Annotated in this window: 72 protein-coding genes (1 of these 72 running past the window's edge); 59 read left to right on the top strand and 13 right to left on the bottom strand. The window is 66.3% G+C overall.

What is annotated here, in order from left to right; genetic code table 11:
* The 13 genes from ACWEH3_RS09490 to ACWEH3_RS09430 all read left to right on the top strand — a co-directional run.
* A protein-coding gene (locus ACWEH3_RS09490) for a hypothetical protein (RefSeq protein WP_450021589.1) crosses the window boundary here: on the top strand, positions 1-148 show its 3' portion. Its footprint begins 332 nt before the window's first position; 148 of the gene's 480 nt are visible here — the last part of the coding sequence; the start codon falls outside the window, past its left edge; its stop codon occupies positions 146-148.
* An 8-nt stretch (positions 149-156) separates the two neighbouring features.
* Positions 157-612 (top strand): hypothetical protein, encoded by a 456-nt coding sequence (locus tag ACWEH3_RS09485; protein ID WP_450021587.1) that lies wholly within the window; start codon positions 157-159, stop codon positions 610-612.
* Positions 612-1,025, top strand: coding sequence for a hypothetical protein (locus ACWEH3_RS09480; protein ID WP_450021585.1), 414 nt, complete (start codon positions 612-614; stop codon positions 1,023-1,025). The genes ACWEH3_RS09485 and ACWEH3_RS09480 overlap by 1 nt, the downstream gene beginning before the upstream one ends.
* The gene (locus ACWEH3_RS09475; RefSeq protein WP_450021583.1) at positions 1,025-1,246 is read left to right on the top strand and encodes a sigma factor-like helix-turn-helix DNA-binding protein; all 222 of its coding nucleotides are present in this window, start codon (positions 1,025-1,027) and stop codon (positions 1,244-1,246) included. The genes ACWEH3_RS09480 and ACWEH3_RS09475 overlap by 1 nt, the downstream gene beginning before the upstream one ends.
* Before the next feature lie 52 nt (positions 1,247-1,298).
* Positions 1,299-2,141, top strand: a complete 843-nt coding sequence (locus ACWEH3_RS09470) for a helix-turn-helix domain-containing protein (protein ID WP_450021581.1) — start codon at positions 1,299-1,301, stop codon at positions 2,139-2,141.
* Positions 2,138-2,371 (top strand): hypothetical protein, encoded by a 234-nt coding sequence (locus ACWEH3_RS09465; protein WP_450021579.1) that lies wholly within the window; start codon positions 2,138-2,140, stop codon positions 2,369-2,371. The genes ACWEH3_RS09470 and ACWEH3_RS09465 overlap by 4 nt, the downstream gene beginning before the upstream one ends.
* Positions 2,368-3,678, top strand: coding sequence for an AAA family ATPase (locus ACWEH3_RS09460; RefSeq protein ID WP_450021577.1), 1,311 nt, complete (start codon positions 2,368-2,370; stop codon positions 3,676-3,678). Before ACWEH3_RS09465 ends, ACWEH3_RS09460 begins: the two co-directional genes overlap by 4 nt.
* Positions 3,671-3,880, top strand: a complete 210-nt coding sequence (locus ACWEH3_RS09455; protein WP_450021575.1) for a hypothetical protein — start codon at positions 3,671-3,673, stop codon at positions 3,878-3,880. The genes ACWEH3_RS09460 and ACWEH3_RS09455 overlap by 8 nt, the downstream gene beginning before the upstream one ends.
* A complete protein-coding gene (locus ACWEH3_RS09450) occupies positions 3,877-4,155 on the top strand; it encodes a hypothetical protein (protein WP_450021573.1) in 279 nt (92 codons plus the stop codon). The genes ACWEH3_RS09455 and ACWEH3_RS09450 overlap by 4 nt, the downstream gene beginning before the upstream one ends.
* A gap of 86 nt (positions 4,156-4,241) precedes the next feature.
* Positions 4,242-4,547 carry a helix-turn-helix domain-containing protein gene (locus ACWEH3_RS09445; RefSeq protein ID WP_450021571.1) on the top strand — a complete coding sequence of 102 codons (306 nt, stop codon included), beginning with the start codon at positions 4,242-4,244 and terminating at the stop codon, positions 4,545-4,547.
* Between the two features lie 26 nt (positions 4,548-4,573).
* On the top strand, positions 4,574-4,699 hold the full coding sequence (locus ACWEH3_RS09440) for a hypothetical protein (protein WP_450021569.1): 126 nt from the start codon (positions 4,574-4,576) through the stop codon (positions 4,697-4,699).
* Positions 4,696-4,929 carry a hypothetical protein gene (locus ACWEH3_RS09435; protein WP_450021567.1) on the top strand — a complete coding sequence of 78 codons (234 nt, stop codon included), beginning with the start codon at positions 4,696-4,698 and terminating at the stop codon, positions 4,927-4,929. Before ACWEH3_RS09440 ends, ACWEH3_RS09435 begins: the two co-directional genes overlap by 4 nt.
* Complete coding sequence (locus tag ACWEH3_RS09430; protein WP_450021565.1) at positions 4,926-5,411, top strand: helix-turn-helix domain-containing protein; 486 nt, start codon at positions 4,926-4,928, stop codon at positions 5,409-5,411. Before ACWEH3_RS09435 ends, ACWEH3_RS09430 begins: the two co-directional genes overlap by 4 nt.
* A 91-nt stretch (positions 5,412-5,502) precedes the next feature.
* Here the strand turns inward: ACWEH3_RS09430 and ACWEH3_RS09425 are convergent, their stop codons facing one another.
* The 3 genes from ACWEH3_RS09425 to ACWEH3_RS09415 all read right to left on the bottom strand — a co-directional run bounded on the left by ACWEH3_RS09425 (position 5,503) and on the right by ACWEH3_RS09415 (position 6,616).
* Positions 5,503-6,066 carry a hypothetical protein gene (locus ACWEH3_RS09425; RefSeq protein WP_450021563.1) on the bottom strand — a complete coding sequence of 188 codons (564 nt, stop codon included), beginning with the start codon at positions 6,064-6,066 and terminating at the stop codon, positions 5,503-5,505.
* A complete protein-coding gene (locus ACWEH3_RS09420; protein ID WP_450021561.1) occupies positions 6,057-6,269 on the bottom strand; it encodes a hypothetical protein in 213 nt (70 codons plus the stop codon). Before ACWEH3_RS09420 ends, ACWEH3_RS09425 begins: the two co-directional genes overlap by 10 nt.
* 74 nt (positions 6,270-6,343) lie before the next feature.
* The gene (locus ACWEH3_RS09415; RefSeq protein ID WP_355155783.1) at positions 6,344-6,616 is read right to left on the bottom strand and encodes a hypothetical protein; all 273 of its coding nucleotides are present in this window, start codon (positions 6,614-6,616) and stop codon (positions 6,344-6,346) included.
* An 89-nt stretch (positions 6,617-6,705) separates the two neighbouring features.
* Between ACWEH3_RS09415 and ACWEH3_RS09410 the strand changes: the two genes are divergently transcribed.
* From ACWEH3_RS09410 to ACWEH3_RS09240, 35 genes are all read left to right on the top strand, one after another.
* The gene (locus ACWEH3_RS09410; protein WP_450021559.1) at positions 6,706-7,437 is read left to right on the top strand and encodes a hypothetical protein; all 732 of its coding nucleotides are present in this window, start codon (positions 6,706-6,708) and stop codon (positions 7,435-7,437) included.
* Complete coding sequence (locus ACWEH3_RS09405) at positions 7,434-7,790, top strand: hypothetical protein (protein ID WP_450021557.1); 357 nt, start codon at positions 7,434-7,436, stop codon at positions 7,788-7,790. Before ACWEH3_RS09410 ends, ACWEH3_RS09405 begins: the two co-directional genes overlap by 4 nt.
* Before the next feature lie 374 nt (positions 7,791-8,164).
* Positions 8,165-8,290 (top strand): hypothetical protein, encoded by a 126-nt coding sequence (locus ACWEH3_RS09400; RefSeq protein ID WP_450021555.1) that lies wholly within the window; start codon positions 8,165-8,167, stop codon positions 8,288-8,290.
* A gap of 209 nt (positions 8,291-8,499) precedes the next feature.
* Complete coding sequence (locus tag ACWEH3_RS09395) at positions 8,500-8,787, top strand: HNH endonuclease (RefSeq protein ID WP_450021553.1); 288 nt, start codon at positions 8,500-8,502, stop codon at positions 8,785-8,787.
* 9 nt (positions 8,788-8,796) lie between these two features.
* The gene (locus tag ACWEH3_RS09390; protein ID WP_450021551.1) at positions 8,797-8,991 is read left to right on the top strand and encodes a hypothetical protein; all 195 of its coding nucleotides are present in this window, start codon (positions 8,797-8,799) and stop codon (positions 8,989-8,991) included.
* A gap of 154 nt (positions 8,992-9,145) precedes the next feature.
* Positions 9,146-9,439: a hypothetical protein gene (locus ACWEH3_RS09385; protein WP_450021549.1), complete on the top strand. Its 294-nt coding sequence runs from the start codon at positions 9,146-9,148 to the stop codon at positions 9,437-9,439.
* On the top strand, positions 9,405-10,871 hold the full coding sequence (locus tag ACWEH3_RS09380; RefSeq protein WP_450021547.1) for a terminase: 1,467 nt from the start codon (positions 9,405-9,407) through the stop codon (positions 10,869-10,871). Before ACWEH3_RS09385 ends, ACWEH3_RS09380 begins: the two co-directional genes overlap by 35 nt.
* Positions 10,871-12,334, top strand: coding sequence for a phage portal protein (locus ACWEH3_RS09375; RefSeq protein ID WP_450021545.1), 1,464 nt, complete (start codon positions 10,871-10,873; stop codon positions 12,332-12,334). The genes ACWEH3_RS09380 and ACWEH3_RS09375 overlap by 1 nt, the downstream gene beginning before the upstream one ends.
* A complete protein-coding gene (locus ACWEH3_RS09370; protein WP_450021543.1) occupies positions 12,331-13,143 on the top strand; it encodes a VG15 protein in 813 nt (270 codons plus the stop codon). The genes ACWEH3_RS09375 and ACWEH3_RS09370 overlap by 4 nt, the downstream gene beginning before the upstream one ends.
* A gap of 48 nt (positions 13,144-13,191) precedes the next feature.
* Entirely contained in the window at positions 13,192-13,683 is a 492-nt protein-coding gene (locus ACWEH3_RS09365) for a hypothetical protein (protein ID WP_450021541.1), read from the top strand.
* A gap of 15 nt (positions 13,684-13,698) precedes the next feature.
* Complete coding sequence (locus ACWEH3_RS09360; protein WP_450021539.1) at positions 13,699-14,604, top strand: phage major capsid family protein; 906 nt, start codon at positions 13,699-13,701, stop codon at positions 14,602-14,604.
* Positions 14,604-14,759, top strand: a complete 156-nt coding sequence (locus ACWEH3_RS09355) for a DUF7302 family protein (RefSeq protein ID WP_450021537.1) — start codon at positions 14,604-14,606, stop codon at positions 14,757-14,759. Before ACWEH3_RS09360 ends, ACWEH3_RS09355 begins: the two co-directional genes overlap by 1 nt.
* A gap of 5 nt (positions 14,760-14,764) precedes the next feature.
* Positions 14,765-15,226 (top strand): hypothetical protein, encoded by a 462-nt coding sequence (locus tag ACWEH3_RS09350; protein WP_450021535.1) that lies wholly within the window; start codon positions 14,765-14,767, stop codon positions 15,224-15,226.
* Positions 15,219-15,584, top strand: coding sequence for a hypothetical protein (locus ACWEH3_RS09345; RefSeq protein WP_450021533.1), 366 nt, complete (start codon positions 15,219-15,221; stop codon positions 15,582-15,584). Before ACWEH3_RS09350 ends, ACWEH3_RS09345 begins: the two co-directional genes overlap by 8 nt.
* Positions 15,581-15,778, top strand: coding sequence for a hypothetical protein (locus ACWEH3_RS09340; RefSeq protein WP_450021531.1), 198 nt, complete (start codon positions 15,581-15,583; stop codon positions 15,776-15,778). Before ACWEH3_RS09345 ends, ACWEH3_RS09340 begins: the two co-directional genes overlap by 4 nt.
* Positions 15,779-15,791: 13 nt before the next feature.
* Entirely contained in the window at positions 15,792-16,040 is a 249-nt protein-coding gene (locus ACWEH3_RS09335) for a hypothetical protein (RefSeq protein WP_450021529.1), read from the top strand.
* Positions 16,033-16,431: a hypothetical protein gene (locus ACWEH3_RS09330; protein WP_450021527.1), complete on the top strand. Its 399-nt coding sequence runs from the start codon at positions 16,033-16,035 to the stop codon at positions 16,429-16,431. The genes ACWEH3_RS09335 and ACWEH3_RS09330 overlap by 8 nt, the downstream gene beginning before the upstream one ends.
* A 72-nt stretch (positions 16,432-16,503) precedes the next feature.
* The gene (locus ACWEH3_RS09325) at positions 16,504-17,313 is read left to right on the top strand and encodes an IPT/TIG domain-containing protein (RefSeq protein WP_450021525.1); all 810 of its coding nucleotides are present in this window, start codon (positions 16,504-16,506) and stop codon (positions 17,311-17,313) included.
* A gap of 97 nt (positions 17,314-17,410) precedes the next feature.
* Positions 17,411-17,734: a hypothetical protein gene (locus ACWEH3_RS09320; protein WP_450021523.1), complete on the top strand. Its 324-nt coding sequence runs from the start codon at positions 17,411-17,413 to the stop codon at positions 17,732-17,734.
* Between the two features lie 255 nt (positions 17,735-17,989).
* Positions 17,990-21,466, top strand: a complete 3,477-nt coding sequence (locus tag ACWEH3_RS09315) for a phage tail tape measure protein (protein ID WP_450021521.1) — start codon at positions 17,990-17,992, stop codon at positions 21,464-21,466.
* A gap of 3 nt (positions 21,467-21,469) precedes the next feature.
* Positions 21,470-22,441 (top strand): hypothetical protein, encoded by a 972-nt coding sequence (locus tag ACWEH3_RS09310; protein ID WP_450021519.1) that lies wholly within the window; start codon positions 21,470-21,472, stop codon positions 22,439-22,441.
* A gap of 1 nt (position 22,442) precedes the next feature.
* Positions 22,443-24,146, top strand: coding sequence for a Gp37-like protein (locus tag ACWEH3_RS09305; RefSeq protein WP_450021517.1), 1,704 nt, complete (start codon positions 22,443-22,445; stop codon positions 24,144-24,146).
* A gap of 19 nt (positions 24,147-24,165) precedes the next feature.
* Positions 24,166-24,879: a phage gene 29 protein family protein gene (locus tag ACWEH3_RS09300; protein ID WP_450021515.1), complete on the top strand. Its 714-nt coding sequence runs from the start codon at positions 24,166-24,168 to the stop codon at positions 24,877-24,879.
* The gene (locus ACWEH3_RS09295) at positions 24,879-25,067 is read left to right on the top strand and encodes a hypothetical protein (protein ID WP_450021513.1); all 189 of its coding nucleotides are present in this window, start codon (positions 24,879-24,881) and stop codon (positions 25,065-25,067) included. Before ACWEH3_RS09300 ends, ACWEH3_RS09295 begins: the two co-directional genes overlap by 1 nt.
* A complete protein-coding gene (locus tag ACWEH3_RS09290; protein ID WP_450021511.1) occupies positions 25,060-25,842 on the top strand; it encodes a peptidoglycan recognition protein family protein in 783 nt (260 codons plus the stop codon). The genes ACWEH3_RS09295 and ACWEH3_RS09290 overlap by 8 nt, the downstream gene beginning before the upstream one ends.
* Positions 25,842-26,072 (top strand): hypothetical protein, encoded by a 231-nt coding sequence (locus tag ACWEH3_RS09285; protein ID WP_450021509.1) that lies wholly within the window; start codon positions 25,842-25,844, stop codon positions 26,070-26,072. Before ACWEH3_RS09290 ends, ACWEH3_RS09285 begins: the two co-directional genes overlap by 1 nt.
* The gene (locus ACWEH3_RS09280) at positions 26,069-26,368 is read left to right on the top strand and encodes a hypothetical protein (protein WP_450021507.1); all 300 of its coding nucleotides are present in this window, start codon (positions 26,069-26,071) and stop codon (positions 26,366-26,368) included. The genes ACWEH3_RS09285 and ACWEH3_RS09280 overlap by 4 nt, the downstream gene beginning before the upstream one ends.
* Positions 26,346-26,552 carry a DUF7620 family protein gene (locus ACWEH3_RS09275; RefSeq protein ID WP_450021505.1) on the top strand — a complete coding sequence of 69 codons (207 nt, stop codon included), beginning with the start codon at positions 26,346-26,348 and terminating at the stop codon, positions 26,550-26,552. Before ACWEH3_RS09280 ends, ACWEH3_RS09275 begins: the two co-directional genes overlap by 23 nt.
* Positions 26,549-26,941 (top strand): putative phage holin, encoded by a 393-nt coding sequence (locus ACWEH3_RS09270; RefSeq protein ID WP_450021503.1) that lies wholly within the window; start codon positions 26,549-26,551, stop codon positions 26,939-26,941. The genes ACWEH3_RS09275 and ACWEH3_RS09270 overlap by 4 nt, the downstream gene beginning before the upstream one ends.
* Positions 26,938-27,609, top strand: coding sequence for a hypothetical protein (locus ACWEH3_RS09265; RefSeq protein ID WP_450021501.1), 672 nt, complete (start codon positions 26,938-26,940; stop codon positions 27,607-27,609). Before ACWEH3_RS09270 ends, ACWEH3_RS09265 begins: the two co-directional genes overlap by 4 nt.
* A 9-nt stretch (positions 27,610-27,618) precedes the next feature.
* Positions 27,619-27,939: a hypothetical protein gene (locus ACWEH3_RS09260; protein WP_450021499.1), complete on the top strand. Its 321-nt coding sequence runs from the start codon at positions 27,619-27,621 to the stop codon at positions 27,937-27,939.
* The gene (locus tag ACWEH3_RS09255) at positions 27,936-29,189 is read left to right on the top strand and encodes a hypothetical protein (RefSeq protein WP_450021497.1); all 1,254 of its coding nucleotides are present in this window, start codon (positions 27,936-27,938) and stop codon (positions 29,187-29,189) included. Before ACWEH3_RS09260 ends, ACWEH3_RS09255 begins: the two co-directional genes overlap by 4 nt.
* Complete coding sequence (locus tag ACWEH3_RS09250; RefSeq protein WP_450021495.1) at positions 29,186-29,596, top strand: phage upper tail fiber protein; 411 nt, start codon at positions 29,186-29,188, stop codon at positions 29,594-29,596. Before ACWEH3_RS09255 ends, ACWEH3_RS09250 begins: the two co-directional genes overlap by 4 nt.
* Before the next feature lie 17 nt (positions 29,597-29,613).
* Complete coding sequence (locus ACWEH3_RS09245) at positions 29,614-30,051, top strand: hypothetical protein (RefSeq protein WP_450021493.1); 438 nt, start codon at positions 29,614-29,616, stop codon at positions 30,049-30,051.
* 237 nt (positions 30,052-30,288) lie between these two features.
* A complete protein-coding gene (locus tag ACWEH3_RS09240; protein ID WP_450021491.1) occupies positions 30,289-31,908 on the top strand; it encodes a hypothetical protein in 1,620 nt (539 codons plus the stop codon).
* Positions 31,909-31,972: 64 nt separating this feature from the next.
* Here ACWEH3_RS09240 and ACWEH3_RS09235 read toward each other — a convergent pair whose 3' ends face one another.
* The 5 genes from ACWEH3_RS09235 to ACWEH3_RS09215 form a co-directional block, all read right to left on the bottom strand.
* Complete coding sequence (locus tag ACWEH3_RS09235; RefSeq protein WP_450021489.1) at positions 31,973-32,536, bottom strand: hypothetical protein; 564 nt, start codon at positions 32,534-32,536, stop codon at positions 31,973-31,975.
* Between the two features lie 105 nt (positions 32,537-32,641).
* The gene (locus ACWEH3_RS09230; protein WP_450021487.1) at positions 32,642-32,767 is read right to left on the bottom strand and encodes a hypothetical protein; all 126 of its coding nucleotides are present in this window, start codon (positions 32,765-32,767) and stop codon (positions 32,642-32,644) included.
* Between the two features lie 58 nt (positions 32,768-32,825).
* Entirely contained in the window at positions 32,826-32,999 is a 174-nt protein-coding gene (locus ACWEH3_RS09225) for a hypothetical protein (protein ID WP_450021485.1), read from the bottom strand.
* The gene (locus ACWEH3_RS09220; RefSeq protein WP_450021483.1) at positions 32,996-33,175 is read right to left on the bottom strand and encodes a hypothetical protein; all 180 of its coding nucleotides are present in this window, start codon (positions 33,173-33,175) and stop codon (positions 32,996-32,998) included. Before ACWEH3_RS09220 ends, ACWEH3_RS09225 begins: the two co-directional genes overlap by 4 nt.
* Entirely contained in the window at positions 33,172-33,486 is a 315-nt protein-coding gene (locus tag ACWEH3_RS09215; protein WP_450021481.1) for a hypothetical protein, read from the bottom strand. Before ACWEH3_RS09215 ends, ACWEH3_RS09220 begins: the two co-directional genes overlap by 4 nt.
* A gap of 315 nt (positions 33,487-33,801) precedes the next feature.
* Here ACWEH3_RS09215 and ACWEH3_RS09210 point away from each other — a divergent pair, with 315 nt between their 5' ends.
* The 8 genes from ACWEH3_RS09210 to ACWEH3_RS09175 all read left to right on the top strand — a co-directional run bounded on the left by ACWEH3_RS09210 (position 33,802) and on the right by ACWEH3_RS09175 (position 40,621).
* Complete coding sequence (locus tag ACWEH3_RS09210; protein WP_450021479.1) at positions 33,802-34,116, top strand: hypothetical protein; 315 nt, start codon at positions 33,802-33,804, stop codon at positions 34,114-34,116.
* Positions 34,117-34,118: 2 nt separating this feature from the next.
* Positions 34,119-34,661, top strand: coding sequence for a DUF6879 family protein (locus ACWEH3_RS09205; RefSeq protein WP_450021604.1), 543 nt, complete (start codon positions 34,119-34,121; stop codon positions 34,659-34,661).
* Positions 34,662-35,501, top strand: a complete 840-nt coding sequence (locus tag ACWEH3_RS09200; protein ID WP_450021477.1) for a helix-turn-helix domain-containing protein — start codon at positions 34,662-34,664, stop codon at positions 35,499-35,501.
* Between the two features lie 561 nt (positions 35,502-36,062).
* Positions 36,063-36,389: a hypothetical protein gene (locus ACWEH3_RS09195; protein WP_450021475.1), complete on the top strand. Its 327-nt coding sequence runs from the start codon at positions 36,063-36,065 to the stop codon at positions 36,387-36,389.
* Between the two features lie 21 nt (positions 36,390-36,410).
* Positions 36,411-36,758 carry a hypothetical protein gene (locus ACWEH3_RS09190; RefSeq protein WP_450021473.1) on the top strand — a complete coding sequence of 116 codons (348 nt, stop codon included), beginning with the start codon at positions 36,411-36,413 and terminating at the stop codon, positions 36,756-36,758.
* Positions 36,759-36,848: 90 nt separating this feature from the next.
* Positions 36,849-37,169: a hypothetical protein gene (locus tag ACWEH3_RS09185; RefSeq protein WP_397281574.1), complete on the top strand. Its 321-nt coding sequence runs from the start codon at positions 36,849-36,851 to the stop codon at positions 37,167-37,169.
* Between the two features lie 247 nt (positions 37,170-37,416).
* Positions 37,417-39,576 (top strand): hypothetical protein, encoded by a 2,160-nt coding sequence (locus tag ACWEH3_RS09180; protein ID WP_450021470.1) that lies wholly within the window; start codon positions 37,417-37,419, stop codon positions 39,574-39,576.
* A 13-nt stretch (positions 39,577-39,589) separates the two neighbouring features.
* Positions 39,590-40,621 (top strand): hypothetical protein, encoded by a 1,032-nt coding sequence (locus ACWEH3_RS09175; protein ID WP_450021468.1) that lies wholly within the window; start codon positions 39,590-39,592, stop codon positions 40,619-40,621.
* Positions 40,622-40,625: 4 nt separating this feature from the next.
* Here ACWEH3_RS09175 and ACWEH3_RS09170 read toward each other — a convergent pair whose 3' ends face one another.
* From ACWEH3_RS09170 to ACWEH3_RS09155, 4 genes are all read right to left on the bottom strand, one after another.
* Positions 40,626-41,369: a hypothetical protein gene (locus ACWEH3_RS09170; RefSeq protein ID WP_450021466.1), complete on the bottom strand. Its 744-nt coding sequence runs from the start codon at positions 41,367-41,369 to the stop codon at positions 40,626-40,628.
* 89 nt (positions 41,370-41,458) lie between these two features.
* Positions 41,459-43,663, bottom strand: coding sequence for an elongation factor G-like protein EF-G2 (locus tag ACWEH3_RS09165; RefSeq protein WP_450021464.1), 2,205 nt, complete (start codon positions 43,661-43,663; stop codon positions 41,459-41,461).
* A gap of 95 nt (positions 43,664-43,758) precedes the next feature.
* Positions 43,759-45,249, bottom strand: a complete 1,491-nt coding sequence (locus tag ACWEH3_RS09160; protein ID WP_450021462.1) for a serine hydrolase domain-containing protein — start codon at positions 45,247-45,249, stop codon at positions 43,759-43,761.
* A 130-nt stretch (positions 45,250-45,379) separates the two neighbouring features.
* Positions 45,380-46,804 (bottom strand): WGR domain-containing protein, encoded by a 1,425-nt coding sequence (locus ACWEH3_RS09155; RefSeq protein WP_450021460.1) that lies wholly within the window; start codon positions 46,802-46,804, stop codon positions 45,380-45,382.
* A gap of 135 nt (positions 46,805-46,939) precedes the next feature.
* On the opposite strand from ACWEH3_RS09155, the gene ACWEH3_RS09150 reads away from it, so the two are divergent.
* Complete coding sequence (locus ACWEH3_RS09150) at positions 46,940-50,383, top strand: phosphotransferase (RefSeq protein WP_450021458.1); 3,444 nt, start codon at positions 46,940-46,942, stop codon at positions 50,381-50,383.
* Between the two features lie 25 nt (positions 50,384-50,408).
* On the opposite strand, the gene ACWEH3_RS09145 is transcribed toward ACWEH3_RS09150, so the two are convergent.
* Positions 50,409-50,912, bottom strand: a complete 504-nt coding sequence (locus ACWEH3_RS09145) for a hypothetical protein (RefSeq protein WP_450021456.1) — start codon at positions 50,910-50,912, stop codon at positions 50,409-50,411.
* Between the two features lie 1,215 nt (positions 50,913-52,127).
* Here ACWEH3_RS09145 and ACWEH3_RS09140 point away from each other — a divergent pair.
* Complete coding sequence (locus ACWEH3_RS09140; protein WP_450021454.1) at positions 52,128-52,310, top strand: hypothetical protein; 183 nt, start codon at positions 52,128-52,130, stop codon at positions 52,308-52,310.
* A gap of 101 nt (positions 52,311-52,411) precedes the next feature.
* On the top strand, positions 52,412-52,819 hold the full coding sequence (locus ACWEH3_RS09135; RefSeq protein ID WP_450021452.1) for a hypothetical protein: 408 nt from the start codon (positions 52,412-52,414) through the stop codon (positions 52,817-52,819).
* Positions 52,820-53,324 lie beyond the last annotated feature (505 nt).

The raw sequence follows: 53,324 nt of genomic DNA, 5'->3' as shown, positions 1-53,324 counted from the left end.
GTTGCCCGCCGACGCCATCATCACCGAATTCCTCGACTCTCCGCTCGGAGCTCACACGCCCGACTACGAGTGGATGAAGTTCACCGCACTCTGCGACTCCCGCGCCATGCGCGACACGCTCAACCCCGAGATGGGTGATTCCGAATGACCTCCTTCATGCCTGACCTGAACCCTGTCCCGATCCCGCGGATCCCCGGCATCGGATACGCCCGCCTGATCGCCGCCCGGATGCGCGGCGAGATCGCCGCCAGGGGGCTGCCTCTCGCCGAACTGGAGGCTGCGACCGACATCGAGCCCAGCGAGTTCGCCGAGTACTTCGATGGCGTCAAGGCGTGGACGCTCGACGATATCGAGCGGGTCGCCTCGGCACTGGGCATCGAGGTCTGGGCACTGCTCGAGATCGGCCCGGCGCCAACCTTGCTGACCCTGACTCAGCTGCTGCTGTGGGTGCGCAAGCACTACGGCAAGGCCGTGTCGCTCGCCGAGGTCATCGACAGCCTGTACGACGCCGCCGACCTCCCGGCACACGACCAGTGGGTCCGCTTCGTCGCGGTCTGTGACAGCACGGCGATTGCGGCCGCGCGTGCATCGAGCGAAGGGACGCAGAACTGATGGCCAGGTACACGCAGTTCGATGCGCTGCAGTGGCTGTGTTACCGGCTCAAGAGCACCGTCGACTGGACCACGGACTCCATCGCGGGATCGCTGTGCGACGGCGACCACGAGGCGGAGTTGGACTCGATCAGCGGCCTGGTCGAGGAGATGAACGCGGTGATGCGCCTCGTGACGGGGCATTGGGGCACCTACAGCGATGGCAGGCAGGTCATCACGACCGTCGAGATCGAGAAGGGGTACAGCTTCACGCACTTGTGGAGCCCCGACGGGGACCTCGACACGGCTCAGACGATCACGGGGAAGCTGCTCGCCGATCCCGGCGAGGACCGCGGCAGCTTCCAGATCCAGATCATCCCGCCGCAGACCCTCGAGGTCCGCGTCCTGCGACTGGAGAAGGGCGGTCGGTCGTGATGTCGGAGTCGACGCTCTCGCCGGACGAGGCCCGGCCGCACATCGTGTCGATCCTCGACGACATCCGCCGTCAGGAGCAGGAGGTCCAGCTCAGCAAGGCCCGCAGCCTGGTGTGGGCACACGACCACGGCCTGCCGGTGCGCGAGATCGCCGAGCACATCGGCATGAGCGAATCCGGGGCCCGCGCCGCCATTCGGCGGGCCAAGGCGTCGCCTCCGTGAGCCCTACACCGATCGCTCGGGCTCTAGAAGGTGCTCTCGTGGAGGTGAATGGGTGAGTTGGCAAGCATGCCACTGGGCGGCCCGGATCGCGAAAACCGGCAGCGGCACCGAGAAGTGTGTCCTGATGATCATGGCCGAGACGGCGGACGATGACGGCCGCGCCGTATTCCTCTCGCAAGAGACGCTGGCCGAGCGGACCGGATTCAACGAGCGGACCATCCGCCGGTCGCTGCTCTCGCTTGAGCAGCAGGGGCTGATCCGCCGTGGCGATCAGAGCTTGGTGGAGGGGATCGCGCCGCGGCATCGGCCGGTGGTGTGGGACTTGGTCATGACCGAGTCACCGAGCCAAATCCGAGGGGACTCTCTGTCCGAGCGAGGGGACTTTGTGTCCATCCGAGGGGACTCTGTGTCCGAAGCGAGGGGACTCTCTGTCCTGAGCGAGGGGACTCTGTGTCCTGAGCGAGGGGACACAGTGCCCCCCAAAGCTTCCTTGGAAGCTTCCCTTGAAGCTTCCAAGGAAGCGGGGCCGCGCAAGCGCGGTGCGCGCGAGCGCGGCACCCGCCTCCCCGACAACTGGATGCCGGGCGAGGAGACCATCGCCTGGGCCCGCCGGGAGCACCCGTCTGTGGACCTCCGCATTGAGCACCAGAAGTTCTGCAATCACTGGCGCGCCAAGACGGGCAAGGACGCGACGAAGTGTGACTGGAACGCCACATGGCGTAACTGGATCATCCGCGAGGCGCAGTACGCGTCTCAGCGAGGACGCGGGCACAGGCGAGACCAGATCATCGCCAACGCCGAACGCTACAAGAACAACTCGAACGGGGATGCGGTCCGGCCCAACGGCTTCGGGCCGCAGCCGGGCATGTTCGCAATCCCAGGAGGCAAATCATGACCAACGACGAAGTCGTGACCCTGTTGCAGGAGATCACTCGGCACGACAACCGCGAGATCGACGAGTCCTCGGTCCGCGTCTGGACCGAGGCCGCGCGACGGCAGCACTGGACGTTCGATGAGGCCCTGGACGCCGTGTACGAGCACTACTCGGCCCAAACCACGTGGCTGATGCCCGGCCACGTCACCCAGATCATCCGTCGGGGTAGGGGGCGGAATTGGCAGGAGTGAGCGAGAGCGCGCCCGTCGCCTACGATCTGACGGCGGAGCGGGCGCTGCTCGGCACAGCGATGTCGTCGCCGGCGCGGATCCGCGAGACGTTCCTCGCGATCCGTCCCGACGACTGGTTCCACCACACCACCCGCAATCTGGCGGCCGTGATCACCGGCATGATGACCGCGGGCAAGCCGATCGACCCGCAGACCGTGCTCGTCGAGGCCGCGAACCGGGGCATGGTCCCCGGCAAGGTGCAGCCTCTGTTTGTGCTCGAATGCCACAACCACGCGGCCCTTCCGGAGTCCGCAGTGGTTCACGCCGAGCGCATCAAGGGCTTGGCGGCGACGCGTCAGCTGAACACGGCGGCCGGGCGGCTGCTGCAGCGCACCAACTCCTCATGGGAGACCGGTGTCGACCGGCTCGACCTGGACGTGCACATCCGGGAGATGCGCCGCGCGCTCGACGAGGCGGAGCAGACCGTCGGGGAGTTGGATTACCGGCCGCCACTGGGGATCTCGGACTACCTCGGCTCGATCTCCCAGGAGCACGACTGGTTGGTGCCGGGGCTGCTCGAGCGGATGGACAGGATCGTCATCACCGGCGCGGAGGGTGGCGGTAAGAGCGTGGCGTGCAGGCAGATCGCGTGCACGCTCGCGGCCGGGCTGCACCCGTTCACCGCGGCGCTGCTCGGGTCGGGCAACCATCAGGCCCGGGTGCTGTACGTCGATTGCGAGAACTCGCCGCAGCAGTCCGCGCGCCAGTTCAAACAGATGCTCGCCACGATCGACCACCGGCGCCGCAACATGGGCATGTCCGAGATGGACTGGAACGAGTGGATGTCGCTGGAGGTGCGCCCCGCCGGTATCGACCTGCTCTCGGGCGCGGACACGGTGTGGCTGGAACGCACCATCAGCGCCTTCGCTCCCGACCTGCTGGTGCTGGGCCCGCTGTACAAGCTGCACCACGAGAACCCGAACGACGAGAAACCCGCCCGCGAGATCGCCTGGGTCATCGACGGCCTGCGGGAGCGGCACGGCTTCGCGCTGCTGACCGAGGCGCACGCCGGGAAGTCCACGACCGGTGACGGCCGCCGCAACATGGCGCCGATCGGGTCGAGCATGTGGCTTCGCTGGCCGGAGTTCGGGTTCGGTCTGCGCCGGTCGGACAACGACACGTCCCGCGGCCGCGCCCAGTTGGTCGACGTCGTGTCCTGGCGCGGTTCCCGGGAGGAGCGGCAGTGGCCGAGCCAACTCCAGTACTCGCCGATCTTGCCGTGGATGCCCGCGGACCCGGCCTACTACGAGGAGGTACGCAGTGCCTGACTGGGCGTACCCGCCACGCAACCCGCCCGAGGTGATTGTCGGTGTCGTGCAGGCGTTTCAGCGGAACTGGCCGCACCTGAAGCCGCCGCTGTTCCACGCCGACGACGTCCTGCCGATGCTGTCCGGCGACGACGCCCAATACAACGCGGCTGTGGTGCTGCTCGACGCCGAGCGCGTCTACTACCCGGACGGCGCCCCATGAGCAAACCGGTCCGGATCATCCGTCGGGTACCACAAGCCACCGACAACCCGTCAGCGGGCAAGCCAGCCACCACAGAGGGCCACTCCGATACGAACGTGTGCCGCATCTGCGGCGTGCATGTCGTGGACACCGAGCGGCACCAGCAGTTCCACGCCGACATCTACAAGGTGTCGGTGTGGATGTGGCGGGTGAACGAACTTCTCCGGACCGACCCAGGCCGGGAAGGTCTTCCCACTGATGGTGAAGGTGTGTCCAGCACTGGGGAGAGGCCGTGAACTGCGCCGAAAGCGCGTCCTAGTGCAAATCGCCGCCTCGACCGACCTGTGCCGGGGCGGCGATTCGCAATGGCAGCATTCCCGCGATGCAGCCTGAACTCCAACACCTCGACGGCGCCGAAGCTTCCAGCGGGACAGCGACGATGAACCCGCTCCGGTTGTACTCGATCGCCGAAGCAGCGGAACTACTACGGGTCAGTGAAGGCTGGATGATGAAGCGACTACGCGACCGAAAGTTGCAGGGCCGCAAGTCCGGACGGAGCTGGTCAATGTCGGCGGCCGATATTCAAGCGGCGATCGACCACATGCTGATGCCGGCAATCGAGGCCAAGCCAGACCCATGGGGCCTGACAGCAAGGAGCCGTCGTCGCCTCCAGCGGAGATTTTCGTGACAACGCACCGAGGAGGTGACCCGGCAATGGAAGCGTGGATCGAGGAGCAGATGAAGCACTTCAAGCCCGGGGACCTCGATGCGGCTGTCCACGTGTGGCGGCAGATCCGCCGAGAGAAGGCGGAATCTCTGCGGCAGGCGGGTGCGGTATGAGTACACAACTGGGAACTGGCGACGCATCCGAACTGGGGGTCGATGTCCGGCCAATCTCCTTCGACCTCGCCGGTGCGGTGGCTTACACGGGGCTGAGCGTGTCGAGGCTGAACCAGCTTGCGCGGGATGAGAAAGTCGTTGTCCTCAAAGAAGGTGTCAAGAACCTCTACCTCCGCTCGAGCCTGGACCGCTACATCAATTCCCTGCCGACGAGGGGTGAGGTGATATGAACTCGGACAGTGTTACGCGCATTCGCTACTCGAGAGTGGAAGCGGCACAAGCGCTCTCAATCTCGACACGGTCACTTGACCGATTGCGGGCGGAAGGAAAGCTGATCGCCCGCGTGGACGGGGGGCGGATCTTCTTCGATCGTACCGAGCTGCAGTCTTACGCCAACTCGTGCCTTGCCGAGGGGGAGGTGATGTCACACGAGGGGCTACCTGCGGCGCGTCAGCGGGTGGAGGTAGAGAACAGCGTCGTTGCTGATGACCAGGAGGGGAGTGCCCTGTCTGCTGGTGGAAAGGCGATTGGGAGCAGGAGGCGGGATAAGCGTCGGGAGCAGTACGAGGCGAGAAGGGATGCGTGGATTGCTGAGCAGCTGGAGAACTGCCCGCCGCTGAACGAGCGTCAGCGGGAGTTGATCCGTTCGGCGTTCGCCGCCCACCGCCGCGACAAGGCCGCGGCCGCCAAGGGGTGGCATACACCGGACTGAGACTGCGCCGGTGCTCAAGACTGAGACGCGGGGGTTTGACGGCAATGGAGGGGCGTACTCGCATTCGCGAACCGCACCTCCATTGCCTGTTTTATCGGGCGTCAGCTACTTCCGTAACTTCGGGCGCCGAGAAGACTTCCGTAGCTTCAGGCGAGAAGGCGAACAGAGTCTTTTCTCCCGCCATTACACGGAGCTTTGGCCAAGCGGCATCCATGTTCTGCACAGGCTCGGTGAGCCTGAGGATGCGTTCGATGCGCCTCCGGGCGTGGGAAATGGGATCCTGGGTTAGCTGTCCGGCTCGCTGATGCGAGAGCCCCAAGACCTCGCCGATCTCCCGCAGCGTCAATCCCTCATCCAACAGGAGGCGAGCTGCGATCTGTGCCTCGGCGGCGGCAGCCGACTTGATGGCCGCTTCCAATTCGTGCAGCTTCCGCGAGAATTCCCAGTGCTTCCGGGCCTCATCCGGGATCTTGATCGTCACCTCGATCTCGAACGACTTGGGGTCGACCTCTTCCATGAGCGCGATCAGATCACGCGCCATTTCATCGACCTCCCGGAGATTGCGAGCCTGAGTCCACTGGTCGATCTCGGGCACATGGACCAGCCAGTACTTCTCCCCGCGTTCTACGTTTGCGTGGTACTTCATCACCGCCACCAGCCCTTCCCGAGCTTGTCCTCGCACTGCTTGCACACCTTCTCGGCGTATAGATCGTCGAGTTCAGTGTGGCGGCCGACCGGGATCTGCTTGCCGTCGAGCTTGTAGATGGTGTGGTTGTTGCCCTCGCGGGCGATTTCCCAGAGCAGGCCCGCGGCTTGGGCTGCTCGGTCAATCTTCCGGAGAAGGTCGGCACGCTTCATAAGCCTAGTCTAGGGTGGCCTAGACATTCAAGGCAAGGCCACTCTAGACAAAGAGGGTTCCGGTGTCTTTTCGGTTACGGCTCGTCGGTGTTCACCTTCGCTTGCTCGAACCGGCTGCGACCCTCGTGCGTGCTCGGGTCGTAGTCTTCGCCGAGCTTGTGGAACTCTCGAGCGAGCTGCGTCGCACCCTTCCGTGTATACAGCGACGCAGTATGCGAGACGGAGGCGTCGTCGAGGCGCGTGATCTCTACGCGGTGCTCACTCCGGTAGCTGATGACTACGTATCGCCAGTGCCCGTCTTCTCCTCGCAGCCAGCCGTCCGGATCACGCTTCAACGTCAGTGCCATATTCGACGCATCGGATCGGATCGCTGCATGTGTTACCAGTGGGACGGTGCTCTCGAGTTCGCCGCTGTAACCGCCTAAAATGGTTACTCATGAGCAGTCGGGCGTCGGACGTTCCAGAACACGAATGTCGGCAGGGCAAACGCTGCCGGGCCCGCGCGCGGGACAGCGAAGGCCAGTGGCGCGGCCAGGGTGTCCAGCGAGCAGACACTCTCTGCCGCCCCTGCGAGGAGCACGCCTTCGCCGACATCCGGCAACTCCGCGACGACTACCTCCTGCTCACCGTGGCGCGCACCATGTCTCAGTCGAAGGTGACCGGGCCGAAGGTCTCCGGCTCCAGCGAACGTCCGATCCCGATCTCCCTGCCCGCGGACACGCTCATGACCACGATCGACAACGAGGCGACCCGCTGGGCGCTCAGAATCACCCGCGGCGAGCCACTCTCGCCCCACCCGATCGGGCAGGTGCTGGAGTGCCTGCGGATCCTGTGCTCCAACCTCGGCACCCTGGTGGACATGCCGAAGCAGGTGGTCGGCGCGTACTTCCCGTACCCGGACGGCGGGGACTGGGACGGGCGCCTCGAGCTCGACGGTGTCGACGCGGTCCTGCGGCTCGCGTCGCTGCACCAGCGCGCGACGAAGGTCCTCGGACTTGAGCCGGAGAAAGACGAACGGCTCAACGACGAGTACTGCCACGTGTGCGGTATCGCGGCGCTGACCATCAGCGTCCGCACGGACCTGATCACGTGCCGTAACCCGGACTGCCGGAATGTTTGGCACCGGGAGGAATTCGCGCGACTGAACAACCCGCTGGCGGCAGCATGAGCACCCTGGTCAAGCGGACCCGCATGGAGTGGTTGCGGGTCCTCACACGCTCCTACCGGCGGGCGCTGCTGAAAGCCGACCCGGATGCGTGCGCGAAGATCGACGCCCAGGCACGCGCGGCCGGGCAGGACTGGATCGTCCCGGCGGAGGTTTCCGCTGAGGAAGCCGAGCAGGAGGTCAATGCCGTCCTCACCGCCGCGGAGATCTCCCGCCGCGCCGGCATCCCCGTCGGCACCATCTACAGCTGGGCGTCACGGGGTCTGCTCAAACCCGTCGAGCCCGGGAAATACCTGGTGAAAGACGTTCTGACAATGCAGGCCCGGGGACGGGTGAGTCGGCTTGACATCGCCTGATCCTTGCTGCAAGCTCAGATCGTCAGTGGAATACGTGTGCCCACTGGGACTTTCCCGGTTTGCTGGCTGATTCCACTTCTTAGACGCCGCAGCGCGTGTCACCAATTCTGGTCCGACGGATCGCTGCCCGGCTCCAACTCCCACAGCCTGGAGTCGACGCGCTGCGGCACCACCTTCCGGCACCGCCAAGGAGCCCCCTGTGGATCTCTCCGCCCTGGTTCGCCTGTTCTGCCATCCGGCGCCCCTGAAGACGCTCGAGGCGCACTACGTGGTGCCGATCCTGACGTGGTACTGGTGACCATGTGATCCGCCGTCGGATCGCCTACCGACTGCGCTGCTGGGCCGACGGTCTCTACCCACTCCCACCTCCCCGCGTGGAGTTCGAGGCCATCCACTTGCCCAACAGCCACACCATCGTGTTCCGGGACAAGAAAACCGGCGAGATGTTCGGCTGCTGCGGCGACGCGCACACGGCACACCACGAAGACCGCAATGCGTGACCGCGTCGACGCCGCCATCCTTCGCGTCATCCGGTACCTGATCACCCACCTGAACATCCATATCGGCTAGGAGCAACCATGGGCAGCGTCGACCTCGACACGCTCGTCACCGCAGGCAAGATCATCGCCATCGTCATCAAGGTCGCGCCCACCGTCATCGGTGCGGTCATCGAGATCATCGGCGCCTTGTGACCCGAAGGCGGTGAAGGGTGGCCGCACGCAACACAACCACGAGAGACAGGGACCGCGCGTACATCAGGCGACAGCGTCCAGCGTGCGGCATCTGCCAAGGCGAGATCGACTACAGCCTCCACTACCTCGATCCCGGCGCCTTCGTCGTCGACCACATCGTGCCGCTTGCCCGAGGTGGAGCAGACACGCGAGACAATAAGCAGGCCGCGCATCGGCACTGCAATCGGCAGAAGTCGGACAAGCTTGAGGATGAGATGAGCCCGGCTCAGCCCATCAGGACGTTCGTCACCGATCGGACGTGGTGAGGTAGGGGCATGGCGGAGCGGGCTGAGTACAGCGACGGCGGCAAAGGATTCCTGGTCCTCGACAGCGCATTGTCGAACGAGGCCGGCATCTACATAGAGGTCGGGTTCTACCTTGAGTCGCACGGGTTCGAGCCAACGCCCGAGCAAGCGCGCGACATCGCGCAGCGACTCACTGCCTGGGCTGACTCAGTTACAAGCCACTGACCTGCATAAACGCTGAAGCTGGCGCAAAACAGCAGGTCAGAGCGCTGCCATCCCTGGCCGGGTGCCCCCTAGCCGGGCGCCTCCAGCACCTCCCGGCATAGGCAGCTCCTCCCCCCGACCAGCCCCCTCCCCCCTCCCGAAGGAGGTGACCCTCATGGCACGTAAGACTCTCCGGGTCGTCTCCGCCGAGGAGCGCAAGGAGGAGCCCCCGAATCTGCTGGAAGCGGTGGAGTCCGGCGACGTCCTGGCCATCATGAAGGCGCAGCGTCGCATCATCGCCGAGTCGCTGACGAAGGCCTCGGAGAACACCCGCCCCCAGTACAGCAACGAGCTGAACAAGCTCAACAAGCTGATCGCCGAGGAGGAGTCGCGGCGCGCCGTGGAGTCGGCTGACGCCTCGGTGGTGGCACCCCTTGAAGTCGAAGCCTGGGACGGCACCGGCTACTGACCGTCGGCCGCTGTCGGCGGTCGCTCGTCACGTCGTCGCTCCGGTCGGCATCGTCGGCAGCGAATGGCCGTCGGTGCGCAAGACGTGCCGTCGCCTCGGCTGGGACTTCGACGGCTGGCAGGACGGCGGGGCGATGCTCATCCTGTCGCAGCGCGCCGACGGCGAGTACGCCTCCGACACGATCGTCATCTCGATCCCCCGCCAGGTCGGCAAGACCTTCCTGGTGGGTTGCATCATCTTCGCCCTCTGCTTGATGAAGCCGGGCCTGCGGGTGATCTGGACGGCGCAGGTGAAGGACACCGCGCTGGAGACCTTCGAGCAGTTCTACGACATGTCGCAGCGCCCGAAGGTCAAGCCGCACATTCTGAAGACGCCGCAGGGCAAGGGCGACGAGGCGATCGTCTTCCGCAACGGTTCGAAGATCGAGTTCGGCGCGCGGGACTCCGGATTCGGCCGAGGCCGCACCGACGTCGACATCCTCGTCTTCGACGAGGGCCAACACCTGTCGCTGCAGGCGCTGGAGAACATGGGCGCCGCGCAGAACGTGGCCGACAACCCGCTGTGCTTCGTCATGGGAACGCCGCCGCGGCCGCAGGACAAGGGCGAGTTCTTCCAGCTGATGCGGCAAGAGGCACTCGACGGCGAGTCCGAAGGCACCTTGTATATCGAGTTCTCCGCCGACCGCGGCTGCGACCCGATGGACCGCGAGCAGTGGCGCAAGGCGAATCCGTCGTTCCCGAAGCGGACCTCGGAGCGGGCGATGCTGCGGCTACGCAAGAAGCTCCGCAACGAAGACTCCTGGCGCCGTGAGGCGTTGGGCATCTGGGACGAGACGGCGCACCGCGCTGTCGTGGCGCCCGCTGCGTGGAAGGACCTTTTCGACCCCGGCCCGGAGGACGGTACGAAGCCGACCGGCATGGCGGTGGATATGTCGCACGCTCGGGAGATCTCAGTCGCGGCGTGCTGGCTCGACGGCGAGTCGGCGCACGGCGAAGAGGTGTGGGCCGGAGTGGACGAGGATGCCGCCCTAGCCTGGGTGCGCGCCCGCGCGGGACGGCGCATCCCGGTGGTGATCGACAACGCTTCCCCGGCGGCGTCGCTGGCGCCCGCGCTGCGGGCCCGCGGCGTGCGGGTGGTGACGACGACGGCGCCGGACATGGCGCGGGCGTGCGGCCTGTGGGTCGGCAAGGTCGGCGCGCAGCGCTTCACGCATTCCGGGCAGGAGGCGGTCGGCGACGCGTTGGCCGGCGCGCGGAAGCGGGCGATCGGCACGGCTGGCGGATGGGGCTGGGATCGCCGCGACGAGTCGGTGAACATCGCGCCGATCGTGGCGCTGACGCTGGCGCTGTTCGCGGCCTCGATGGTGAAGCCGAAGACCACGACCCCGGGCCGGAACGGCCGTACGAGCAGAGGGAGGAGGGCCGCGGTCTAGTGGAGACACAGAAGGTCACCCTGCCCGACCTGGACGACGACGAGAACCGGACGCTGAACAGCCTGCTGGAGAAGCTGGCGCACAAGTCGGACCGGAACCTGCTGCGCGCCGCGTACTACGACGGCAAGCGCGCGGTTCGGATGATCGGCTCGGTGATCCCGCCGCAGTACTACAAGCTCGGCATCGTGCTGGGATGGTCGGCGAAGGCCGTGGACATCCTGGCGCGCCGCTGCACCTTGGACACCTTCGTGTGGCCGGACGGTGACCTCGATTCCATCGGGCTGTCGGAGGTGTGGGAGGCGAACTTCTTCCAGGCCGAGTCGAATTCGGCGATGATCACCTCCCTGATCCACGGCGTCGGGTTCCTGGTGAACACCGAAGGCGGTGAAGGCGAACCGGATTCGCTGATCCATGTGAAGGACGCCCTGAACGCGACCGGCGACTGGAACGCGCGGACACGGCGGCTGGACAACCTGCTGTCGATCACCGACCGGGACCCGGAGACCGGGCAACCGACGGGCCTGGTGCTGTACCTGGACGGCGTCACGGTCACCGGCGCACGTGAGGGCGGTCGGTGGCGGTCGGAGCGTTCCACGCACCCGTGGGGCGTCCCAGCGGAGGCGTTGGTGTACAAGCCGCGGGCTGGGCGGCCGTTCGGCACGTCCCGGATCTCGCGGGCGGTGATGGCGATGCACGACGCCGCGCTGCGCACCGTGATCCGGCTCGAGGGCCACTCGGATGTGTACTCGATGCCGGACATGATCCTGCTCGGCGCCGATGAGAGCGTGTTCAAGAACCCCGACGGCAGCACGAAACCGGTGTGGCAGGCGCTGCTGGGCCGGATCAAGGGCATCCCAGACGACGACGATGCCGCGAACCCACGCGCGGATGTGCGCCAGATCCAGGCGGTGAGCCCACAACCGCATCTGGACGCGTTGAAGCAGCAGGCGATGCTGTTCTCCGGCGAGACGTCGATCCCGTTGACTTCGCTCGGTGTCTCCGACATGAGCAACCCGACCTCCGCGGACTCCTACGTCGCGTCTCGGGAGGACCTGATCTCGGAAGCGGAGGGCGCGACCGACGACTGGTCGCCCGCGTTCCGGCGCACCATGATGCGTTCGCTCGCCATCGCCAACGATCTCAAGGAGATCCCCGAGGAGTGGCGGACGATCGACACGAAATGGCGCTCGCCGGTGTACCTGTCGCGGGCTGCGGAGGCCGACGCCGGCATGAAGCAGCTGACCGCGATCCCGTGGCTTGCCGAGACCTCGGTGGGTCTGGAGTTGATCGGGCTGGACGAGCAGCAGGTCCGCCGCGCGATGGCCGACCGGCGCCGTGCGTCCGTGGCCGCGCTCGCCACCCGCTTGGCTGCCACTCCGGTGCAGCCCGCGGCGCAAACCGGCGCTCCGGTGGAAACAATTGTTTCCACCGACCAGCGACCCGCGGCTGAAGCGACGGCGTGACCGTCTCCCCGGCCGAGCGGCAGCTGATCCTCTCGCAGATCGGGAAGCTGGCCGAGCAGGACATAGCGACACTGTGGCGGCAGGCCACCGCGTTGCCTTCCGGTGAGTTCGCCGCGTTCGTGATCGAGGCGTTCCCGGAGGTGATCGACCCGTTCGCCGCGCTGGCGGCGGACACGGCCGCGGTCTGGTACGAGGACTCTCCTTCCACGAGTGACTACGTCCCGACCGCTGGGCCGCTGCCGGTCGCCGAGCAGCTGCAGGCGTCGGCCACGTGGGCGCTGGGCGCCAACGGCATCGAGGGCCTGGCCCGGTTGCAGGGCACCACGCAGCGCGCGGTGTTCGACGCAGCCAGGGACACCGTGCTCCACAACGTCGACAGTGAGTCCGGCGCCAAGTGGGCGCGCCACGCGTCGGCGAACGCGTGTGCGTTCTGCGCGCTGATGGCCAGCAGGGGAGCGGTCTACACCTCGAAGGCCGCAGCGGAACGCGTCGTCGGCCGCGGCAAAGAAATGTCGCTGGCGGAGCGCCGGATCCGCGCGGCGGGCGGCACCCGCATCGGCGGGCACACTGCGGCGGGCGGCATCCGGGAACGCGGTGTGCAGAAGCTCGGCAAGAAGTACCACGACCACTGCCACTGCATCGCGGTTGAGGTGCGGCCCGGCCAGAGCTACCAGCCGCCGGACTACGTCCAGAAGTGGGACGAGGCGTACATCGTCGCCTCCCGCGAGACGCCGAAGGTCGGCAAGTACGACGCGATCGACCCGACAGCGGTCCTCGCCCACATGCGCGCGTCCCTGGGGACGCACTAGACCACCCCGTCCGGAATGGCTGGGGACAAACCCGAAATGGGAGACGCAATGCCCGACACGACCACCGAGGCCCCCGGAATGGAGACCGAGGACACCACGTCGAACGAGCAGGAACAGAAGCCGACCGAGACGGTCGAGCACTGGCGGAGCAAGTCCCGCGAATGGGAGAAGCGCGCCAAGGCTGGTGCGGCAGCCGTCAAGGAACTCGAGGCCATCAAGGAATCGCAGAAGTCGGACGCCGAAAAGGCCGCCGACAAGATCAAGGCCGCCGAGGCCGAGACCGCGGCGATCCCCGCGAAGGTCGCCGACGCCCTGCGTGAGCACCTGGTGAAGCTGCACCAGATCGACCCCGAGGACGCGGAGTTGTTCCTCACCGCGAACGACCCGGAGCTGCTGCTCAAGCAGGCGGACCGCCTGGTTGGCCAGTCGGGCAAGCGAGCCAAACGAAACCATGTCCCCCGGGAGGGACAGACACCAGCGCGTGGCGAGGACGACGGCCTGCGCGACTTCGCACGCAGTGTCTTCAATCCCGGCGAGTAGCCAAGGAGAGCCATCATGGCTGTGTTGACCACAACCACTTCGGGATTCACGATCCCGAACCAGATCCTCGACCCGTGGTTGGGGAAGATCAAGTACGGATCGACGATCGCCACCCTGTCCGGCGCGACCCCGATGAAGTTCGGCACTGGCGCGTCGATGACCTTCACCATCGGTGAGGCGGAGTACGTCGGTGAGGGCGCGAACAAGGGCGCTTCCACCATCACCCCGACCACCAAGACGGTGAAGCCGTTCAAGTTCCAGAAGACCGTCCGGTGGACCGAAGAGGTCAAGTGGGCGGACGAGGATCACCAGCTCGACGTGATCCGGCAGGTCCTCGACCAGATCGCGCCCGCCCTGGCGCGCGCGCTGGACTTCGGTGTCTTCCACGGCATCAACCCCACCAGCGGCGCGACCGTCGCGGCGATGACCGAGAAGCTGACCGACACCACCAATTCGGTTGAGATCGGCGGCAGCGACAAGCCGTACACGAACGTGGACGCCGCTGACGCCCTGGTGCTCGCCGACGGGTTCGTGCCGCGGGACATGGCCTTGGATCCGTCGTTCGCGTCGGTGTTCGGCAGCCTGCGCAACGCCACCTCCGAGCAGAAGCTGTACCCGGACCTGTCGTACGCCACCTCCCCGGCCGGTCGCCTGGAGAACCACAACACCTCCGTGTCCAACACCGTCGGCGCGGTGGGTATCGCGTCCTCGGCGACCAACGTCAAGGCGTTCGTCGGCGACTTCTCGGCGATCCGGTGGGGCATCCAGCGGCAGATCGGCCTGAAGATGATCGAGTTCGGCGACCCGGACGGCCAGGGCGACCTGCAGCGCAACAACCAGGTCGCGTTCCGCTCGGAGATCGTTTACGGCTGGGGCATCGCGGATCTGAACGCGTTCGCCAAGATCGTGGACGCGGCGTAATGCCTCGCCTGCGCAACATCTGGACGTGCGTCGTGGTCTCGGTCTCCGACGAGACCGCGGCCCGGCTGGGCGGCAACTGGCGTCCCGTCGACGAAGCACCGGAGTCCAAGGCTCCCGCGCGGCGCCGGACGCCGAAGAAGGCCGACGGGGAGTAGGGCAGATGGGCGACTTCATCGCAGCCAGCGACCTCGCGCCGTTCGCAACCATCGACTCGGCGAAGGCCACGGCGATGATCGCGGACGCCGAGGCGATGGCGAAGGTGGCCGCCCCCTGCATCACCGCCGACGACTTCTCCGACGACAAGAAGGCCGTGGTGAAGGCAGTCCTGCGCGGAGCCATTCTGCGCTGGAACGACACCGGCTCGGGTGCGAAGACGTCACGGACAGCGCTGGGCTACTCGGAGACGATCGACACGACCAACCCGCGCAAGTCGCTGTTCTGGCCGTCGGAGATCGAGCAGTTGCAAAGCCTCTGCAAGACCGCCGAAACGGGTGGGGCGTTCAACGTCGACACCATCCCGAGCAGCCTGGTCGTGCACTCGGATACGTGCGCGCTCGTCTTCGGTGCCTCGTACTGCTCGTGCGGGGCAGAACTGACCGGAGGGTACCCGCTGTATGGGTGACTTCCCGACGCCGCACACGATCGGCGTGCACACCTGGACCGGCACCGGTGAGGACGACCACGGCAACGCGGTCGACACCTACGCCCCACCGCTCGACCAGCCCGGCACACCGCACGCGGTGATCGGTTGGCAGGTGCCGTCGTCGACCGAACCGGCCGTCGCCGGACACGACCGGGTGGCCGTGGACGTCGAGCTCGGCGTACCTCCGGGCCTTGTCTTCGGCCCGCACGACGTCGTCGATCTGCCGTACGGGCCGGAGGGGCAGTTCGAGGTGGTCGGCGAGATCCGCACCGCGGACGGCAACCCGTTCGGCTGGAACCCGGGCGGGATCGTGAACCTGGCGAGGTTGGACGGATGAGCCTGCCGCGCATCACGATCGACGTCGACACCAAAGAGCTGCTGATCGACGGGGAGCCGTTCCCGTGGGCGTACGCCGGCGTCGAACCGACGGTCGCCGAAGCTCCGGACGGGACGATCTATCCGGGCGTCACCATCACCATCGCCTGCGCAGACGTGCACGTGATCAAACCCAGTGAGGTGCTCGATGGCTAGGAGACGTCTCGTCATGAAGCGCGGCGCCCTGTACGAGGTGCGGCGCGAACCGAAGGTCAGGCAGGACCTGACTCGGCGCGCCGCTGCGGTGCAGGACGCCTGCGGTGGTCCGGCGGCGGGCTACTTGATGTCGTCCTTCCAGGGCGAGAAGAAGCCACAGGGTCGGTGGCGTGCGGCGGTGTTCACAGCGAATATCGAGGCGATGCTGGACAACCGCCGCAACAACACCCTCGTGCGCAACTTCGGTGCTGCCCGTGGCTGAGGCCGTCGCTCCACCGGACGCCGAGAAGGTGGCGGTGGCCTACCTGCGGGCACGATTCGCTGCACGCGGCGAGACCGCCACAGTGGCCACGAAGGTGCCCAGGGAGCGGCCCGAGCGCATGGTCCGGATCTCGCTCGCCGACACCATTGCCCAGACCCCGGCGCACTTCTACGCGCGGCTGATCTTCGAGTGCTGGGCACCCGACGAGGTGGCCGCGTCGGCGTTGGCGCGCACCAGCTACGCGCTGATGTGCGCTGCCGAAGGCGAGGACTCCGGCGATCAGTGGATCGCCGACGTCGAGACCGTCGGCGGGCCATCGAATTTTCCCGACGATGTCGGGCCGCGTTACCAATTCACGCTCGACCTGCTGCTAAGCGGCGACGTGATCTGACACTTCCCCCGGCAACGGAGGGAGATCACCCATCCATTCAGGGCCTGCGAATCCTGAAGGGACACAGAGACAATGGCTGGTAACTCCGTTGCCAAGATCGGTGTGGGTTCGCCGCTCGCCACAGGCGGCATCATGGTCGCCCCGGAAGGCACTACCCTTCCCACCGGCGTCAGCTCCTCGACCGCGTCGTGGACGAAGTTGGGCTTCGTCGCCGACGACGGCCTGCGCCCCTCCGGTGAGCGCACCTCCACCGACATCTACGACTGGGCCGGCGACCTCATCTACAGCCCGCAGGAGAACCACTCCACCCAGTTCCAGTTCAAGCTGCTCGCCGCATTCGACAGCGACGTCCTGGCAGAGGTGTTCGGCGAGGACCAGGTCACCACCGTCGGCAGCCTGACCACCGTCGAGGAGACCGGCGACCCGCTGGGCATCCACCCGTGGCTGTTCGACATGCGCGACAAGACCAAGCGCACCCGCATCGTTGTCCCGGCCGGACAGATCACCGCGGTGGCGGAGGAGCCGTTCGTCCGCAACGGCCTGCAGGGCTTCGACGTCACGCTGACCTGCTACAAGGACGACAACGGGCGCAAGGCGTACCGCTACTACGACGACGGCTCGGCCCCGTCGGCGCCGACCATCGCCGACCGTTCTCCAGCGGGCACGCTGGCCACCGCAGGCGGCGACATCCTCTACCTGACCGGCACGAACTTCTCCGGCACCACCGCCGCGAGCGTGGGCGGCACTGCGGTCCTCGACTTCCTGGTGGTCGACGACCAGCACCTGATCATCACCACCCCCGCCAAGTCGGCGGGCAGCCACAACGTCGTGGTGACCAACGCGACCGGCGCATCGTCGGGTTTCGCGGTCACCTACGCGTAACCAGACCCCGGCGGCACGGTTCACCTCGCAGGCCCGCCGTGCCGCCGGGCCCTTCGGGGCGACCGGATGAGCCTGCGATCAATGAAAGGGGCCTGCGATGCCATACCAAGTTCCCGAGCCCGGTGGCGAGAAGCCGGAGAACCGGTTCGAATTTTCGATCAAGGGCAAGACGTACTCGGTGCCGAAGATCGAGTTCCTGCCCGACGAGGCTTCGTCGTTCCTCGAGGCCATGTCCACCGGCAAGATCAGCGATGTCGGATACACCGAGTACATTCGAACCCTTTTCGCGAAGGCGGAGCCGAAGCTGTCCGCGAACGCGCTCAAGGGTCTGGCACGTGACCAGCTCACCGCGCTGCGGGACGCCTGGTACGAGTCCTCCAAGGTGACCCCGGGGGAATCCTCGGCCTCCGAGAGTTCATAAGGGAACACGAGGAGGCAGTTACTGCCGACCTGTTCGACCGCGGACGCCATGTCAGTGACATCGGAGTGACGTGGTCGTGGTTCGAATTCCGTTGCTGGCTCAAGCATCTCGGTGACAAGTCCGCGATCGTCCGTGAGCGGCGGTCGCGTGCCGCGGCTGACGCGGTTCCCGAAGACCAACGCGTCGTTGGTACCGACCCGCTTCCCGTGGACGAGTTGCGGGAGTGGCTGAACTGGAACTGAGAGGCGGTGATTCGTGGCCGTCGAGCTCGCGACCGGTTATGTGTCGATCGTGGCTGACACCAGCCAAGTTCCTCGTCAGCTGGCGCAGGCGTTCGACCAGGCCGGTGCCCGCGCCGGACAGCAGGGCGGCGAAGCCGCAGGCGGGGGGCTGGTCGACAGCCTGAAGGGCAAGGCCGGCATGGTCGGCCAGGTCCTCGGCACGGCGTTCGCCGCGGCGGGCGTCTCCGCGGGTGGCCTGCTGGTGAAGTCCCTGATGTCGGGGATGGAGAGGGAGAAGGCCCTCGACCTCGCGCAGGCGCGGATCGGCGTCGACGACGCGACCATGCAGAAGATCGGCTTCGCGGCCGGTCGGGCGTACGCGAATTCGTTCGGCAGTTCGGTCGAGGAGAACATCGACGCCGCGCGGAGAGCTATCCAGTCCGGGCTGTTGGACCCGAACGCGACCGCGCAGGAGACCCAGAAGGTCATCTCGCAGCTGTCGGGGATCTCGGAGCTGATGGGTGAGGAGATCCCTGCGGTCTCACGCTCCGCGGGCCAGGCGATCAAGACCGGCATGGCGAAGGACGCCGTAGAGGCATTCGACCTGTTCGCCGCGGCCGAGCGCAACGGCCTCAACGTGTCCGAGGACTTCCTCGACACCATCGACGAATATGGCACTCAGTTCCGCAAGCTGGGGTTGTCCGGCCCGGAGTCGATCGGTCTGATCAACCAGGCAGTGAAGGCCGGTGCCCGGGACGTCGACACCGCAGCGGACTCCATCAAGGAGTTCAGCATCCGCGTCGTCGACGGATCCAAGTCGACGACCGAGGCATTCCAGAAGCTGGGGTTCAATGCCGACGATCTGACCGCCAGGTTCGCGGAGGGCGGCGAGACGGCGCGGACTGCGGTCGGGGATCTGCTCGCCGAGATCCGCAAGATCGAGGACCCGGTCAAGCGGAACGAGATCGCCCTGGCTCTGTTCGGCACGAAGGCCGAGGACCTCGGGCAGGCGCTGAACGCGTTCAACGTCGACACCGCTGCCGATTCGCTCGGCCGTGTCGCCGGCGCCGCGCAGGAAGCCCTCAACACCGTGGGCGGTAACGCCGCCACGTCCATCGAGGGCGCGAAACGCTCCATCGAGGTCTCCGCCGACGCGATCGGCTCCGCCCTGGCCAAGGCGTTCGGGCCGGAGCTGGCGAAGGTAGCGGACTGGGTGACCAAGCACCAGCCCGAGATCCTCGATTTCCTGGGCAAGCTGGTCGACGGTGCATTCGCTACCGCGGATGCGTTCCTTGGCTTCGCCTCCACCTCTCTCAATGCCTTCGCCGACTTCGCCGAGGGCGTGGGCCCGATCCTCGAGCAGACGCTGGACCCGATCGGCAAAGTCGCCGAGGTCATCGGCAAACTCACCGGGAGTGAGGGACTGGCCAATCTGGGCCACGACCTGCAGGAGATGGAGTCCACCATGCGTGGCGCCGCCGACGGCGCCCGCAACCTGGCCGACGGTATCGACAACACCGCGCGGCCTGGGCTGGACCGCCTGCGGGAGAGCGTCGGCACCAACATCCAGGAAACCCAGATGGCGCAGGAAGTGTTCCGCGCCCTGGGCGACCAGGTCAATGCTCTGCCGACAGAGCACGGGATCAAGCTGTCGGACAACTCGCCGGAGGTAGTGGCGCGGCTCGAGGCGCTCGGGCTGAAGGTCACGGCGATCCCGAACTCGAAAGAGGTCATGGTCACCGCCGATACGGCGCAAGGCCAGGCCATGGTCGATGCGTTCATCCGAACCAACACCGGCCGCACCATCCCGATCTCCGCGCAGCTGACCACCGAGATCAACCGCGACGAAGTCAACATCAACCGCCGGTGGGCGGACGCGCCGGGCCGCGCCCGCGGCGGCGTGGTCCCGGGCCTGGCCAGTGGCGGGCTCGCCGGGCGCACCTTGGAAGGCCGGTTGTGGGGACCGGGCACCGGCACCTCCGACAGCATTCTCGGCATCGGCCCGGACGGCATCCCGACAGCGTGGGTGTCCGCTGGTGAAGGCGTGATCAACGCGGCGGCCATGGCGCGCAACGGCGTCGGAGATCTCGTGGCCGCGCTGAACCGCGGCTGGGTACCGCCCCCGGACTACGTGCGCGACATCGTCCGTGGCGGCGCGCGGCTGTGGCACGGCAACTACGACGGCAGCCTCCGAGCCCTCGGTATCGAAGAGGACAACCCTCTGGTCGCTGGGTCGATCGGCCTGCGGGACCTGCTGGTCAACGGTGACTACACCAGCAGCCTCCGCGACACGTTCGGCGTCGAGGAAGACAATCCGCTGATCTCCGCGGCGCTGGGGCTGCGGTCGCTGGCGCACGGCAATTACGACAGCCGCCTGCGCGACCTCGGGATCGAAGAGGATGACCCGATCGTGGCGGCGGGCATCGGCGCCGGTGCGCTGTTGATGCGCGGCGACTACAACCCGAACCTGCGGCAGTTCGGCATCGAGGAAGACGATCCGATCGTCGACGCCGGCATCGGCGTCGGGGCGTTGATGCGCGGCGACTACGCCAGCAACCTGCGCCGCTTCGGCTTGGAAGAGGATGACCCGCTCGTCGGTGCGGCGCTGGGCGCCCGCGACTGGCTGGCTTCTCTGCCTGGCTACGCCGACGGCGGAATTGTGGATGTGCAGAATTTCTTGCGCGGTGAGGCGGGCAAGAAATACCAGTACGGCGGCACCGGTAACCCGTCGTGGGATTGCTCGGGCATCGTCGGCGCTGCGTGGGCGAAGGCCACGGGAAAGCCGGCCAACCGCCGGTACTTCACCACGGATTCCGATTTCGGTGCGCTGGGCTGGCAGCCCGGTCCCGGTGGTCCGAACGATCTCACCATCGGCACGAACGGCGGCATCGGCGCGAACGGGCACATGTCCGGCCGGGTGGGCGACCTGAAATTCGAGTCCAGCGGCACCGATGGCGTAGAAGTAGGCGCAGGGGCACAGGACCCGTCGAACTTCCCGAAGCAATGGCACTGGCCGCTGGGCGGCAACCCGTCCACTGGTGCTCTGGCCGCCGGTCCGGGTACCGGCGGTACGAATACGGGCGGAGTCGGTTCCGGTGTGGGCAGCGGTGCTGGCACGGCGGGCACGTCCGCTGGTGGCATGTACGGCGGCGTGCAGGTGCCCGCCGGTGTGACCCCGGTGTGGGTCGTGAACTCGACTGCGGCGGCACCTACTGCGGCGCAGCCTGAAACCTCTACCCCCGCACCGTCGGAGTCGTTCGCACCGCAGGTGTCCCAACCGCAGCCCGCGCAGATGCCGGATGTCGGCGCGCGGATGGCGAAGGCCGGCGGCGACTTCCTGTCCGCGAACTTCGATCAGTTCCTCGGCGACCTCGGACTACGCAGCAGCGGCGGCGCATTGCAGGCGCTGGTGTCGGCGATCGTCGACCACGTCGCGGAAGCCGCCGCCGCCGAGGTGCGCAAGGCGCAGGCACAGCAGACGCGTGCGGCGGCGCCGTGGATGGGGAGGTGATGAGTGACCGCGTCCATGGCGGCCGCGCGCTCCAGTGACGGCCTGACGATCATCGGGCACGGCGGCGACGGGTCGGTGTGGCATCTACACGGCAACGGCGCCGGAACCGAGGGCGTCTGGTGCGCGCGCGATCAGGTCGAGGGCATCTGGGATCCGCCGGTGCGCACCGCGTGGGCGTCCGGCTCGCGTCAGCGCGGCGGCAAGATGCGCGGCCGCTGGTTCGACCCGCGTGACGTCGACCTCGGCGCGCATCTGGTGGCGGCCCGCGCCCCGGGCGGTGACCAGGAAACGCTGATGTCGATGTTCTGGAACGCCTTCGACTATCGCGAGGATGACTACGACTTCGATGCTCGGCTGCCGTATCTGGAGTTCCGGTCGGCGAAGTCGACGCGGTTCCTCGATGTGCAGAAGCGGGAGACGACCGACTTCAAGCCGGGCGTCGACCCGCTGCGGCGGCAGCACGCGAACCCGAAACTGAAACTGCGCAGCGGGAACCCGTTCTTCTACGAGCCACCAGTGGTTACGAAATGGACCACCACGGCCAGTAGCGGCAGCGGGCTGATCGCGGTCAGCAACCCGACGCCGATCCCGATGTACCAGAAGTGGATCCTCACCCGCGGCGACTGGATCCTCCCCGACCGCTCCATCGAGGGCCCGAAGCACCACCGGTTCTTCGGCCGCTCGAAGCGCACCGGCCGCGACGACAGCGCGCGCACGATCCTCATGCCGCCGATCACTGCGCTGCACGGCGGGGCCGTGGTCGACCTGGATCCGGACGAGCTGATGGTCCGGGACGCGCACGGCACGAACATCCTCGGCCAGATGCCCGTGCCCGGTCGCTATTTCGAGTACGAGATCCCGCCGTGGACCCAGGAGCTGATGCTGCCGATCAGCGTCTCGAACGCGCCTGTCGGTGGTGCGATGGCGCAGCTGGTGCAGCCGCGCCTGTGGCCGCTGCCGATCGGAGGCCAGTGAGGTGACGGCGCCCGCGGATGCGCTTGCGCCCATCGACTTCGGTCGTCCGCTGCTCGACCAGTGCGAGGCGATCTACAGGGCGACGCAGGAGCGCAAGCGCCGCCAGGAGCGGATGCGCCTGGCCGACGCCGAGATCATGCTGTTCGACGGCGAGATGCGCCTACAGCATGTGGTGCGCAACGAGTACGGCTACGACCTCGTCGTCCCGTCGAACGAGACCGGCACGTTCGACCTGCCGGTGCCGTTCGATTCACCCGTCGGGCAGTGGGGTTGGGAGGAGAAAGAGCGCCTCGACCGCGGCGAGAAGAAGAACATCAACTTCGTCTTGAACTGGAACGGCTCGCGCGTCGGCGGCCTGATCGAACACATCGATCTGGACCTGGACGAGAAGACCGGCGGCCAGATCCTGACCTTCCACTTCCTCACCGACATGGAGCGGCTGAAGTGGTACAGCTGCTGGAGTAACCCCTGGTTCCCCGAGTGGATCCAGTGGCCGCAGGTCTTCCTCGCGGCGGGCCCGATTCCGTGGCTGCTCGCCTTGATGCTGGACCTGCAAGTCCAGCGCGAGCGCGCCTCTGGGTGGGCGGTGCCGTCCGATCCGATGGACCCGAACCAGCGCACCGGACTCGATCAGTCGACCTACTCGCTGGTCGTGAAGCCGATCAGCTTCCTCGAGGCGATGGCGTCCGGCGCGCTCTGGGGCCTGGCGATCAGCCGCTTCAAGAACTTCTTCGAGCTCGCTCAGCCGATGATGGACGACGGCGAGATCGGCGCCAAGATCGGCATCTACCTCGAAGGCGACCCCGAGCCCTGGCCGGGCGCGAACCTGCGGCCCGGCACCCGCTACGTGTGGTTCGAGGACTTCTCCGGCACCTACACCGGCACTGCGCACGGCGGCACGATCTGGGACGGCCTGATCATGACCGTCCGCCAGTTCGTCGGCGACATGATCGACTCCACGGAATCGCTGGTCACCGACACCACGATCCCGCCGGAGTACTACGACCCGAACGCGCCACCGCGCACGCAGAAGATCCTGCCGTTTGTCGTGTGGCGCGACGGCGAGATCTCCGGCCTGGAGCGCTACAAGTACCGGCGCACACACTCGAAGGGCATCCAGGTCGTCACCGGCGGCCACTCGATGCCCGGCGTGAACGAGGGCATCTCGGCGTTTATCCAGATGGTCGGCGACCTGATCGCCGCCGCAGTGGTCATCCCGCCCATTGGCGGCACGGTGGATGCCCTGCTGGCTCCTATCTACACCGATGCGCTATTGGCATTTATGGTGGCGCGCAGTGCATCTCGCGCCGCAGCGCAGGGCTGGACCCGCTACTTCGAGCTGTTCCAGGGCAGCGGCGGCAAGGCGTACACGCTGTCCGCGCTGCTGGTGCTGCGCGCGGGCTTCTGGGCGACGCGCGCCTACGACACCGTGGAGTTCGCCGCCCGGGACGCCAGCCCGTTCGTCATCGGCGAGGCCGGCCACGTCTGGGTCGACGACCGGTGCGGCTTCACCATCCGCGGCGACAAGACCGGCCGCATCTACATGGACCGGGTGTCGAAGTTCCAGCTTCGCGCCGACCGTCAGACCCCGCCCACGCCGAGCATCACCATCGGCTCGGCGACGGCACTGGAGGACCCGGTCGCGAAGGCGTTCAAGCAGATCCGCGAAGCGTTCGGAGAACTCCAGCAACTCGGATTGTTCTGATCAGAAAGGCCCCTGCGAAATGCAAGTACCCGAAGGCGAGACCCGCCAGCAGCGGCGCGCGCGTGAACGCGACCGCGACAAGCGCACCGCGCAGACCGAGAAGCAGCTGTCACGGATCGTCGGCGGCACCGTCGACGGCAAGCAGTTCCACGAGTGGCCGAAGTGGGACGAGCGCGGCCTGCCGACCCGGGAGAACTGCGACCTGTCGAACCCGCGGCATCGGTTCCTGTGGATGTTCACCGCGCCACCGGGGATCCAGGGCGCGCCGATGGCGTTCCCCACCGAGTACTGGGAGCTCATGTCGTTCCGGATGTGCACGCTCGGCGCCGGGATCGTCGCCGAGCCGACGATGGAATGGCACCCGCCCACGTCGAACCTGGCCACGAACCCGTGGACGGCGTCCGGCGAATGGCACCCGGTCGGTACTCCGCGCAAGGAGCCGAAGACGCTGCGGCAGATGATCGACGAACTGCCGCAGCAGGAGCGCGCGGAGCTGCGTGCGGCGGTGCTCGAGCGGATGGGGCTCGACGGGGCGGGCGAGCCGCTGTCGGCGCGCGAGCGGCCCGGCCCGCCGCCGGAGCAGTACACGGTGGCGGCGCTCGCCGAGCGGGTCAGCCGCCCAGTGCCCGAGCTGCTGGACGCGCTTGCCAGCATCGGCCTGCCGCACCTGCACGGCGCATCCGTCGTCGGCCGCGACATCGGCCTGCGGCTCGTCGAACACATGGGGCTGTGATGGCGCGGTTCGATCCCGCCGAGCACGACGCCACCGCGGTGCTGGTCTACCTCGACACCGCCGAACCGAGGGAGATCGGGCGCGTGCTCGCAGCCGAGCGCTTCGGTCTCGCCCGGCCTGAGATCCTCTCCCGCTTCCCGGCTTCCCTCGGCGGCCGGCCACCAATCCAGGAGGTCCCTGATGCCTGATCCCGTCTGGCTGCCCGACGTGCTGCGCGCGGCGGGGCTCGAGGTGCACGAGTATCCCGGCTGGCGCGACCGCGGGCACGGTGACTTCGGAACCATCTGGGGCGTAGTCGCCCACCACACCGGCAGCTACGGCGAATCCCCCCGGGGCATCGCCGAGCACCCAGAACTGGGCCTGTGTTCACAGCTGCATCTCTCACCCGAGGGCGTCTACACCATCTGCGGCGTCGGAATCGCCTACCACGCAGGCATGGGCTCGTACCCAGGCCTGCCTACGAACAACGCCAACCAGTGCACGATCGGCATCGAGGCCGCCAACGATGGCCGCTCTGGCTGGAGCGATGCCCAGTACGACGCTTACGTCCGGGGCGTGGCCGCGATCCTGAGCCACCTCGGCCATGACTCGTCGCACGTCATCGGGCACAAGGAATGGGCTGCGATACAGGGCAAATGGGACCCGGGCGGCATCGACATGGACGACTTCCGCCGCGACGTCCAAGCGCACATCGACCATAAGGAGCCGGATATGGCATTTCTGGATGAGGAGTTCACGAATTGGGCGGGCCACAAGGTGCGCGTCCGAGACGTGCTCTTCCACATGGACCTCTACAACGGCCTGATCCTCGATCAGCTCATCGGCCCTGGCGCCCGTGAACGCAAAGGGGAGCCGACGCGCTGGCCCCAACTGGGCAACCGGACAGCCGTCGAAGCTTTGGCCGCACTGCTCGAGGAGCGCGGCATCGAACCCGTCCCTGCGAAGTCGGAAGGCGAAAAGTGATGAGCAAGATCCTCTCGACCCTGCGCACCGAACCGGTCCGCGCCATCCTCTACCCCCTGCTGGTGATCCTCGCCGGAGTGCTGGTCACCCGCGGCGTGGTCGACGAGTTCTCCGCCGACACGATCATCGGCATCGTCGGCGCCATCCTCGGCGTGCCAGCCGCGGAGATCGCTCGCGCGAAGGTCACTCCGGTGTCGAATCCGATCGCGGGGATGCCGAGCGACCAGTGACCGACGACTTTCTGACCGCGTTCCCATGGGATGCGGTCAGCGTCACCGGTCTGTGCGTGGCCATCACCTGGCTGATTGTCACCGGCCGCCTGGTGCCACGCGCCACGGTGGACCGAATGCTGGAGGACCGCGATAACCGCAACGCGTTCCTGGAACGGCACATCGACGCCCAGCAGGCCGTCAAATCCGAGCTGGCACACCAGAACACCGAACTCTTGAGCACGGCCAAACTGTCGGCCGCCCTGCTCAAAGCGGTTGCTCCCAGGGAGAGCCATGTGGTTCAAGTCGAGGAGTAGCCGAGAGTCGGAATCCACCCGCGAGGCGCGCGAAGGCGCGCAGCGGGCCGAGCAGGAGCTGGCGGAAGTCCGCGAGCAGAGGCGCATCGTTGAAGACCTGGCGGCGTTCATCGCGGAGACGATGCGCCGCAATCACTTCGGGGAGCAAATCGAACGATCCATCGCACTCCGGAGGAGCCAATGAGCATCCGCAAGAACCATGTTGTCCTGGCAGTTTCCTCAACCGTCGGCATCGGAGCCTACGTCTTGGCGCCGCACCGAGAGACCGTCGCAACAGGGTACTTGGCAGCCATTGCTGTGCTCGGCTGGATCTTCGTCCTCACCTACGGAATCCGCAGCCACTGGCGGGCGACCGCTGCAGGCCGCGGCGTGATGCGGCTGATGCTGTGCCTGACCCTGATCTGTACCCAGGGCATGGCCACCATTGTCAGCGACTACAGCTACCCCGGCCGCGACATCATCCGGCCGCTGCTGCTTCTCGGGGTCGCGCTGGCGATCCTCGACCTTCTGCTCACCCTGGTCCGCATTCAACGGTTCGAGCGCGAGGACACGACCGATAAAGAGGCGCGGTGACAACTCCGAATCTGCCGAACGAGTCCCCGCCGTCAGGCACACTCGGCGTCGGCCTGTTCCGGGCGCTGCAACAGAAGACCGTCGACGAGGCGAAGGCCACCATGTCCGGCGGCATCATGGGCGCGTTCGAGCACACACAGGACACCCTGCACAGCGAGTACAACATCCCGCTGGAGAACACCCGCGTGATGGCCGTCGCTGCTTCGGACCAAGCCGACGTGGCGATGAGCACCGCCGAGGCCGCGGCGAACGAAGCAGCCAACGCCGGCGAGCTCGCGGATATCGCCTACGAAAACGCCCACGAGTGGAGCCTCGAATTCGTGTGCGCCTCCGCCGCGGTGGAGCTGGGACGCAACGAGTTGCTGCTCGGGCCGATGCTCAACGTCCGAGGCAACCGGACCGCGATCCTCACCGACGTGCACATCGCACTGCTTGAGCAGCCGGGCGGCATCACGATCGACACCCGCAAATGGAACGCGTCGGTGACCTCGTTCACCGTGGCGCACACCGGCACGCTGGATCCGAACGTCACCCTCCGGTCCTTCAGTGGCCTGACTGTGCCGGTGCTGGACAAGGAGCGGTTCTTCCCGAACGTCGCTGCGGTAGTCGGCACCGTGGCCCCGAACGTCCTGCAGATCTGCGTCGCCGGCGTCTACATCCCCCTGTAGGAGGGTTTCGTGAAGGTTTTCGAGTGCATCGGCAGCACTCACAATCTGATGCAGGACTTCATCGTCCTCCCGACGCGGGAGAAGCTGTGGGCAGCAGCGTTTGGGGTGGAGTCTCTGGACGGGCTGTTCGACATGACTCCCGCCGAGGCGGCGATTACCGTGGTCGAGGCGGCGGTGCGCCGGTTCAACGACGACCCCGAAGCGCTGCGCCCACTGGTCGACCCCAGCGACCCGGTGGGGCTGCGGGGCAACCGCGCGGTGCTGATCGAGCTGTGGAAGTTCCTGTTCGCGAACGGCGGCACCGTTTCGGGAGCAGTGGAACAGGCGTGAGCTTCCTGCTTCGCCGCCACCTTCCGTTGGCGTGGGCGGGGTGGTACGACAACTTCCAACGCCCGGCCGAGAACCCGGTCAAGCCGCCGTGGGGACACTTCGGTGACGGGTCGCGCGGCCACATCAACAGCGACCACGAGCTCGTCATCCCCGCTAACTACACCAGCGTCGTCGGCGGCGGCGAGTCCTACGAGTTCCAACCGTTCACCAGCACGTTCGGGCACGAGTGGACGATGTGGTGGCCGGTCGAGGGACTGGCTGCCCAGTACTTCAACAACTTCGTCATGGAGAACTGGTCGAAGGTCGGGCCCAGCTTCGCGAACTCGTTCTGTATCCGCTGCCGCCACGCCCCCGTGGTGGGCGCCGACGATATCTCGATCATCGAGTTCGACGGCCTGATGTCCTCGGGCACGATCCTCGCCGAGGCGGATCTCGGCGGCTCCTTCTTCGGCCAGTGGGTCACGATCCGCATGTACGTCGACGACGACAAGCTCGTCCGCGTCTGGGCCAACAACGTGCCGAAGCTGCAAGCCGTTGTCTCCGCAAGCCACCGACCCCGCAAGGACAAACGGGGCCTGAACCTGTTCAACAACTGCCTGGCCGACGCTCGCCTGAAAGCAGTGGGGTCCGCGCCCGGCGCGAGGATCTTCGACCGCCCCTCGGATTTCCCAATCCTCAACAGTTCCCAGTGGTCGCAGATCTTCTACGACGACTTCAACCGCGGCGACGGCGCGGTGGGCAATGGGTGGACGCAGCTCGGTACCGACGCCGCGATCCGGTCAAACTCGTGGGCCACGATCAACACCACCGACGGCAACCGCACCATTCTGCGCGAATCCGGCAACCTCAACGGCACGCAGCGGGTCGAGGCCGTGATCGGAGGATTCCAAGCCCCCACCTCGGCGCCTGCGTTTCTGGTGCTGCGCGCGAATTCGGCCGGCACCAGCGGGCTGCTCGGGTCGTTCCGCAACGGCGGAGTGGTCATCAGCCGGTTCACCAGCTCACTGTCCGGCTCGAGCCTGTCCGGCAGCAACTACGTCAGCGACACCTTCGGCACTATCGCCAACGGCACCCCCGTCGCGTTCTGCGCCAACGGCGATTACGCGTGGATCGAGATCAACGGCGCCGTGGTGCTCAAGTGCCAGCTGTTCGGCGGCCCCACCGGTTCATGGATGGGCGCGCACGTCAGCCGGAGCTCCGGCACCAATTCCGCGTCCTGGAACAGCATTCGACTCATGGAGGCAGCTTGACCGTCATCAGCGAGGATGTCGCCGACATCGCCGGTGCCGACGACACCACACAGTTCGAGTTCTCCAGCCCGTTCGTGCGGGAATCCGGCGCAGGCGGCGGCCTGATCACCACGCGGGCCCGGTTCTTCACCGCGGTCAACGGAGTGCTCACCACACCGTCACTCGATCCCGGACCGACGATCGTCCGGATCGGGCAGGCCACCTACCACATCGAGGTGCCGGATTCGGCGACACCGATCCTGCTGACGCCGCTGCTGGAAGCCGCGACACCGGTGCCGCCCGCCGATGAGGCCGCCGCGGTGCGCAACGGCGGCGGCGTCGCCCGCATCCAGCGCATCACCGAATCGGCGTATCTCGCCCTGACCACACCCGACCCCGAAACCCTCTACGTAGTCCTCGAGGACTGAGAGAAAGGCACCCTGAAATGCCCGATGTTGCAAAGATTTACGGCAAGGCGTTCGTCTCCGCATTCAACAAGGAGATCGATATCAACTCCGACACCATCAAGGCGATGCTGTGCTCGGCGTCCTACACCCCCGACCAAGACACACACCAGTACAAGAGCGATGTCACCAACGAGATCACCGGCACCGGCTACACCGCGGGCGGCATCACCCTGTCGAACTGCACCATCAGCTACGACGGCGCCACCAACACCATCAAGTTCGACTGTGACGACTTCCAGTGGACCGGCGCTACGTTCACCGCGCGCAACCTCGTCGTCTACGACGCGACACCGGGCAGCGACGCCACCCGGCCGCTGATCATGTACGTGACCTTCAACGCCGACGTTCCGGTCACGTCCAGCACATTCAGCGTGACGGTCAACGCGGGCGGTCTGTGCACCGTCACGGTCTCCTAGGCAGGCGCCGTGCCGTTGTTCGGTCGGGGCCGCGCGCCGAAGTACCTCCGACTCGGGACGCTTCCGGTCACGCACGCCATACAGGGCGAACACGTCGTGTTCGACGGCACGATCCCCGTCGCCCTGACACTGCCCGCGGCGTCGGCGGCCGCGGGCGCGCGTGCTCCCGGTATCGCCGCTGGGACCGTGCTGACGCCACCTACCGCCACGGCGGTATCCGAGGCCAAGACCATCACGGTGGCCGCGGGCGGCCGCGTCGCGCCGCCGATCGCGGCGGCTGCGGCTGCCGCCCTTGTTCCGCAGATCGCGGCTGGCGCGGAGGTCAGCTTGCCTGCCGCGGTGGCTATCGGCAGCGCGCTAATTCCGGACATTCAGGTGGTGGGGTCGGGCGAGATCCTGTTGCCCGCAGCCCATGCAACCGCCGAGGCGCTGGTTCCCTCGGTGACGGTAGTGGCGACGATAGCGCCGCCGACGGCTACCGCAGTCTCCGAGGCGCTGGTGCCGACCGTCACCGCCAGCGGCATCGTCGCCCCTCCGGCGGCTTCCGCGTCGGCGTCCGCGCTGGGTGTCACGGTCGCGGCCGGGGCGTCGATAGCGGCTCCACGGGCGCAGGCCACGGGCGCCGCGCTGGTTCCCGCCGTGAGCGCGGGAGGAGCCGTCTCACTGCCTGCGGCGGCGGCGTCGGCAACCGCGCTGGTTCCCACCTACTCCACCGGGGTCACGTATACCGATGACTTCAACCGCGCCAACAACACCTCGCTCGGAGCGAACTGGACCGAGACCGGCGGCGACCTCGGCATCATCTCCAACCAGCTCGCGGTCCAGGGAACGACAGCCAACCGCCGCGCCGCGATTTACAACAGCCAGACCAATACCCCCTACCAGTCGGTCGAATTCACCGTCGGCTCGGCACCGAACGGCACGGCCGTGGCGGGTTCTGTGTTGCGCTGCAATGCGGCCATGACCGAGATGTTCATCCTCGGCACCTACAACGGCGGCTGGAACCTCGGCAGGATCACCGGCATCAACGGCACCTACACCGCGGTTGGTTCCGGAACGGTCACCATCGCCAATGGTGACGTAATCCGGTGTCAGGTCGATGAGAACAACGTCTGGTCGGTGTACATCAACGGCGTCAAGAACGGCAGCTCCTACCGAGATACCACGTGGGGCGACAGCAGCCACAAGTATCTTGGGCTGTTCGTGCAGCGCGTCTCGACGACGAACTCGCACAGTATCGACAACTTCGTCGGCAAGGACGTGTCCCCCTACACGTCATTCGCTACCGACAACTTCAACCGGGCCAGCCTGGGCAGCAGTTGGACGACACGGTTCGGCCCGCTGTACCTGTCGGGTAACGAGCTGTCGGCCGTTGGGCTGGCGTCCGAACCGATCTCGTTCGCCTGGCACACCACCCAGTCCCCGACGAACGACCAAGCCGCCGAAGCTAAAATCCGCTGGAACAGCCGCAACCCCCAGCATTCATCGATGTCGGTGTGCGTGCGCGCCGACCCGGCGAGCAGCCACGCCGGAGTGCACTACTGGCGGGTCGCGGACAAGCACGGCATCTGCATGTACAGCTGGGACGGCACGACATTCACGGCGGCCACCGGGACCGCGGACATCGTCACCACGACGAAGGCGGCCGAAGGTGCAGTGATGCGCATCGAGGCAAGGGGAACGGTCTACACCGCGTTCCTCGACAACGTGCCCCAGCTCCAAGGAACGTTCACGACAGCCCAAGTGCCGCTAACCAACCGGTATTGCGGTGTCCACGGTGAGGATGATTCCGGGGTCTCGGGTGGCGGTGAGCCTCCGGCGAATCTGGACGATTGGGCGGCGTACTCCATCCCCTGATCCGGCCACGCCGCGCGCGAAAATGCCCCGCCAACCTTCGGGATTGGCGGGGCATTTCGTCATGTCAGGAGGCCAACCAGGTAGCGACTACCCGAGGGTTGGGCGTGTACTTCACCTTGGTCACCGTCACACCGTCCGGCACAGGGAACAGGATCGCGCCACGCACGCAATCTCCCACTGCCACAGGCTGCCCCGAGAACGGGTAGATCGGTTTGGGGAACTGGCCGTAGGTCAGGTTGGAGGCGGGGTAGTTGCCGTTCTTCGCGTCGGCGACGGCCCAGTTGTTCCAGCTGACGGTGAACGGCGTCGTGGACGCGTCCACGCACGTCTGGACGTCGATCGCCACCCAGTGACCACCAGAGGTCGGCCGCGGCGCCTGGGGCGCAACCTCCTGGGTGACCGAGAACATCGTGACCCGGGCGGTCAGTCCACCGTTGTCGCCACCGAGGGTGATCTCCTCGCCAGCTGGCATGGGCGCGTTCGCGTTCGATGTCGAGCTCGGCGACGCCGGCGTGGGGGTTGTCGTGGCGGCCTTGGTGGTGGTCGGCGCCGCGGTGGTGTCATCGGTGGAGCTGCAGCCCGCTGCGACGACTGCGACGGCAGCCAGGATCAATCCGACAGATTTCATGGGTTCCCCTCATCGAATTCGGCGAAGACGCTACACGCAGGAAAGCGGCTCCGCTGGTCCTTCACAGGATCGGCGGAGCCGCTTTCGGTGTTTCAGGGGTGACGCTCAGTCCTGGCTGGTGATCAGCGTGGAGGTCTGGCCGATGCGACGCTTCGGCGCGTCGACACCGCGCGGGTCCTCGTTCCAGTTGTCGCTCGAGTTGCCGTCCGGACCCGGGGTGTACTGCTCCATGCGTCTATCCCTTCGTTCGGTGTTTCCTTGGAATTCCCCGACAGGTTGGCGGGGAAGCTCAGTACCGCCTCTGTCGATAGCGGAGGCGGATCGATGCGGCGGTACGGGCCGCGCATACTCCGACCTCGCAGTCGTGGTGGGCGATCACGGCGGCGTCGGGGTGGTCGAACCCGAACTTGGCGTCGAGGTGGTCGCGGTGGAGCACCACGACGTTGCTGGGCCACTCGTTCATCGGATCACCGTGTTCTGGTGCGCATGCACGGGAAGCTTCGCCAGCGCGCCGAGCTTGCGCGGGCACGGCGGCTCGCAGGAGGCGTGGATGGCGAGGATGCCGCGCGCACGCGTCTCGGACATGGTCACTGGCGGTTTGGTCTCGCAGTGGTCGTTGACCCAGCTTTTGATCGTCATCGGATCGCCCTCGCGGGCTTCATGAGTCCGGCCTCGAACAGCACCCGGAGCGCGGCCGCCTTGCAGTCGCAGCGCTCGGCGTCGCAGCGGATGAGCTTCTGCATCACGATCCGCGCCTGCGGGACGGTGAATGGATCATCAGGCGCCGGATGGCATTCGGATTCAGGCTGGGGGAGCGGTCTATCGATGGGCACCGGCTTGGCACGACCGCCAAGCCAGTGGATCAGCTTGGGCAGGCCATCGAAGATCAGCCAGAACAGGGCGCAGACTCCTGCGATGACGACCAGAGTGGTAGCGAGTTCTTCGGTCATTGGACAGCTCCCGCATCGTGTCGGGGGTTAGCGGCCGTCCCTGCTTGCAAACACCCGAGTGCTTCTGCCGTCATGGCTCGGCCTTCCCCGCTGCTTGGCACGTTGGTAGGCACCCGACGCCAAGGAAGGATGCACTGGTGCGGGGAGCGCGGTCCGTGTATCCGCCGTCCTGGCGTCGGGGTCCGGATCTGACGCTACGGACGCCGCGCTCTGCGGCTCAACGATATTTCTCGACATTTCTCGAAATCTGAGAAAGTATGGCTGTGAACAGGGAGAATAGATATTGCTGTCGCACACCAAGAACAGGGGTTTACTATGAGCTTGCGATTGCTCGGCGGGCCGTCCGGTAACGGCGGGTCGCCTCGGTTGTGGATCGACGACGAGCGGGGCGTCTACCTGGTGCAGGGCTACCCGGTCCCGGACCGCCCGGATCACGTTGAGATCCCGCACATACTGCTGAGATGGTTACAACCGGATACGCATCTGGGCGCGGAGCTGACCGATACCGGTAGCGGCTGGTTCACCTTGGCCGGCCCCACGGTGATCGACCCGAAGGCGTTGGCGCAGTTGCAGGTACCGTCCCACGAGACCTGCATCGAGGTGCCGGTCGCCGCGAGCACGAGAAGGTGACGATGCTATTCCTGCCCAACGATGACCCCAGCAAGCTGCTCGCCCTGGCGAACTCTCGCGCGGTGCACCTCGAAGTCGCCGACGAGCACGCCGTAAGCGACGAGGACGAACCGATGCGCCGGTTCCTGGCTGGCCTGCCGCCCGTAGATCCAGACAACTACCCGCCGAGCTGGCGGCAGTGGGAGAACCTGGTCGCCGACACCACAGCGAGAGGTGTTGCGATCCAGCGGATCCGTGTGGTGACCGAGCCGCTCACCGACTACATCCGATTCCTGCACGCGATCAGCGACCGCAACGAGCACTACGGCGAAGACATCCGGTGGATCCCGCGTCACACCGTCGACCCGTCGGAGTACACCGCGGACGAGTGGTGGCTGCTCGACGATGACGCGCTCGCCTGGACGTTGTTCGATGCGGCCGGAGACTTCGTCGGGTTCGCGGTGACGCGCGATCCCGTCGAGGTCGCGCGGGCCGTGGGCGTCCGTGATCGGCTGTGGGCGAAGGCCATCAGGCACAGCGACTACGCACCGGAGAAGATCGGCTAAATGAGTGGCGTCGAGCAGGCACGGGCGGCATTGGGAACCCGGCTGCGCGAATTGCGAAAGGCGGCCGGGTTCACCGGTGTCGAGATGGCGCGCCGTGCCGGATGGGTACCGGCGAAGGTCTCGAAGATCGAGACCGGGAGGCAGGCCCCGTCGCAGGATGATCTCGTCGCATGGTGTGACATCACAGGCTCGAGCCTGGTGTTGCCCGACCTGCTCGCCACTCTCACCAATCTGGAATCGATGTGGGCGGAGTGGAAACGGATCACCGCCGGCGGTCACGCGCGCAGGCAGCAGCGCAGTGTCGAGATCGAGGCCGGGGCCCGGACCATTCGCAACTGGGAGCCGAGCATCATCCCTGGGCTGATCCAGACCGAGGACTATGCCCGCGCGATCCTGACCCAGTGCATCCGGTTCCTTGGCACCACCGATGACGTCGAGGCGGCCGTGGAGGCGCGTATGCGTCGCCAGCGCGTGCTGCATCTCGGTCGGCACCGGATCTCGATCCTGCTCGGCGAGCAGGCGCTGTACACCACGGTCGGCGACGACGACGTGATGGCCGGTGAACTTGAGTATCTGGCGGGGGCGATCGGTTCCCCGCGGCTGTCGCTCGGCATCGTTCCGCGGGATGCCGAGTTCGTCTACACCACGACCTGCTTCGTGCTGTATGACAGGCGGCTGGCGATGGTGGAGACGACCAGCGCGGAGCTGTCGGTCACCGCGCCGACCGAACTCGCCTACTACGAGAAGGCGTGGGCGGCGCTGCACCGGCAGGCGGTCTATGGCGACCATGCGCGCGATCGGATTCTGGCCGCGCTCGATGGCCGCCGCGGCTCGCTGTAGCCGGGCCGTTCCTCGCTGCCGGATACGCAGTTGGGTACGCAGTGGGTACGCAGGAGGGTCTAAAGACCCCTATTCCAGCCAACGCACGCCAACGGCTAAACCGCAGGTCAGACAGCGGAGGCTATGCCAGCCAAAAACAGCAAACGCCAGGAGCGCAATCCGAGCTGTACTTCGACGTGTAAGTCGTAAGTTCCGCCGACCTGTGACGGAGCGCCTGCGCGCAGGCGCTTTGTAGGCAGTGCGCATGGTAGACGAGCCCATCTGTTTCGCGATCATCCAATAGTTGCGATCGGATGGGCTCGTTCGCATTCTGCGTCGAAACCCGCACCCCGGCTGTCGTCGGCAAGCTCTGCTACCTGTTCTCATGCATGGGAAGTCAGCTCTGAGCGTGAAGAATGGATCCGTATCGTCCATGGCAGGAGGTGGCATGCGGAGAGAGCTGGGCGCCGGTCGGATCGGGTGTCGGGCGACCAGATGGCCTGCTCGGATGCTGCCGGGTCCCCGCGTTGTAGCGGGGAGTGATTTCCACTCGCACGGCGTGCCGGGCGGGAGGTCCGCGTGATGCATCCATACACTGCGGCGGCACTGGAATCCGGCCGCGAGTTCGTGCATACCGTCGATGACATGATGGAGCGGATCAATAGCGTCCGCGCTCGACGGCCCTCGCCCAGCGCTAGGGTGATTCCGGAGGTCGACGGGAAAGGTCGCCTCACCGATCTGTACATCGCCGAGGGAACGATCGCGCATTCGTCGAGTAGCCAGGAGTTGGTGGCCGACATCATGGCGGCGATTCGGGACAGCACCGAAGACGCCCTTCGGCAGCACCGGCTCGCCATCCAGCAGACGGCGTGGCCACCAGCGGTGTCGTTGCCGGAACCGAAACTCTAGACGATACCCAGGAGTGTGGCCGTGGTAGAGCTGGGCATCTCGGGCGCCGTCGAGGGCGAAGCGCCGCCCGATTGGCTGAATTTGACCTACGAGGTGTTCAATCCCGACTACTCCGTCGGGGTCGCCTGCGATCGAAGCGGCACGATCGTCGGTCTGCACCTCGGCGACGAGGTGTGGGAGAACACCGACAGTTGGCTCGCGGCCGAAATCGTTCGAGTTGCCCGCCTGGCCTACCAGAAGTCTCGGGTGGGGCGGCGTGCTGAGCTGCTGTACAACGGCGCGTTGCCGCGCCTGGCCGACTCGTTGGGTTTGCCCACCGAGGCCGACTACAACCTCATGGAGAAGGCTGAGTTCGGCGCCGGGTACTGAACCTCCCCGCCCAGGCCTGCTCCCGATATCCCCAGAGATGGGGATGCTGAAGAATGGGGAAGTCGGCCGGAATGGAGAGGGTTCGTCGATATGACCAGCGAGTTCGATCAGGATTCACAAGAGTGGCGCCGAGTTCGCGACGTCAACCAAGACATGGTCCCCGGCCTGCGGGAACGCGCGAAGAACGATCCTGATTACGAACCCAATTTCATCGCCACGAATGGTTGGGCGGCCTACGGGTTCCTGGAGAATTACGGTCGACCGTACCGGCGTGATCGTGCGGTCGGCTGGACTTCGGTGGCCGATGGTCGTCAGGGGACGAGCGATAATTCCCACACGACCGCGGGGGCGATCGAGGACACCGACGGAGCGGGTGGCGCGGCGGTTCGGAGTGCGTCGGCGGAGGTCTGAGCTTCAAAGGTCGGCAGGTATTCCGGCGGGCGGATTCAGAATGGCTGCAATCGGCTCGCGACCGTTCGGAACCACGATTCTGATCGTGGGTTCTGCTGAAGGGTGCGCGAAACGATCCGGGCTTCGTCAGCCGGGCCCAATGCCCGTGATGCGGGTTGGCGGCGGCACTTCCCTGATCGGCGATCGAGGCAACGGCACAGGGCTCTCGCGACAGGCGCCGCGGTGAACCGCCCGTCTAGGAGGACGCATGACCAACTACTTCACTTATGACAAGAACGGCAACTATACAAAATCGACGAGCCGTCCTGAGTCTGGCTTCTACAGCGCGCAGGAAGAGCCCGGTGGCGCAGTAACCCTGTATGAGGCAAAACCAGGTGGGGATCCCAAGAAAATTGACTCTTGGGACCACGCCCGGGACATGGATTACGTGGTCACCCCGGATGGTACCGCATACAAAGTCAAGCTGGTCGACAATGTATATCGTGCCGACCCGGACAAGCGCGACGAAAAACATGATCAAAAGCAGCCCGCCCCTCCTCCTCCCACAGACGAGGATCAGAAGAAAAAGTACATGGAGGGTCTGGAGAAAGATCCAGAAGAGGGCGATCAATTCGACGACTTTCCGCTGAAGATCAAGCTCCCTCCTGGTAGCCCTTCGGACGACCTGAAGACCTATATCAGTTTGGCGAACCACCAACTCAAGTACCTCGAGAAACAAATGGGCGACAAGAAGAAGCCGATCGCCTTGACTTCCCCAGAAAAGGGCAAAGACACCCTTATTTGGGACAACAACCTCAGCAAATCGTTCACAGATTCGATGGGTAAAGGCGCGGAGGCGCAAGCCGGGGGAAAGGGCGAAGCAGTCGATGCGTACAAATCGGCTTCCGCCTTCCTCGACGAGTTGGACGCCCAGTGGTCGGCCAGGGACGAAGACTTCAAAACGGAGAATCTGAAGCTCACCGCCGACAACGATCGTACATATCGGAAAATGTGGGACAAAGTCCAATCGACGCATGAGGATATCTGGGCGGCACTCAAGAAACCTCATGCGGGATACTTCGGCGGAAGTACTTTCAGTGACAGCAACTTCACAGCTCCCGGTATTCAGAATGTGGTGGAAGAGGGGCCGGTCTACGGAATCGTCCGTGAGACCGTCCAGTTCTGCGTAGATCAGGTTGCGGATTACGCGAATCGAGCCGAGAGCGCGGGTAAGAAATACGGCGATTTCCCAGGATTTCCCACCGACAAAGGTGATAAGGGTGACAAGGGCGATAAAGACGGCGACAAGAGCGACAAGGGCGATAAAGACGGCGACAAGGGCAACAAAAACGCGAACAACAACAGCGCGAACAACAACGGCGGTGTGAACAACGGCGGCTATAACGGCGGCTATAACGGTGGGTACAACGGCGGCGCCAACAACGGCACTCAGGGCACCGCAGGCCCCACCGCACAGCAGGCCAGTCAGAACGAGGACTTCAGTTCCACTTACGACGACCTGCTCGGGACGGACACCACGGGCACGGCGGACACCACCCAGACCGCCCTCGACAACACCGGTACGGGCGGAACCACCGGTTCGAGCCCAGTTACCGCTGCTGTGCCGACCACGGCGATGCAAGGCGGAACGGGCTCGGGATCCGGGTCGGGCGGCACCACGGCCACACCGGCCGCCACTGCCACTCCGGCCAGCACCGGAAACGATATGTCCAGTCTGATGACACAGATGGCCCTGATGAACGCCCTGCAGGGGAACCAGACCCGTCAGCCGACCAGCGACGACAGCCGCTACGACGACGACCGGGATTCGCGGCATGAGCGCGACCGGCGGGAACGAGAGCGCGCAACGCAGGCGTCGACCACCCAGCAAACCGCTCAGGCCTCTCCTGCCGGTGTGACCGCGCCGACCTACGCGGGCACTCCGCCGCCGGTGACGACGCCGGGTACCACGGTGGATGTCCCCATCGACAACACGAATGTCAAGGCGACCCCGCCGGTGGCGGAGGCCTTGCAGAAGCAGGTGCAGAACGTCGCCCTCGACGCGGTATCCGCGTACAAGGGGACTGCGGGTGAGTTGACAGCGGACCATCCGCCCGCGGTGGTCAACGGCCCCGGCGAGTTGAAAACGGGCGATATTCTTCAGTGGGAGCGACACAGCGCTTTGATCGTGCGGGATCAGGAGCAAAATAGGTTGTACGTCCTGGACGGCGGCCATCTCGTTCCACTGGATCCCAACAATCCACCGTTGAAAGAAAAGTACGGTGATTTCACGGGATACGTGCATCCAACCGGTTTGGATGCCGGCAACGCCGACCTGGGTGCTGCGGCGGCACCGCCGCCCACCACGAGCCAGGCGCAGCAGCCGATCGCTCCACCGCCCGTAGGGCGACCACCGCAACAGACCTGAGCGGCCGGACAGCATGGCCGCACAGAAGGACATCGTCATCGCGGCGGCGACCGGCTATGGGTGGCCCGATGTCGAGCCGTGGGCAAGGAGCCTCGCCGCGAGCGATTTCGCCGGTGTGGGCGCGGTCATCGTGTACGACCGCGACGCCCGCGGCGACGCCATCGCCGATAACCTGGAATCACTGGGGTTGTATGCGATACGCATGTCGCTTCGCGGCAGTATCTACAACCAGCGGTTCGAAGATGTCGCCCAGGTGTTGCGGACATTCAGGCATTCGCTTCGATTCGCCGTGGTCACCGACGTGCGCGATGTGTACTTTCAGGCGGACCCGATCCAGTGGTTGGAAACCCACTTGAGCCGCACCTTCCTCGCTGTGAGCGAGGGGGTGCGGTACTGCGACGAAGCGTGGAATCGGGACAATCTGCGCCATGGCTTCCCCGAAGTCGCCGAGCGCGTGTGGTCAAAGGTGGTCTGCAACGTCGGTGTCCTTGCCGGCCGAGCCGATGCCATCTCCGATCTGTGTGTGGGCATTTCCCGCGTCGCCGCCTCGTCTGGAGTGCCGGTCGCGGATCAGAGCGGGTACAACGTACTACTCGACATGGAACCGTTTCGTTCCGCGGTGCAGTTGGTGACATCCGACGACGGATTCGCCTGTCAGGCCGGGACGTTAGCGGATCCGGACCGGGCCGGAGTGCTGCGCCCGTTTTTCCTCGAGCCCGAGCCGATCTGGTCCGGAGCGGACGTGCGGACATCCACAGGCAAGTTGTATCCGATCGTGCATCAATACGATCGGGTGCCGGAATGGAAACGGGCGTTCTCGGCGGAACTGCGGTCGACTCCGGCGCGGAGGCCGGCTTCTTCTCGAGTAGCCTTGGCTCGGGTCCTGGGGGATGCCGACGGCGCGTCGGTCTCGGATGTCGCCCGAAGGTTCGGGGTGCCTCGGGATAGATCAGCGATACCGCTGTATTCCGCAGAACCCGAGATGGATTCGGTGGCGCGTCGATCGAGAGTGAAGCCGGGTCGGCCAGGTAGCGCGGGCGGATGAGTCGTCAGCTCGCCTTATCGATTATCGGATCCCCGTCGGCCCGGTCGTCAGAAGCCGCGGAACGTTGCCGGATGGTGAAGTCGAAGCTGCTGTAACGATCGCGACCGTTCCCGGCATCTTCCCAGGTGAAGCCATACTTGCCGATATGTTCCAGGCGGATTCTAGTGTCGGCGTGGATGGCGAAGCCGCTCTTCCGCGCGCGTTCGCAGAAGGAGTAATCCTCGCCGAGGTACCAGTGGTTCTCGCCGTCAGGAATGATCATGGGCAGGAAGAACGGGATGTTGGCACGGCCGAACTGTGTATTGCAGACGGGCGGCTTTTCTCGTTGCAGGATCTTCTCGTAGACATGTCGTCTGGTGAGCAGGAACCCGCAGGCCGCATAGCGGATCTCGATGACACCGCCGCCTTCGCCGAATGTGATTTTCGTGGTGCCGGGCAAAAGACTGCACACCAGTTCACGCGCCATTTTCTTGGCATAGATACCGCCCACCATCGGCAAGTCGTGCGATCGCAACATCTCGACGGATTTCGGTTCGAAGCGAACGTCCGCATCGATCCACATCAACTCTTCGAAGCCCTGCGCCAAGGCATCCGTGGCGATTTGGCTGCGCGCTTGGTCGATCGCGGAACAGCCGTACACGCGCCAGACCGGATATCCGCGTCGTTCGAGTTCCGCCAATCCTTCCGCGCATCCGGGCTCGATGTAGTCGTGCACCGGGACCAGCACGACACAGCGGGAAGGATCCATTTTCTCCACCTGGTGAGGGCCTCGTATCCGAGGCCAACTGTACTGTGCGGCCGGAGAACCACACTCGGTGGGAAGGAGGGACTTCAGGACTACGCTCGTGCCTTTTCGCCCCGCACCGAGGCGGCGACCTGGTTCGGCATCGGTTCGTGGCGCGCGTATCCGCGGGTGAAGTCGCCGGTGCCGTGGGAGATCGAGCGCAGGTCGATGGCGTAGCGGCTGAGTTCGAGCTCGGGAACTTCGGCGTGGATGCGCGTGCGTCCGGCGCCGTGCGGCTCGGTGCCGAGGACGCGGCCGCGGCGGCTGGACAGGTCGCTCAGTACCGGTCCGACGTAGTCGTCGGAGACCAGCACCCACACTTCGGCGAGCGGCTCGAGCACTCTGATTCCCGCGGCCGCCGCCGCCTCTCGGAGGGCGAGGGCACCCGCGGTCTGGAAGGCGGCGTCGGATGAGTCGACGGAATGGGCCTTGCCGTCGAACAGGGTGACGCGCACGTCCACGAGCGGATATCCGGCGGTCAATCCTCGGGTGGCTTGCGCGCGGACGCCCTTCTCCACCGATGGAATGAACTGCCGCGGAACGACTCCGCCGACCACTTTGTCCACGAACTCGATCCCGGACCCTTCGGGTAGCGGTTCGACTTCGATCTCGCATACGGCGTACTGCCCGTGTCCGCCGGACTGCTTCACATGCCTGCCGCGCCCGATCGCCTTGCCCGCGAACGTCTCCCGCAACGCCACTTGGTGGTCGGTCACGTCGACCTGCACGCCGAACCGGGTCCGCAAACGTTCCAGCGCGACGTCGCGATGCGCTTCGCCGAGGCACCACAGCACCAGCTGATGGGTCTGCGCGTTGTGCTCGAGCCGCAGTGCCGGATCCTCGGCGGCGAGGCGGGCGAGGCTCTGCGAGAGTTTGTCCTCGTCGGTTTTGCTGTGCGCGCGGATGGCGACGGGCAGCAGGGGGTCGGGCATCGGCCAGGGCTCGATCCGCAACGGGCTGTCGGTGGACGACAGGGTGTCGCCGGTTTCGGCGTGACCGAGTTTGGTGACGTAGGCGATGTCGCCCGCGATCGCCTGGCGCAGCGGGCGCTGCTGTTTGCCGAACGGTGCCGAGATCGCGCCCACCCGCTCGTCCAGCTCGTGGCTCTCGTGGCTCTCGTGGCCGCGATCCTCCAGGCCGTGTCCGCTGACGTGCACCGTGTCATCGGCATGCAAGGTGCCGGAGAAGACACGGACCATGCAGACCCGCCCGACGTACGGGTCGGACGCGGTGCGGATGACCTCCGCGGCCAGCTCCCCGCCCGGGTCGCAGCGCAGCGGGTGCGGCTCGGCGCCGTTGCTGGCGGTGATGGGGTGTTCGGCAGGCGTCGGAAAGCCGCCGGTGATCAGGTCGAGAAGCTCGACCGTGCCGAGGCCCTGCTTGGCCCCTTCGGGCGCGGGCGCGGCGAACAGCACCGGATGGAAACTGCCCCGCGCGACCGCACGCTCCAGGTCGGCGACCAGCGTCGCCAAGCTGATCTCCTCGCCTTCGAGGTAGCGCTCCATCAGGCTCTCGTCCTCGCTCTCGGCGATGATGCCCTCGATGAGGCGATTGCGCGCCTCCTCCAGCGCGGGCGCCTGATCGGGCGAGGGGGCGCCCTGGACCTCCTCTCCGGAGGAGTAGTCGCCTACGCAGTGCGGCAGCAGCTCCACCATGCCGGTGACCGGCCGGTGCCCGTCCGGATTCTTCGGGCCGTACACGGGCAGGTGCAGCGGCAGGATGCTCTCCGACGAGCCTCCGCCGAGCACGGTGCGGCAGGCCTCGGTCATCACGTCGTACTCGTCGCGCGCCGTGTCCAGATGGGTGATCACGATCGCGCGCGGCATCCCGACCGCCGCGCACTCTTCCCACAGGGCCCTGGTCGCTCCCGCGATCCCGTCCGCGCCCTCGGCCGCCGAGATGACGAACAGCGCCGCGTCGGCCGCGCGCAGCCCCGCCCGCAGCTCGCCGACGAAGTCGGCGTATCCGGGCGTGTCGACCAGATTGATCTTCATGCCGTCCCACGCCACCGGCACCACCGACAGCTGCACCGATCGGTGCTGGCGATGCTCGATCTCGTCGTAGTCCGACAGCGAGGTGCCGTCCTCGACCCGTCCGGCGCGATTGACCGCCCGCGCGGTGAGCGCCATGGCGTCGACCAGCGTGGTCTTTCCCGACCCGCTGTGCCCGACCAGGACCACGTTGCGAATCTGCTCGGGCCGGTCCGCCGTCATCACGCCGCCGTCGCCCGCGGCAGCTCCGTTGGTCTTGTCCACCATGTGTCTCGCTCCTTCGCCGACACCTGCCGTACATCCACCTTCCCACCGGGCGTCGCGTTCCGTCGACGAATCGGCAGATCAGGGCGCGGCGCCCGTCATTGGCAGGCGGGCGACGGCGGCCCGGTCCCGGCGATGTTCTCGCACGCCCAGTATCGGTCGATACGCCAGGAGCCGTCGCGCGAGATGAACGGCACGATCGTCGGACGACGGCCGTTCGGTCCGGTGAGAACGACGGTCGCAAGGAGGTAACCGCCTGCGCCGGTCACTTTGCCGACCGTCGTGGTGATCGAGGTGAAGGCCTGAGCGACCCGGGTGATCAACTCCGGGTCCTTGTCGTCGTCCGCGATCCGCAGCGGTTTGCGCTCCGTGGGAACCGCCGGGTCCAGCGTCTGTCGTAGCCGATTGTCGAGATCGGTGACCATGGGCACCGGTGGATCGGGCTGGGTGTTCGCCGGGGCGTCGGGCACTGTGCCCGGAAACAGCTGACGGACGATGCCGAACCAGATGACCGAGGCGGTCACCCCGAGCAGGGGTGGAGAAGTGAACTCGTTGACCGCGACGGTGACGCCGGCGTCCTGCTCGGGGAGATAGCCCATATGGGTGGTGTAGCCCGGCACCGCCCCGCCGTGTCCGATCCAGCGACCGAACTCCATCATGCCGAGCCCGTAGTGCAGGTCTCCGGCGAACCGGGTCCTGGCGCGAAAGGTCTCCGGTTCCAGCAGGTCGCCGCGGCCGAGCAGGCGAGCGTAGTCGCCGAGGTCGGAGATCGTGGACACCATCGTTCCCGCCGCACCGAAGAGTGCGGGGGTGGTCCGCGCGGTGACGTCGGTGGGGGCTTCGTCGAAGTAGGAGTACCCGCGACTCTCCGGCGCGGGAATGGTGGCGTCCGTGGGATATGTCGTGGCGCGCAGCCCGTGCGCGGCGACGACGTCAGCGATCACTTGATGCGCCGGTTTCCCGAAGACCTTCTCGAGCACCAGACCCAGTAGGTAGTACTCGGAGTTGGAGTACTCCACGCGGCTGCGCGGCGGCATCGCCTTTTCCGGATGCGCGATTATGGCGCGCAAACGGTCGCCCTCGCGCCATTCGGTTGCCGGAGACTTCGCGACTACTTGGTCGGCGAAAGCCTGCTCTTCCCGGACATCCCAGACGCCGCCTCGCATGCCGAGCAGATCGCGAAGGGTGATGGTGTCCCCGTGGGGCACTCCCGGCACATACCGTTCCAGCACGTCGTCCAACGAGAGCTTTCCCTCGTCGGCCGCGCGCAGCACCGCGGTCGCGGTGAAAGTCTTGCTGATGCTCCCGATCCGGACATGATCCGCCACGTCCATCGCACGACCGGTCGCGAGATCCGCTGTGCCGTAGGCCCTGACGAACGTGCCCCGTTTCGGGTCGTGCACCGCGACCAGCACTCCAGGAGGTAGCCGCGCGTCCATTTGCGGCCGCACGATGCGGTCGATCCGCTCGGCTGCCTCGGTTGGAAAGCCTCGTTCCTCGCGCTCGTCCGACGCGCATCCGGCCAGCAGCGCGGCCACCGTCGTCAGCGCCACGGCGACCGCGCACAACGATGTGAATCGTCCCCTCATCGAGCCCCCTATTCGGATAGTGCTTTTGTCAGTGTGCCAGGACGCCGAACAGTCGTGTTCCCGTCAGAGACGTCCCTCGCGCATCTCGCGCCGACGTGCGAGGAACGCTCCCTTCCGGAACATCTGTTGCTCAGGACAACCGGCGGATATCCCCTCGGACGCGGTAGAAGCCGCCGCGCGCCGACTCCGCTATGCCGTCGACCACGTAACGAGCCCCGGCCAGACGAATATCTTTGGGGAACTGAACATTCCACCCCTGGTGGTATCCCGGCGAGACGACTCGCACGCGCAGCGAACTGCCCTGGCTCACGCACTCCACGATGATTCCGCCCCCTGCTTCGGAGGTGATCTCGACGGTGTCGCTGGGCACCACCGCCGAGATCTCGGGAGCCTTCACCGACACCGTTTCGGGCAGCACACCCTGCTCGGCGTCGCGGATGGCGGCTTCGCCGACATCGAGACAGGCCAGCGTGCCGGTCGTGGTGACCAAGTACAGCTTCTCGTCGTGGTACTGCATGGAATACGCCGAGCCGCAGCCGGTGGCCAGCTTCCACACGCGGTTCCCGGCGGCGTCGAAGCAGTACACCGAGGAGTAGTTGTCGCCGGCGAAGACATACCGCCCGTCGGGCGAGGTGGCGCAGGAGAAGACCGCGGCGTCGCACTGATAGACGCGCTCGGCCCGGCCGCTCTTGGCCACCATGCGGACCTGGTTACGGGCGGTGCCCGCGTAGACGGCGTCGGATTCCTGCCAGCCGAACAGGACGCCGCCGCCGGTGCCCATTTGCCACAGGGTGCTTCCGCTGTCCAGGTCGTACTTGGTGACGCCGGCGGAATGCCCGTGGTAGACGCCGTTCGCGTCGATGCGCACCATCCAGCCCGAATCGCCGGTGCTGCGCCGCGTCCACAGCGACTCCTCCTCATAGTCGATCACGGTGATCCCGCCTTGGCGGTCGGAGACGCCGAGGATGCCGTCGTGGATGTCGAGCCAGTAGATGTCGACATCGGCCGCGATGTCGTAGGCCGCCCGCGGCACCTTGCCCGACAGGTCGTAGACGCGCCCGTCGTCGCAGCCGGCGTAGATCCAGAAGTCGTCGGCCACAATGCACTTGACCGAATCCGGCAGGCGGTATCGGCCGGTGACCGCACCGTCGGGGGTCAGGGTGAACACGTCGCCGCTCTCGTTGCCGACCCAGCAGCGGCGCTCGTCGACGAAGATACCGAAGGCGGCGGCGCCGGAGTCGAAACTCCACAGCACGGGCGCCGCCTTCGCGGTGGAGCGGCCGCTGCTGATCGCGCGCCTGGTCACCGGACGCCTGGCCCGCGCGCCCAGCACGGCGGGCGCGTAGCCCTTGCGTACCTTCTCGCCGATCTTCTTCGACGCGGCCGCCTGCGCCTTCTCCTCGGAGGCGAACGAACTCACCTTCGTCTGCCCTTGTTCCCCGATGCGACCGAAACGGACGCTCACTTGCGTACCCGCGACGATCACCTCGTAGAACTTGTGCGCGGTACCACTGTCCTCGGACAGTTCGAGATAGGTGGTTCCCCCGATAGTCATAGCGCCTCGCCTGTTTTCGTCAGATCAGAACGAAACGAAAGTTAGCAACAGGCACCGACATTCGACGGCGCGTCCGAGATCGCCGGTGGCCGGCTCTGGCACAATCGTGCCGGGCTCATGAGGAGGGGGTACGCCATGGTGTTGACCGCGCGGTTCCAGCCGGGATCGACCAGCCGTCCGTTCGTCGACCGCGCGCCGGTGCTGACGCGGTTCGACGAACTGCTCGCCGAGGCCGCCGGGCATCCCCGGGTCATGCTGCTCGGCGGTGTCGGCGGGATCGGCAAGTCCCGGCTGGTCACCGAACTGCGGGCGCGGGTCGGCAAGAAACATCCGGCGGCGGTGCTCGACCTGCAAGTTCCGAGTCATCGCCAGGCCGCGGACGGACTCGCCGTGCTGCGCATGCAGTTCGGCGCGCAGAAGATCAAGTTCCACCGCTTCGACATCGCCCGCGCGGTGTTGTGGCAGCGCATGCACCCGCATCTGCGCCTGACCTCGGACTCGCTCGCACTCGCCGAGCACAGCGAGATCCTGACCGAGATCCTCAACGACGCCACCGGCATCCCGGTCTTCGGCACCGCGACCCGGTTGCTCGAGCTCGGCGCTCGCAAGGTGATCCGCACCCATCGGATCCGCCACGATCCGGTCCTCGGGGAACTCGACCGGTTGAGTCTCGCGGGCCTGGAAGAAGCCGTCTCCTACCTGTTCGCGGAGGATCTGAAGAGTGGGACGGAGGGGAAACCGTATGTGGTCTTCCTGGACGCCTACGAAGCGCTGATGGGCGGCGCCGATCGTGAAGGCCGCGCGGCGGCGTCCGATGCCTGGCTACGCGATGTGGTCGCGCAGCTGGACACCGGGTTGGTGGTGATCGCCAGCCGCGAGCCGCTGGGCTGGGAGCGGCACGACTCGGAGTGGTCGGCCCGCATCCGGGCCGTGCCCGTCGACGACCTGCCGATGGACGCCCGCTTCGAATTGCTCGACTCCTCCGGCATCGAGGATCCCGACGAGCGCGCGGCGATCGCCGCTTCGAGCGCGGGTGTCCCGTTCTATCTGCATCTGGCCATCGATGCCCGTACCCGCGCGGGTTGGGTGACGCCCGCCGAAATGGTCTCTCCGGAAACGATTCTCGAGCGTTCCCTCCAGCACGTGCGCCCCGAGGAGGTTCGCATGCTGGAACTGCTGGGCCTGCCGCGCACCTTCGACCGGGAGATCTTCACCGCGGTCGCCCGGCAGTTCGAGCTACCGCACCATATCGCCGCGTGGAAGTCCCTGGTCGCGTACTCGTTCGTGTACGCGGCGGACGAGAACGACGAGGGTGAGCGCTTCCAGCTGCACCAATTGATGGTGGACGCGTTGCAGTGGCGTTTGGATCCGGACGTCCGGCGCACTCTGCACGGGGTGCTGCACGACCTGTGGTTCGCACGCGCCGAACGGTCGCTCGGCCGGGTCGCGGCCTTGCGGGAGGCGGGATATCACGGTGTCCGGTCCGGGCAGCTGTCCGCGGTGACGTTGCTGGGATACGTCGACCGGATCGAGGCGGCGGGTGGCAGCCAGGGCATCGGCGGAGTGATCAGCGATCTGGACCGCTATCTGAGCGATCCGCATGAGAACCTGACAGGTATGGCGGAACTGTCGGAACTCACGCGGTGCCTGGAAGCGGAAGCGGCGGTGCTGCTCGGCGACGCCAAACAAGCCGATCGGCTCACCCGGGACGTCGCTTTGGACCGGACCGGCCCGATCGCGGAGCGGTTGGCGGTCGCCGCGGCGAACGCACGCCGCATACTCGGCGACACCGACGACGCGTTGGCCATCTATCACGACGTGTGGTCGCGCGGATCGGGGCGGGCCCGGCTCGTCGCGGGGCAGTGGGCGGCCGATTTGCACATGTGCCAGGGCCGATTCGGTCAGGCCCTGAGCATGTGCGAGGAGCTCGTCGCGATGGCGGAGGACGACCACGAGTTCCTCGGCGACATCGCCCGGTTGCGTCATCTCGCCTACCGATTGGCGTTCGACACCGAACGCGCCGCCCGGTATCTGACGGAGGCCGACACCCACTATCGAGCCGCGGGCAGCGTTGTCGGACAGGCGAATGTCGCGACGAACCTAGCGGAACTCTTGGCGCTCACGGACCCGGCTCGGGCGATCGAGGCCGCCGGGGCGGCGATCGTGCGGCAGCGTGAACTCGGCGCGTTGCACGAACTCGGAAAGGCCTATACCGCACTGGGTCTGGCGCGGTTGTCGCTCGGGGAGCTGGATGCCGCCGAGCACGCGCTCGCCGAAGCGTGCGAGATTCTCGAGCAGGCCGGGTACCGCTCCGGTCGGGCCAGGGCCGAACTGTTCCGCGCGGGCGTCTTCGCGCGCCGCGGGAAGCGCGACGACGCAGTCCGCAGTGCGCGCTGGGCCATCGCGGAATTCGAAGGGGCGAACGTCTATCCGGGGCTGGTCCTCGTCGCGCGAGCGGTCCTGGCGCTGTACGGCTGGACCGAACCCGACATCTCCGAAGCCGCGGCGGCCGCACGGTCGCGCATTCAGCCGCCGACGCCCGGATCGGGTTCGGACCGCGACGCCGCACGCGTGATCGCCCGGGCGATCGGTGTCGACGCCGAGGCGATGTACATCGACGCGCTGTCCCGATCGCAGTCGGCCGCGGGGTACTACAACCACAACGTCCGCGTCGACGGCGTCGCCGGTGCGGTGAACGTGCGGATTCCGGTAGACGGCGCCGATGTGATGGACCTGCGGCAATGGCCCGAACCCGCGGTGCTGATCGCGATCGAGCCCTTCGTCGCCGCGGCGCCGAGACTGCGCTGGGAATCGGTTCACCCCGCCTATCAGATCCACGACTACATCGACGGCGACCTGCTGGATCGCATCGCGCCGCGCGGGGTCCGAGTTCCGGCTCATGTACCGGCTGATGTGGCGGCGCTGTTCGGGGAACTTCGGCGCATCCCACGAAATCTACTGCCGCCGGTCGAGCCGGACTGGGGTGACGAACCCGCTGGGTTCGCCCGCCGACTGTCCGCCGTCACCGCCCGCGTGCACCGTGACAGCAGTGCGGATTTCGGCGAGCTGGACCGCCGCTTGGGCGTGCCCGATCAGCCGCTCGAGCACATCCTCGCGGCGTGGGACACGCTCGAGGCCAGGCCTTTCCGTATGTTGCATGCCGACGTGCACCGGAAGAACATGATCGTGCGCAACGATCGGGTCGTATTCCTGGATTGGGAATTCGCGCTGTACGGCGACCCGGTCTACGACGTGGCCACGCATCTGCACAAGATGGGCTACCTGCCGGAAGAGCAGGAGGCGTTCCTCGCCGCGTGGGTCGCCGCCGAGCCCGAGGCCGCGATCGGACAATGGCGTCGCGACCTGCGGACCTACCTCGCACACGAGCGGGTCAAATCGGTCGTCGTCGATGCGGTTCGCTACCGCAAAGCGATCGGGCAGGGCGGGGCCGACGCCGCGGCGGAGGCGGCGTTGGTGGCCAGCATGTGCGGAAAGCTGCGGCTGGCGCGAGACGTGTGGGGACAGTCCGAGCCGGTCGACGACGCGGCGGTGAAAGCGGCGTTGCGCGGGCGTGATTGACGCGGCGATCCGCGTACGCCCATGCTCACCGGGTAGGGGCCCCGATCGAAATGCCGGTGATGAACTCCGCGAGGATCGTGTGATCGGGATACTGCCGTCCGTAGACGGCGACGATAGCGCCGACGCGGATGTCCGTCGCCTGCTTGGCAACCAGGACGTTCACCTTGGTGTCGGCGTCGGCGCGGACCTTGACGCTGCTGCTGGTGAACGCGTTTCTGACCACCAATGTCGTGCCGTCATTGGCCACGACCTTTCCGAAGGTGACACCGATGCCCGTCCGGACCGGAGGGGGAGCCGCTACCGACGTTGTCTTCTGCACGGTGGAAGTCGGTGCCGGGGCGCTGGGTGCGCTGGTGCGCAGCGCCGTGGATGACGCCGACGTTCCCGTCGGGTGGTTCACCAGTAGACACCCCGACACCAGCAGGAGCACCACACCGACGCAGAGTCCGACGAAAGCGGCCGCGCCCGAGTGATGCAGCCGGTGCGGCTCGTCGTCCTGACGTGGTGGTGGCAGCGGAGGCACAGCCATTGCCGTGGTCTGCGAGTCGGATTCACTCTTCGGTGCGATGGAGCTCGCAGGCACTCGGGGCCGCGGCAGCGGTGGTGATGCATCGTTGTGCGCGTTCGACGATGGGCTGGGTACGCTTGCCGCGGCGGTGATCGATCTGGTGATCGATTTGGAAAGTATTGCCGGCGAGAATGATTCGGGATCGCCGCCGACTCGTGCCAGCCGTCCCACCTCCGCCGGCTTCCGTCGGTGCGTACTCCAGCGAGGCATAGGGCAAGGTTATGTGTCCCTGGTGCTGTGTTTGTTGTCACTGGCGGGAGTAGCGGTGCGACCTGCGCCGATGGGCCGTGGTCGGGCCGATGGGCCGTTCGCGGGGCGACGTGCGGGTAGCAATCGGTACCGCGGTTGATGCCGAAATCGTCTGTGGGGCAGCATACGTCGCTTATCGGCCGCAGCACCGTGGTGCGGAATATGGCCGCTCGTATGGGCTGGCGGATTGTGCCGGTAATACTCGACGCCGCACGAGGTGGGTGGCCGCTACCCGGCTTCTATCTTTCGCCAGGCGCGAGGGCCCCCGAAAGCTGCGGTCCCAGCTGGACTCGCGCCGGTGGGTCGTCTTCGGCCTGCTTCGGGCCAGTGATCGTGGCAGTGGTGGTGAACATCCTCGGCCGAGTCGTCGAAGCCCTGCCGCTGTGGTGGTCCTTCCCGCATCCTAGACGAACTTGCGCCCGCGCCCGCGCAGCCCGGAACGGCGTAGGAGCGGAATGAAGCATGCTTCAGGCCACCACGCAATCGGCGGTGAGTGCTTGGTTCAGAGAGGAATGGAACCGGAACGGCTCCCAAAGAGTCCAAGTAGGTAGGCGGTACCGCAACGGGGAGGTGCCGTTCGGGGAACTCTGCCGTTCTATGTCTCGGTAGGGGATCGCTTTTGGGAGGAAAGCACTGTGTCTACTACGACTTCGATCATTAGCCGTCGCGTACTGACGGCGACGAGTGTCCGTTCGGTGGCTGCGCTCGCCGCCGTTATGGCGGCTGTGGGCGTCGCCGCCGCCCCTGCTCAGGCACAAGCCCCGGACTTCAAGGGGGGAGGATGCGCGGGCTGGTTCCATCCGGTTCGGAAGGTCAACAACATCCTGGAGTTGGGGAGTCGAGAACCACTGCACCGGCACTGGCTGGCATCCTCACCATCTGACGGTCACGCTGCAGAAAGAGCACACCGGGATCTTCTTCTCCGATGTGACCGAACGGGAATCAGCCAGTCACCAGCTGGGTTCGCCGGACATCAGCCTGCACTTCGACATCGATCAGTGCGAACACGCCAAGAGCGGCACCTACCGCATGAAGGTGAGAGTGACCGCCGGAAGCCATAAGGCCGAGTTCCTCGATACCCACGAGTACACCGTGCCCTGCGACTTCTGACGATCAACCGCGGGTGCCGGCCGTCCCGGTCTTCTTCCTCGACTCAGCTCGAGGAAGACTGGGAAGGCCGGCACCACCCCACCCTGACAGGAGAACTCTCGATGCGTACCCGGCCCGACCCCGACACAGACTCGTTCACCGGTCCCGAGGTCCTCGTGCGCATGAGTTCACCGGCGTTCGTCAGCAACGGGGAAAACGGTATCCGGGGGTGGCTGTCCCCGATCCTGTCTACTCCGATCGGCCTGCAGTTCGACTACACCGCGATCGCCGTCTCGGACGACGCGCCCTCGTTGCTGAACCATCGACCCACCGCTGTCCTCTACGTCGACGGGCGAGGTCCCATCGAAATCGGAGGCGCTACCAGCTCCAGCGCCGGCTACTCCTACACCGTGTTCCACGCTCCCGACCCGCACTTGGATGACAACAGCGGACGACGGGTCCTGGATGTCCACTTCACCGATCCCCTCGCTGGGGCCACACACGAAGTCACGGTCACCGTGGCAGGTTGATTCGGCGGCCGTTGTGGAGCCGGGCGCGTTCTTCCCGGGGTGGGTACATACGTGGCGTGAGAAATGCCCGCGTCACCGGATTGAACTACAGTTCGGCGGGGGCTGGTCGACGTGCAGCGATTGCAGCAGCTCTTGTGTCCGGTGCGCGGGCTGCAGAGTGAAGCAGCCCGCTGTCTCCGCCCGGTGGCGCGGTCCCGATCGACTTGTGCCGGACTTATCGGCCTCTGGTCATCTCCCCGCTCAGCCGGGTTCGACGATCCGGCCGTCGCTGAGCCGGTACACCACAAGTAGACCATCGAACAAGGCCTGCCACCGAAAGCAAGGTCTTGTCCGGAGAATCGGACTGGTGGACTCCGGTCTGTTTTCGGCGCTGGATCGTTGGCTACTTCTCTGGCGCACCTGGTCCCGGCTAGCTTGAGTTTTAACCTCACCTCTGAGCTGGGTTCTCAATACCCCGGGTGATCATGGGTGAAGCCCTTGGTTGATCATGTCTCCCTGCGACAGA

The organism is Nocardia sp. NPDC004718 (genome assembly GCF_053601535.1).
Note: the sequence above shows the minus strand (reverse complement) of the source record. Positions and strands in the feature narration are given on the sequence as shown.

Excerpts from the sequence above, each read along its gene's own strand:
- ACWEH3_RS09175 (WP_450021468.1), top strand. The coding sequence starts at position 39,590 with ATGGCCGCACAGAAGGACATCGTCATCGCGGCGGCGACCGGCTATGGG.
- ACWEH3_RS09420 (WP_450021561.1), bottom strand. The coding sequence starts at position 6,269 with ATGAAGCGTGCCGACCTTCTCCGGAAGATTGACCGAGCAGCCCAAGCC.
- ACWEH3_RS09480 (WP_450021585.1), top strand. The coding sequence starts at position 612 with ATGGCCAGGTACACGCAGTTCGATGCGCTGCAGTGGCTGTGTTACCGG.
- ACWEH3_RS09430 (WP_450021565.1), top strand. The coding sequence starts at position 4,926 with ATGAACTCGGACAGTGTTACGCGCATTCGCTACTCGAGAGTGGAAGCG.
- ACWEH3_RS09365 (WP_450021541.1), top strand. The coding sequence starts at position 13,192 with ATGCCCGACACGACCACCGAGGCCCCCGGAATGGAGACCGAGGACACC.
- ACWEH3_RS09465 (WP_450021579.1), top strand. The coding sequence starts at position 2,138 with ATGACCAACGACGAAGTCGTGACCCTGTTGCAGGAGATCACTCGGCAC.
- ACWEH3_RS09205 (WP_450021604.1), top strand. The coding sequence starts at position 34,119 with ATGCTATTCCTGCCCAACGATGACCCCAGCAAGCTGCTCGCCCTGGCG.
- ACWEH3_RS09155 (WP_450021460.1), bottom strand. The coding sequence starts at position 46,804 with ATGACTATCGGGGGAACCACCTATCTCGAACTGTCCGAGGACAGTGGT.
- ACWEH3_RS09275 (WP_450021505.1), top strand. The coding sequence starts at position 26,346 with ATGTGGTTCAAGTCGAGGAGTAGCCGAGAGTCGGAATCCACCCGCGAG.
- ACWEH3_RS09405 (WP_450021557.1), top strand. The coding sequence starts at position 7,434 with ATGAGCACCCTGGTCAAGCGGACCCGCATGGAGTGGTTGCGGGTCCTC.
- ACWEH3_RS09295 (WP_450021513.1), top strand. The coding sequence starts at position 24,879 with ATGGCGCGGTTCGATCCCGCCGAGCACGACGCCACCGCGGTGCTGGTC.
- ACWEH3_RS09160 (WP_450021462.1), bottom strand. The coding sequence starts at position 45,249 with ATGAGGGGACGATTCACATCGTTGTGCGCGGTCGCCGTGGCGCTGACG.
- ACWEH3_RS09210 (WP_450021479.1), top strand. The coding sequence starts at position 33,802 with ATGAGCTTGCGATTGCTCGGCGGGCCGTCCGGTAACGGCGGGTCGCCT.
- ACWEH3_RS09485 (WP_450021587.1), top strand. The coding sequence starts at position 157 with ATGCCTGACCTGAACCCTGTCCCGATCCCGCGGATCCCCGGCATCGGA.
- ACWEH3_RS09475 (WP_450021583.1), top strand. The coding sequence starts at position 1,025 with ATGTCGGAGTCGACGCTCTCGCCGGACGAGGCCCGGCCGCACATCGTG.
- ACWEH3_RS09340 (WP_450021531.1), top strand. The coding sequence starts at position 15,581 with ATGAGCCTGCCGCGCATCACGATCGACGTCGACACCAAAGAGCTGCTG.
- ACWEH3_RS09235 (WP_450021489.1), bottom strand. The coding sequence starts at position 32,536 with ATGAAATCTGTCGGATTGATCCTGGCTGCCGTCGCAGTCGTCGCAGCG.
- ACWEH3_RS09320 (WP_450021523.1), top strand. The coding sequence starts at position 17,411 with ATGCCATACCAAGTTCCCGAGCCCGGTGGCGAGAAGCCGGAGAACCGG.
- ACWEH3_RS09220 (WP_450021483.1), bottom strand. The coding sequence starts at position 33,175 with ATGACGATCAAAAGCTGGGTCAACGACCACTGCGAGACCAAACCGCCA.
- ACWEH3_RS09355 (WP_450021537.1), top strand. The coding sequence starts at position 14,604 with ATGCCTCGCCTGCGCAACATCTGGACGTGCGTCGTGGTCTCGGTCTCC.
- ACWEH3_RS09225 (WP_450021485.1), bottom strand. The coding sequence starts at position 32,999 with ATGAACGAGTGGCCCAGCAACGTCGTGGTGCTCCACCGCGACCACCTC.
- ACWEH3_RS09445 (WP_450021571.1), top strand. The coding sequence starts at position 4,242 with ATGCAGCCTGAACTCCAACACCTCGACGGCGCCGAAGCTTCCAGCGGG.
- ACWEH3_RS09285 (WP_450021509.1), top strand. The coding sequence starts at position 25,842 with ATGAGCAAGATCCTCTCGACCCTGCGCACCGAACCGGTCCGCGCCATC.
- ACWEH3_RS09300 (WP_450021515.1), top strand. The coding sequence starts at position 24,166 with ATGCAAGTACCCGAAGGCGAGACCCGCCAGCAGCGGCGCGCGCGTGAA.
- ACWEH3_RS09170 (WP_450021466.1), bottom strand. The coding sequence starts at position 41,369 with ATGGATCCTTCCCGCTGTGTCGTGCTGGTCCCGGTGCACGACTACATC.
- ACWEH3_RS09215 (WP_450021481.1), bottom strand. The coding sequence starts at position 33,486 with ATGACCGAAGAACTCGCTACCACTCTGGTCGTCATCGCAGGAGTCTGC.
- ACWEH3_RS09410 (WP_450021559.1), top strand. The coding sequence starts at position 6,706 with ATGAGCAGTCGGGCGTCGGACGTTCCAGAACACGAATGTCGGCAGGGC.
- ACWEH3_RS09290 (WP_450021511.1), top strand. The coding sequence starts at position 25,060 with ATGCCTGATCCCGTCTGGCTGCCCGACGTGCTGCGCGCGGCGGGGCTC.
- ACWEH3_RS09145 (WP_450021456.1), bottom strand. The coding sequence starts at position 50,912 with ATGGCTGTGCCTCCGCTGCCACCACCACGTCAGGACGACGAGCCGCAC.
- ACWEH3_RS09135 (WP_450021452.1), top strand. The coding sequence starts at position 52,412 with ATGCGTACCCGGCCCGACCCCGACACAGACTCGTTCACCGGTCCCGAG.
- ACWEH3_RS09165 (WP_450021464.1), bottom strand. The coding sequence starts at position 43,663 with ATGGTGGACAAGACCAACGGAGCTGCCGCGGGCGACGGCGGCGTGATG.
- ACWEH3_RS09180 (WP_450021470.1), top strand. The coding sequence starts at position 37,417 with ATGACCAACTACTTCACTTATGACAAGAACGGCAACTATACAAAATCG.
- ACWEH3_RS09185 (WP_397281574.1), top strand. The coding sequence starts at position 36,849 with ATGACCAGCGAGTTCGATCAGGATTCACAAGAGTGGCGCCGAGTTCGC.
- ACWEH3_RS09350 (WP_450021535.1), top strand. The coding sequence starts at position 14,765 with ATGGGCGACTTCATCGCAGCCAGCGACCTCGCGCCGTTCGCAACCATC.
- ACWEH3_RS09230 (WP_450021487.1), bottom strand. The coding sequence starts at position 32,767 with ATGGAGCAGTACACCCCGGGTCCGGACGGCAACTCGAGCGACAACTGG.
- ACWEH3_RS09325 (WP_450021525.1), top strand. The coding sequence starts at position 16,504 with ATGGCTGGTAACTCCGTTGCCAAGATCGGTGTGGGTTCGCCGCTCGCC.
- ACWEH3_RS09390 (WP_450021551.1), top strand. The coding sequence starts at position 8,797 with ATGGCGGAGCGGGCTGAGTACAGCGACGGCGGCAAAGGATTCCTGGTC.
- ACWEH3_RS09150 (WP_450021458.1), top strand. The coding sequence starts at position 46,940 with ATGGTGTTGACCGCGCGGTTCCAGCCGGGATCGACCAGCCGTCCGTTC.
- ACWEH3_RS09415 (WP_355155783.1), bottom strand. The coding sequence starts at position 6,616 with ATGGCACTGACGTTGAAGCGTGATCCGGACGGCTGGCTGCGAGGAGAA.
- ACWEH3_RS09335 (WP_450021529.1), top strand. The coding sequence starts at position 15,792 with ATGAAGCGCGGCGCCCTGTACGAGGTGCGGCGCGAACCGAAGGTCAGG.
- ACWEH3_RS09195 (WP_450021475.1), top strand. The coding sequence starts at position 36,063 with ATGCATCCATACACTGCGGCGGCACTGGAATCCGGCCGCGAGTTCGTG.
- ACWEH3_RS09440 (WP_450021569.1), top strand. The coding sequence starts at position 4,574 with ATGGAAGCGTGGATCGAGGAGCAGATGAAGCACTTCAAGCCCGGGGAC.
- ACWEH3_RS09245 (WP_450021493.1), top strand. The coding sequence starts at position 29,614 with ATGCCCGATGTTGCAAAGATTTACGGCAAGGCGTTCGTCTCCGCATTC.
- ACWEH3_RS09345 (WP_450021533.1), top strand. The coding sequence starts at position 15,219 with ATGGGTGACTTCCCGACGCCGCACACGATCGGCGTGCACACCTGGACC.
- ACWEH3_RS09270 (WP_450021503.1), top strand. The coding sequence starts at position 26,549 with ATGAGCATCCGCAAGAACCATGTTGTCCTGGCAGTTTCCTCAACCGTC.
- ACWEH3_RS09385 (WP_450021549.1), top strand. The coding sequence starts at position 9,146 with ATGGCACGTAAGACTCTCCGGGTCGTCTCCGCCGAGGAGCGCAAGGAG.
- ACWEH3_RS09435 (WP_450021567.1), top strand. The coding sequence starts at position 4,696 with ATGAGTACACAACTGGGAACTGGCGACGCATCCGAACTGGGGGTCGAT.
- ACWEH3_RS09450 (WP_450021573.1), top strand. The coding sequence starts at position 3,877 with ATGAGCAAACCGGTCCGGATCATCCGTCGGGTACCACAAGCCACCGAC.
- ACWEH3_RS09360 (WP_450021539.1), top strand. The coding sequence starts at position 13,699 with ATGGCTGTGTTGACCACAACCACTTCGGGATTCACGATCCCGAACCAG.
- ACWEH3_RS09200 (WP_450021477.1), top strand. The coding sequence starts at position 34,662 with ATGAGTGGCGTCGAGCAGGCACGGGCGGCATTGGGAACCCGGCTGCGC.